Source organism: Microbacterium rhizosphaerae (assembly GCF_034120055.1).
Taxonomy (GTDB): domain Bacteria; phylum Actinomycetota; class Actinomycetes; order Actinomycetales; family Microbacteriaceae; genus Microbacterium; species Microbacterium rhizosphaerae.
Map to the genome: position 1 here is coordinate 400,582 of NZ_CP139368.1, position 57,671 is coordinate 458,252.

General features: G+C 68.9%; 48 protein-coding genes and 1 tRNA gene (2 of these 49 only partly in view). 29 read left to right on the plus strand and 20 right to left on the minus strand.

Going from position 1 to position 57,671, the window contains the following annotated elements; translation table 11 throughout:
* Positions 1–271: the 3' portion of an HU family DNA-binding protein gene (locus SM116_RS01865; RefSeq protein ID WP_320942770.1), read on the plus strand. It extends 17 nt beyond the left edge of the window; the window shows 271 of its 288 coding nt (coding positions 18–288); its start codon lies off the left edge, out of view; the stop codon is at positions 269–271.
* Between the two features lie 125 nt (positions 272–396).
* Positions 397–2,496: a bifunctional copper resistance protein CopD/cytochrome c oxidase assembly protein gene (locus SM116_RS01870; RefSeq protein ID WP_320942771.1), complete on the plus strand. Its 2,100-nt coding sequence runs from the start codon at positions 397–399 to the stop codon at positions 2,494–2,496.
* Between the two features lie 9 nt (positions 2,497–2,505).
* Here the strand turns inward: SM116_RS01870 and SM116_RS01875 are convergent, their stop codons facing one another.
* Both SM116_RS01875 and SM116_RS01880 read right to left on the minus strand, forming a co-directional pair.
* Entirely contained in the window at positions 2,506–4,263 is a 1,758-nt protein-coding gene (locus SM116_RS01875) for a SulP family inorganic anion transporter (RefSeq protein ID WP_320942772.1), read from the minus strand.
* A 5-nt stretch (positions 4,264–4,268) separates the two neighbouring features.
* The gene (locus SM116_RS01880) at positions 4,269–5,417 is read right to left on the minus strand and encodes a hypothetical protein (RefSeq protein WP_320942773.1); all 1,149 of its coding nucleotides are present in this window, start codon (positions 5,415–5,417) and stop codon (positions 4,269–4,271) included.
* A 65-nt stretch (positions 5,418–5,482) separates the two neighbouring features.
* On the opposite strand from SM116_RS01880, the gene SM116_RS01885 reads away from it, so the two are divergent.
* The 5 genes from SM116_RS01885 (at position 5,483) to crcB (ending at position 9,995) form a co-directional block, all read left to right on the plus strand.
* Positions 5,483–6,853 (plus strand): ATP-dependent DNA helicase, encoded by a 1,371-nt coding sequence (locus SM116_RS01885; protein WP_320942774.1) that lies wholly within the window; start codon positions 5,483–5,485, stop codon positions 6,851–6,853.
* Between the two features lie 164 nt (positions 6,854–7,017).
* A complete protein-coding gene (locus tag SM116_RS01890; RefSeq protein WP_320942775.1) occupies positions 7,018–8,277 on the plus strand; it encodes a serine hydrolase domain-containing protein in 1,260 nt (419 codons plus the stop codon).
* Positions 8,274–9,200, plus strand: coding sequence for an EamA family transporter (locus SM116_RS01895; RefSeq protein ID WP_320942776.1), 927 nt, complete (start codon positions 8,274–8,276; stop codon positions 9,198–9,200). Before SM116_RS01890 ends, SM116_RS01895 begins: the two co-directional genes overlap by 4 nt.
* A 25-nt stretch (positions 9,201–9,225) precedes the next feature.
* Positions 9,226–9,627: a fluoride efflux transporter FluC gene (locus tag SM116_RS01900; protein WP_320942777.1), complete on the plus strand. Its 402-nt coding sequence runs from the start codon at positions 9,226–9,228 to the stop codon at positions 9,625–9,627.
* Entirely contained in the window at positions 9,624–9,995 is a 372-nt protein-coding gene (gene crcB, locus SM116_RS01905; RefSeq protein WP_320942778.1) for a fluoride efflux transporter CrcB, read from the plus strand. The genes SM116_RS01900 and crcB overlap by 4 nt, the downstream gene beginning before the upstream one ends.
* Before the next feature lie 26 nt (positions 9,996–10,021).
* On the opposite strand, the gene SM116_RS01910 is transcribed toward crcB, so the two are convergent.
* Entirely contained in the window at positions 10,022–10,966 is a 945-nt protein-coding gene (locus SM116_RS01910; RefSeq protein ID WP_320942779.1) for an aldose 1-epimerase family protein, read from the minus strand.
* The gene (locus tag SM116_RS01915) at positions 10,959–13,877 is read right to left on the minus strand and encodes a DUF5107 domain-containing protein (protein WP_320944224.1); all 2,919 of its coding nucleotides are present in this window, start codon (positions 13,875–13,877) and stop codon (positions 10,959–10,961) included. Before SM116_RS01915 ends, SM116_RS01910 begins: the two co-directional genes overlap by 8 nt.
* A 58-nt stretch (positions 13,878–13,935) precedes the next feature.
* Between SM116_RS01915 and SM116_RS01920 the strand changes: the two genes are divergently transcribed.
* On the plus strand, positions 13,936–14,826 hold the full coding sequence (locus SM116_RS01920) for a helix-turn-helix domain-containing protein (protein ID WP_320942780.1): 891 nt from the start codon (positions 13,936–13,938) through the stop codon (positions 14,824–14,826).
* Positions 14,827–14,833: 7 nt separating this feature from the next.
* Here SM116_RS01920 and SM116_RS01925 read toward each other — a convergent pair whose 3' ends face one another.
* Entirely contained in the window at positions 14,834–15,685 is an 852-nt protein-coding gene (locus tag SM116_RS01925) for a helix-turn-helix domain-containing protein (protein WP_320942781.1), read from the minus strand.
* Between the two features lie 87 nt (positions 15,686–15,772).
* On the opposite strand from SM116_RS01925, the gene SM116_RS01930 reads away from it, so the two are divergent.
* Entirely contained in the window at positions 15,773–16,726 is a 954-nt protein-coding gene (locus SM116_RS01930; RefSeq protein WP_320942782.1) for a phytanoyl-CoA dioxygenase family protein, read from the plus strand.
* Between the two features lie 25 nt (positions 16,727–16,751).
* Here SM116_RS01930 and SM116_RS01935 read toward each other — a convergent pair whose 3' ends face one another.
* Positions 16,752–18,980, minus strand: a complete 2,229-nt coding sequence (locus SM116_RS01935; RefSeq protein WP_320942783.1) for a right-handed parallel beta-helix repeat-containing protein — start codon at positions 18,978–18,980, stop codon at positions 16,752–16,754.
* Between the two features lie 27 nt (positions 18,981–19,007).
* Positions 19,008–19,802: an NAD-dependent epimerase/dehydratase family protein gene (locus SM116_RS01940; protein ID WP_320942784.1), complete on the minus strand. Its 795-nt coding sequence runs from the start codon at positions 19,800–19,802 to the stop codon at positions 19,008–19,010.
* Between the two features lie 131 nt (positions 19,803–19,933).
* On the opposite strand from SM116_RS01940, the gene SM116_RS01945 reads away from it, so the two are divergent.
* The 6 genes from SM116_RS01945 to SM116_RS01970 are packed head-to-tail and all read left to right on the plus strand — an operon-like array spanning position 19,934 to position 25,007.
* Complete coding sequence (locus SM116_RS01945) at positions 19,934–21,172, plus strand: enolase C-terminal domain-like protein (RefSeq protein ID WP_320942785.1); 1,239 nt, start codon at positions 19,934–19,936, stop codon at positions 21,170–21,172.
* Complete coding sequence (locus SM116_RS01950; protein ID WP_320942786.1) at positions 21,153–22,316, plus strand: hypothetical protein; 1,164 nt, start codon at positions 21,153–21,155, stop codon at positions 22,314–22,316. The genes SM116_RS01945 and SM116_RS01950 overlap by 20 nt, the downstream gene beginning before the upstream one ends.
* Positions 22,317–22,326: 10 nt before the next feature.
* Positions 22,327–23,001, plus strand: coding sequence for a bifunctional 4-hydroxy-2-oxoglutarate aldolase/2-dehydro-3-deoxy-phosphogluconate aldolase (locus SM116_RS01955; RefSeq protein ID WP_320942787.1), 675 nt, complete (start codon positions 22,327–22,329; stop codon positions 22,999–23,001).
* Positions 22,998–23,876 (plus strand): 2-hydroxy-3-oxopropionate reductase, encoded by an 879-nt coding sequence (locus tag SM116_RS01960; RefSeq protein ID WP_320942788.1) that lies wholly within the window; start codon positions 22,998–23,000, stop codon positions 23,874–23,876. The genes SM116_RS01955 and SM116_RS01960 overlap by 4 nt, the downstream gene beginning before the upstream one ends.
* Positions 23,873–24,247: an L-rhamnose mutarotase gene (locus tag SM116_RS01965; RefSeq protein ID WP_320942789.1), complete on the plus strand. Its 375-nt coding sequence runs from the start codon at positions 23,873–23,875 to the stop codon at positions 24,245–24,247. The genes SM116_RS01960 and SM116_RS01965 overlap by 4 nt, the downstream gene beginning before the upstream one ends.
* Positions 24,248–24,263: 16 nt before the next feature.
* The gene (locus SM116_RS01970) at positions 24,264–25,007 is read left to right on the plus strand and encodes a GntR family transcriptional regulator (RefSeq protein ID WP_320942790.1); all 744 of its coding nucleotides are present in this window, start codon (positions 24,264–24,266) and stop codon (positions 25,005–25,007) included.
* A 1-nt stretch (position 25,008) separates the two neighbouring features.
* On the opposite strand, the gene SM116_RS01975 is transcribed toward SM116_RS01970, so the two are convergent.
* The 9 genes from SM116_RS01975 to SM116_RS02015 all read right to left on the minus strand — a co-directional run bounded on the left by SM116_RS01975 (position 25,009) and on the right by SM116_RS02015 (position 34,357).
* A complete protein-coding gene (locus tag SM116_RS01975) occupies positions 25,009–25,863 on the minus strand; it encodes an amidohydrolase family protein (protein ID WP_320942791.1) in 855 nt (284 codons plus the stop codon).
* The gene (locus SM116_RS01980) at positions 25,856–26,794 is read right to left on the minus strand and encodes an aldo/keto reductase (RefSeq protein WP_320942792.1); all 939 of its coding nucleotides are present in this window, start codon (positions 26,792–26,794) and stop codon (positions 25,856–25,858) included. Before SM116_RS01980 ends, SM116_RS01975 begins: the two co-directional genes overlap by 8 nt.
* The gene (locus tag SM116_RS01985) at positions 26,764–27,552 is read right to left on the minus strand and encodes an RraA family protein (RefSeq protein ID WP_320942793.1); all 789 of its coding nucleotides are present in this window, start codon (positions 27,550–27,552) and stop codon (positions 26,764–26,766) included. The genes SM116_RS01980 and SM116_RS01985 overlap by 31 nt, the downstream gene beginning before the upstream one ends.
* Positions 27,549–29,489 (minus strand): DUF8034 domain-containing protein, encoded by a 1,941-nt coding sequence (locus tag SM116_RS01990; RefSeq protein ID WP_320942794.1) that lies wholly within the window; start codon positions 29,487–29,489, stop codon positions 27,549–27,551. The genes SM116_RS01985 and SM116_RS01990 overlap by 4 nt, the downstream gene beginning before the upstream one ends.
* A 3-nt stretch (positions 29,490–29,492) precedes the next feature.
* A complete protein-coding gene (locus SM116_RS01995) occupies positions 29,493–30,425 on the minus strand; it encodes a carbohydrate ABC transporter permease (protein WP_320942795.1) in 933 nt (310 codons plus the stop codon).
* Positions 30,425–31,324, minus strand: coding sequence for a carbohydrate ABC transporter permease (locus tag SM116_RS02000; protein ID WP_320942796.1), 900 nt, complete (start codon positions 31,322–31,324; stop codon positions 30,425–30,427). The genes SM116_RS01995 and SM116_RS02000 overlap by 1 nt, the downstream gene beginning before the upstream one ends.
* A 77-nt stretch (positions 31,325–31,401) precedes the next feature.
* Positions 31,402–32,667: an ABC transporter substrate-binding protein gene (locus SM116_RS02005; protein WP_320942797.1), complete on the minus strand. Its 1,266-nt coding sequence runs from the start codon at positions 32,665–32,667 to the stop codon at positions 31,402–31,404.
* A 278-nt stretch (positions 32,668–32,945) separates the two neighbouring features.
* Entirely contained in the window at positions 32,946–33,650 is a 705-nt protein-coding gene (locus tag SM116_RS02010; RefSeq protein ID WP_320942798.1) for an alpha/beta hydrolase, read from the minus strand.
* Entirely contained in the window at positions 33,647–34,357 is a 711-nt protein-coding gene (locus SM116_RS02015; RefSeq protein WP_320942799.1) for a GntR family transcriptional regulator, read from the minus strand. The genes SM116_RS02010 and SM116_RS02015 overlap by 4 nt, the downstream gene beginning before the upstream one ends.
* Positions 34,358–34,492: 135 nt before the next feature.
* On the opposite strand from SM116_RS02015, the gene uxaC reads away from it, so the two are divergent.
* From uxaC to manD, 3 genes are read left to right on the plus strand one after another with little or no spacing between them, the layout of a single operon-like run.
* Positions 34,493–35,899: a glucuronate isomerase gene (gene uxaC, locus SM116_RS02020; RefSeq protein ID WP_320942800.1), complete on the plus strand. Its 1,407-nt coding sequence runs from the start codon at positions 34,493–34,495 to the stop codon at positions 35,897–35,899.
* Positions 35,896–37,134 (plus strand): mannitol dehydrogenase family protein, encoded by a 1,239-nt coding sequence (locus SM116_RS02025; RefSeq protein WP_320942801.1) that lies wholly within the window; start codon positions 35,896–35,898, stop codon positions 37,132–37,134. Before uxaC ends, SM116_RS02025 begins: the two co-directional genes overlap by 4 nt.
* Entirely contained in the window at positions 37,131–38,369 is a 1,239-nt protein-coding gene (gene manD / locus SM116_RS02030; RefSeq protein WP_320942802.1) for a D-mannonate dehydratase ManD, read from the plus strand. Before SM116_RS02025 ends, manD begins: the two co-directional genes overlap by 4 nt.
* A 46-nt stretch (positions 38,370–38,415) precedes the next feature.
* Here the strand turns inward: manD and SM116_RS02035 are convergent.
* Both SM116_RS02035 and SM116_RS02040 read right to left on the minus strand, forming a co-directional pair.
* Positions 38,416–38,489, minus strand: a tRNA-Gly gene (locus SM116_RS02035).
* A gap of 196 nt (positions 38,490–38,685) precedes the next feature.
* Positions 38,686–41,760: a PxKF domain-containing protein gene (locus SM116_RS02040; protein WP_320942803.1), complete on the minus strand. Its 3,075-nt coding sequence runs from the start codon at positions 41,758–41,760 to the stop codon at positions 38,686–38,688.
* A 589-nt stretch (positions 41,761–42,349) separates the two neighbouring features.
* On the opposite strand from SM116_RS02040, the gene SM116_RS02045 reads away from it, so the two are divergent.
* From SM116_RS02045 to SM116_RS02095, 11 genes are all read left to right on the plus strand, one after another.
* Entirely contained in the window at positions 42,350–44,527 is a 2,178-nt protein-coding gene (locus tag SM116_RS02045) for a carbohydrate-binding protein (RefSeq protein ID WP_320942804.1), read from the plus strand.
* A gap of 196 nt (positions 44,528–44,723) precedes the next feature.
* The gene (locus SM116_RS02050; RefSeq protein ID WP_320942805.1) at positions 44,724–45,740 is read left to right on the plus strand and encodes a LacI family DNA-binding transcriptional regulator; all 1,017 of its coding nucleotides are present in this window, start codon (positions 44,724–44,726) and stop codon (positions 45,738–45,740) included.
* A 156-nt stretch (positions 45,741–45,896) separates the two neighbouring features.
* Positions 45,897–46,904 (plus strand): LacI family DNA-binding transcriptional regulator, encoded by a 1,008-nt coding sequence (locus tag SM116_RS02055; protein WP_320942806.1) that lies wholly within the window; start codon positions 45,897–45,899, stop codon positions 46,902–46,904.
* Between the two features lie 70 nt (positions 46,905–46,974).
* Positions 46,975–48,204: a sugar ABC transporter substrate-binding protein gene (locus tag SM116_RS02060; protein WP_320942807.1), complete on the plus strand. Its 1,230-nt coding sequence runs from the start codon at positions 46,975–46,977 to the stop codon at positions 48,202–48,204.
* A gap of 41 nt (positions 48,205–48,245) precedes the next feature.
* Complete coding sequence (locus SM116_RS02065) at positions 48,246–49,235, plus strand: carbohydrate ABC transporter permease (RefSeq protein ID WP_320942808.1); 990 nt, start codon at positions 48,246–48,248, stop codon at positions 49,233–49,235.
* Positions 49,232–50,041, plus strand: coding sequence for a carbohydrate ABC transporter permease (locus tag SM116_RS02070; RefSeq protein WP_320942809.1), 810 nt, complete (start codon positions 49,232–49,234; stop codon positions 50,039–50,041). Before SM116_RS02065 ends, SM116_RS02070 begins: the two co-directional genes overlap by 4 nt.
* Before the next feature lie 3 nt (positions 50,042–50,044).
* A complete protein-coding gene (locus tag SM116_RS02075; protein WP_320942810.1) occupies positions 50,045–51,781 on the plus strand; it encodes an amylo-alpha-1,6-glucosidase in 1,737 nt (578 codons plus the stop codon).
* Positions 51,782–51,815: 34 nt separating this feature from the next.
* Positions 51,816–53,735, plus strand: coding sequence for a glycoside hydrolase family 127 protein (locus SM116_RS02080; protein WP_320942811.1), 1,920 nt, complete (start codon positions 51,816–51,818; stop codon positions 53,733–53,735).
* A 57-nt stretch (positions 53,736–53,792) separates the two neighbouring features.
* A complete protein-coding gene (locus SM116_RS02085; protein ID WP_320942812.1) occupies positions 53,793–54,332 on the plus strand; it encodes an SRPBCC family protein in 540 nt (179 codons plus the stop codon).
* A gap of 61 nt (positions 54,333–54,393) precedes the next feature.
* On the plus strand, positions 54,394–54,999 hold the full coding sequence (gene dcd / locus SM116_RS02090; RefSeq protein WP_320942813.1) for a dCTP deaminase: 606 nt from the start codon (positions 54,394–54,396) through the stop codon (positions 54,997–54,999).
* A gap of 21 nt (positions 55,000–55,020) precedes the next feature.
* Positions 55,021–55,533, plus strand: a complete 513-nt coding sequence (locus tag SM116_RS02095) for a 2'-5' RNA ligase family protein (RefSeq protein ID WP_320942814.1) — start codon at positions 55,021–55,023, stop codon at positions 55,531–55,533.
* Between the two features lie 84 nt (positions 55,534–55,617).
* On the opposite strand, the gene SM116_RS02100 is transcribed toward SM116_RS02095, so the two are convergent.
* Positions 55,618–57,126: an aldehyde dehydrogenase family protein gene (locus SM116_RS02100; protein WP_320942815.1), complete on the minus strand. Its 1,509-nt coding sequence runs from the start codon at positions 57,124–57,126 to the stop codon at positions 55,618–55,620.
* Positions 57,123–57,671, minus strand: the 3' portion of a protein-coding gene (locus tag SM116_RS02105) for an HD domain-containing protein (protein WP_320942816.1). 96 nt of this gene lie beyond the right edge of the window; the window shows 549 of its 645 coding nt (coding positions 97–645); its start codon lies beyond the right edge, outside the window; its stop codon occupies positions 57,123–57,125. The genes SM116_RS02100 and SM116_RS02105 overlap by 4 nt, the downstream gene beginning before the upstream one ends.

Consider the following 57,671-nt stretch of genomic DNA (forward strand, 5'->3'; position numbering starts at 1 on the left):
CACCAAGACCGAGCTCGTCGCGAGCATCGCCAGCGCCACCGGGCAGAGCCAGTCCGCCGTCTCGGGCGTGCTCGACTCGCTGTTCGCCACCGTTTCCGACGCGGTCGCCAAGGGGAACAAGGTCTCGATCCCCGGCTGGATCGCCTTCGAGCAGGTCGAGACGGCCGCCCGCACCGGCCGCAACCCGCAGACCGGCGAGGAGATCAAGATCCCCGCGGGCAAGCGCGTCAAGGTCACCGCCGGCTCGAAGCTCAAGGCGTCGGTCAAGTAACCCACGCTCTGCGAGGAGGGGGAGGCCGTCGGCATCCCCCTCCTCCGCCTTTCCGGGCGATCCTCGCCGGATCCCCGGCGCTCGTAGCGGACGGCGGCCACAGCCTGCCGACGTAGGCTGGAACAATGCCGTCCACCACTGCCCCACGCCGGCCTGCCGTGCCGCGCGGCGCCGCGGTACGGACGGACTCCGACCAGACGCGCTCGGCCCGGGCGCTGCGGTTCGCCGGACCCGCTCTCCTGGTCGCGGCGGCCCTCGTCACGCTCGCCTGGGCGCTCGTGGTCGGCGGCGGCGCGGCGCCTCTCACGATCGGCGACCCCGGCCCGTTCGTGCGATGGATGCTGCCCGTCGCCACGATGTGCGTGAACCTGTCCGCCGCGGGCATGGTGGGTGCGCTCATCCTCGCGCTCTACGCCCTGCGCGCCGGCGAGAGACCGTACGAGCGGGCGATGGATGCGGCATCCGTCTCCGCCGCCGTCTTCACCGTCGCAGCGGGCGCGACCGGCTACCTGACGTACCTCAACGCCTTCAATCCGAAGGTCGATCTCGGCCTGGCGTCGGGTCAGCAGCTGGCGGACTTCCTCGTGCAGACCGAGCTGGGTCGCACGTGGCTCATCACGACGATCGCGGGCGCGCTCCTCACCGTCGGGACCTTCGCGGTCCGGACCTGGACCGGCTCACTGATCATCGCGATCCTCGCCCTCGCCGCGCTCGTCCCGATGGGCACGCAGGGCCACTCCGGCGACCTCTCGACCCACAACATCGCGGCGACGTCGCTCATCCTGCACATGATGGGCGCCGCGGCCTGGATCGGCGGACTCGTGACAGTCGTGCTCGTCCGCCCGATCCTGTCGCGCGGCGAGCTGCCGAACGTGCTGCAGCGCTACTCCACCATCGCGCTCGTCTCGTTCGTGATCGTGGCGGTCTCGGGCGTCGCCCGCGCACTGGTCGGCATCGGCACGCTCTCCGGGATCTTCTCGCCCTATGGCCTGATCCTCGGCGTCAAGGTCGTCGCGCTGCTCGTCATCGGGATGCTGGGCGCCGTCTACCGCACACGCCTCATCGGCCGCATGAAGAACGAAGCCGTCGCCCGCGCGTTCTGGCGTCTGATCGTCGTCGAGCTCATCGTGATGGGCGTCGCGAGCGGCGCGGCCGCAGCGCTCGCGCGCACGGCCCCACCGGCGAACGAGACCCTTCCCTCCGTGCGCACCCCGGCGGAGTTCCTCACGCAGTCGCCGCTGCCGCCGGAGCTGACCATCGGGCGCTGGTTCACCCAGTGGAACATCGACCTGCTGTGGGCCGTCGTCGTCGGCTTCGGGCTCTTCTTCTACCTCGCCGGCGCGTGGCGGCTGCACCGCAACGGCGACCGCTGGCCGATCTACCGCACCATCTGCTGGGTGTTCGGGATGCTGTGGCTCTTCTGGGTCACCTGCGGCCCGGTCAACGCCTACCAGGACTACCTGTTCAGCGTGCACATGGTCGGGCACATGCTCCTGACGATGGCCATCCCGCTGCTTCTGGTCGCGGGTGCTCCCGTGACACTGGCCATGCGCGCCATCCGCAAGCGCGATGACGACACCCGCGGCGGTCGCGAGTGGATCCTGTGGGCCGTTCACTCGCCCGTCGCGCGCGTGATCACCAACCCGTGGGTGGACGCAGCGCTCTTCGTCGGCTCGCTCTGGATCTTCTACTACACCGACCTCTTCCGGTGGTCGCTCTACGACCACCTCGGACACGAGTGGATGACGGCGCACTTCCTGATCGTCGGCTACCTGTTCGTCCAGTCGCTCGTCGGCATCGATCCGGTGCCCTACCGCGCGCCGTATGCCTTCCGGCTCGTGACGCTCATCGGCGTGATGGCCATCCACGCGTTCTTCGGCATCGCGATCATGATGCAGACGGGCCTCATGGTCTCGGAGTGGTTCGGCTCGATGGGCCGGACCTGGGGACCGACACCGCTGCAGGACCAGTACATCGGCGGCGGCGCGGCGTGGTCGATCGGCGAGATCCCGACGCTCTTCCTCGCCGTCATCGTGGCGATCCAGTGGAGCCGCAGCGACACCAAGCTGCAGAAGCGGCAGGACCGGCACGCCGACCGCACCGGCGATGCGGAGCTCGAGGAGTACAACGCGCGCCTCGCGGCGCTCGCGGCACGCGATGCCAGAGCGGCCGCCGAGCCCGATGCCAGAACGGCCGAGCGCGACGCGCGCAGCGCGGGACGCTGAGGGTCGACGTCAGGCGGACGACGGCCCGGTGCCGTCTCCGGCCTCTTCGGGCCCGCCGCCGATGTCGCCGCCGATGTCGCCGCGCAGTCTCCCGGTGACGGCGTCCACGGCGGCCCCGACGGTCGGCGCGAACCGGTCGGGAGTGAACCGGTCGGTCATGCCGAACTCGCGCAGGATGTCCTTCGCGGGATCCTTCATCTCGGCGAAGACGAGCCGGATTCCCTGGGCGCGGAGGTAGTCGTCGAGTTCGATGAGCTCTTCGATCGCGGTCGTGTCGATGTCGGTGATGGGCTCGGCGGCCAGGATGACCGTGTGGATGTCGGGCCCCGCCGCCGCGGTCCGCTCCCGGACGAAGTCGTCGAAGCTCGAGCCGTTCGCGAAGAACAGGGGCGCGTCGAAGCGCACGATGACGACCCCCGGGATGCGGGTGCCCGTCGGGTTGCGCGACAGATCGTGATATCCGCGCAGGCCCCGCACCAGGCCGAGCTCGGCGCGGTAGGGCCGCCAGGACCGGATGACCACCGCCAGGAGCGAGAGCGCGATGGTCAGGACGATGGCCGGCAGCACTCCGATGACCAGCACGCCGAGGAAGGCGGCGAGGGACAGCGCAGCATCCGTCCGGTCCATCCGGAAGAGACGGACCGCGCCGCGGATGTCGATCAGTCCCGCCGCGGCCGAGACGACGACGGCGGCGAGAGTCGCCGACGGGAGGAAGGCGGTGAGACCCGGCACGAGCAGGATGAACACCACGATGAGGCCGGCACCCACGAGTCCGGTCACCTGTGTGCGGGCTCCGGCCTGCTCGGCCACGGGCGTGCGCGACGATGACGCCGAGACGGGAAAGCCGCCGAGCGCGCCGCCGGCGAGGTTGGCGATGCCGATGCCGGCCATCTCCTGACTTCCGCTCACATTCTCACCGCGGCGCGCCGCGAAGGTGCGCGAGAGGACCGCGCTGTCGGTGAAGGCGAGCAGCGCGATGCCCGCGGCCGCGGGAAGGAGAGCGCCGACATCGCTCCACTGCAGTCCGGTCAGAGCCGGTGCCGGCAGTCCCCGGGGCAGGGGCCCGACCACCGGCAGGACGTCCTCGAGGTGCAGGAGCCACGTGAGCACCATGGCCGCGACCACGACGACCAGCACCCCGGGCACGGGGGAGCGCAGCCACCGGAAGCCGAAGATCAGAAGCAGCGAGCCCACCCCGAAGGCGAGAGCGATCGGCACCACCTCGCCCGCCGCGATGCCGTGCACGATGGCCTCGACCTCCGCCGTCGACCCCTGTGCATCGATGGAGAAGCCGAGGAGCTTCGGAACCTGCGAGATGACGACGAGAACGCCGATCGCATTGAGGTAGCCGACGCGGATGGGCTTGGACAGCAGGTCTGTCACGAACCCGAGGCGGGCGATGCCCCCGACCAGCAGGATCGCGCCGACGAGGATGCCGAGGAGCCCGGCCAGGGCGACTGCGCGGCTCTCGCTACCGAGCGCGAGCGGCAGGATGGCCGCTGCGATGAGGGGAGCGAGCGCCGAATCGGGGCCCAGCACCAGCACGCGCGAGGGGCCGAAGATCGCGTAGGCGGTGAGGGGGACGATGGTCGCATAGAGGCCCGTCACCGGGGGAAGTCCCGCCACCTCCGCATACCCCATGCCCGCGGGGATGAGCAGCGCCGTCACGACGATGCCGGCGCGCACATCCGGCCACAGCCACGAGCGGCGATATCGCAGGATCGTGACGAGACCGGGCACCCAGCGCTGGGCGAGGCTCGCTGCCATGGCGTCTAGTCCGTATCGGGAGAGACGACGCTGATGGCTGCCGAGCCGTCCGGCTGGATCGTCACCGTCCCGGTCACGAGGAACGGCACGTCCTCATCCACGTGCTTCACGGAGCCGTCGAAGATCGAGCGGACGGCCACGCGGATGTGCGCCACCGCCGTGGTCGTCTGGATGCGCCATCCCGCTCCATCGGGCTGGAGGTTCACGGGCGGCTGCGCGACGATCGACCAGGTCGGGAGGCCGATGACGCGGTTCTCCTCGACGTAGCCGAACGGACACGCGGTCGGCTGCAGCACCTGCTGCCTCGCGCACGTGGCGAGGAAGTCATCGACCCTCGTCGTGACGGCCTTCCGGAAGCTCGCGGTGGGCTCGGCCTGGATGTCGATCGGCGTCGACGTCATCGAGGAGTTGGCGAGCACGGCGACGCCCGAGGACTCGGCGATCGGCGTGTCGACGGTCACCGAATACAGCCCGGGTGAGAAGACCAGCAGCGGAACCGGTGCGAGCGGGTTCGCCGATGCCGCGTCCGACGCCTGCCGCTTGTCGACCTCGAAGCCGTTCACGGAGAACTGCATCGAGCCGCGCACCGTCAGGTCGACGACGGCGAGGGGGCTGCGCGCGAAGCGCCACCCGGGGGCGATGCCGATCCACCCGTCGCGCTCGACCGCGAACACGCTCGTGCCCCGGTGCCCGCCGGCGCGGTAGCCGATGGTCACGAACGTCTCGCCGTCGTGGTCGGTCGCGGAGATCGCGTGCACGTCGGTGAGTGCGCCGAGCGCCGCGGGCCGCAGGAGGGCATCGGATGCGTGGAGCGGCAGACCGGACGCCTCCAGCTCGGACGAGTCGATCGCCACTCCGGGGATGGCCAGGGCGTCGGCGGTCTGCCCGTGCGCGAGATCCTCGACGTAGCGAAGCACGAAGGCGGTCGGGCTGTAGAAGTCCTGGTACACGGTCGCTGCGGCCGCGCCGAGGGCGGCGAACAGCAGCACTCCCACGCCGGCCAGAAGACCCAGATCGAGGGCGAGCGGACGCCGTCGTGCCGGTGCGACGGAGGGCTCAGGCGGGAGCGCGGGCAGCGGTGGCGCCGGCGCGTCGATGACGGATGCCGCGGCATCCGTCTGCGTCTCCCCCGTGTGCACGCCCCCCTGGCTCACAAGGCGATTCTATGAACGTGCGGCTGGAAAAGCCCTGGCTGCACGCGGCGTCTACCATAGTGTCGATGACGGTGCGCACGCTCTCGGCCGAGCAGGAGGCCCTGTTCCGGCTGATCGAGGATACCCGCGAGCACGTCTTCGTCACCGGCCGGGCCGGTACCGGCAAGTCCACGCTGCTGCAGCACCTGGCCTGGAACACGAGCAAGCAGATCGTCGTCTGCGCCCCGACGGGGGTTGCGGCGCTCAACGTCGAGGGTCAGACGATCCATTCGCTCTTCCGGCTGCCGATCGGCCTCATCGCAGGCACCGAGCTCGACCAGTCGGATGCGACGCGCAAGATCCTCAACGCCATCGACACGCTCGTCATCGACGAGATCTCGATGGTGAGCGCTGATCTGATGGATGCCATCGACCGCGCCCTGCGGCAGGCCCGCGGCCGGCGGCGCGAGCCGTTCGGCGGCGTGCAGGTCGTCATGTTCGGCGACCCCTATCAGCTCGCACCCGTGCCGCCCCGCGGCGACGAGCGCCGTTACGTCGACGACCACTACCGCTCGTTCTGGTTCTTCGACGCCCGCGTGTGGACGGGCGCATCCGCCGAAGGAGACGGGATGCTGGACCAGATCCTGACGACCGGCGAGTTCGGCGCCCCCTTGAACGTCAGCGAGCTGCGCGACATCCATCGCCAGTCCGATCCCGCCTTCAAGGCGATGCTGAACGCGGTCCGCCACGGGCGCGTGACCGCCGACATCGCCCAGGTGCTGAACGAGACCGGCGCCCGCCGCCCGCCGGCGAACGTCGAGGGCGAGCCGCCGATCATCACCCTCGCCACCCGCAACGACCGGGTCAACGCGATCAACCGCGGGCACCTCGAGGACCTCGCCGGCCGCGAGCAGACCGCCACCGCCGAGGTGAACGGCGACTTCGGTCGCGGAGACGTGTATCCGGCCGATGTCGAGCTCAAGCTCAAGGTCGGCGCGCAGGTGATGTTCCTGCGGAACGACACCCAGCAGTACGGCGACGGACCCCGCTGGGTCAACGGCACGATCGGAACGGTGACGCGCATCGCCGGAGGCACCGTGCGCGTCGACGTCAACGGCGAGGAGCACGACGTCGAGCCGGCCGTGTGGGAGAGGTTCCGCTACGCCTACGACCCGGGCTCGAAGAAGCTGACGCGCGACATCGTCGCCGAGTTCACGCAGTTCCCGCTGCGGCTGGCGTGGGCGGTCACCATCCACAAGTCGCAGGGCAAGACGTACGACAGGGCGGTGATCGACCTGGGCTCTGGCGCTTTCGCGCCGGGCCAGACCTACGTCGCGCTGTCGCGCCTGACCTCGCTCGAGGGGCTCTACCTGACGCGGCCGCTGCGGCCGAGCGACATCCGCGTCGACCCCGACGTGCAGCGGTTCATGCAGCGGGTGCGCCAGACCGCATCCTGAATCGTGTCCGGATGGCGGCGTCGATCCTATATGGCATGACGCCGGACGAGGCAAGCCCCGACCGGCAACATCGAGACAGTGTGCTTGAATCGAAACGCACGACCAGGCGTGCAGGACGCGATCACCGGGGGGTGAGGATGCGAATCCCTACGGCGAAGGGCCGGATGGCGGCAATGGCCGCGGCCGCTCTCGTCGTCGCGCTCGCCGTCGCCGGATGCGCTCCCACGCCCACGGTGCACGATGCCGCCGTCGCAGGAAACGGGGGCGATTTCGCGAAGGACACGCAGAAGCAGCTGCAGGATGCCGTGACCGCCGCGATGACCGCTGCCGGCGCATCCGGAGCCATCGTCGGCGTGTGGGCGCCGTGGGCCGGCGACTGGGTGGACGGCCTGGGGACGCAGTCGACCACGACCAAGACGCCGGTGACGACCGAAATGGACTTCCGAGTCGCGGACATCACGCGCGCCATGACGTGCGACGCCCTGTACCACCTCGCCGGTGATGGCAGGATCGACGTCGACAAGCCGGTCTCGTCGTACGACTCCGCATATCCCGACCTTCGGGACGCGACCCTGCGCCAGCTGTGCGACGGCACGGCGCCGATCGGCTCGTACCGCACGATGCTGGGCGCGACGATGGCCGACAACCCGACACGCGTGTGGGACCCGAACGAGCTCGTCACCTACGGGCTCGGACAGACCATCCCACCGTCGACCGTGACGCCGTACCACGACGCCGACGCGGGATACGTGCTCGTCGGGCTCGTCCTGGAGCGGGTGACCGGCAAGCCGATCGCGCAGATCCTGCACGACGAGGTGTTCGCGCCGCTCGGGCTCTCCTCCACCGCGCTGCCGGGTGCCAAGCCGGCGCCCCCGCACACGACGGGCACCGCCCTGCAGGGCTTCAACTCCCTCAAGGACGCGAAGGGCGCGTGGGTCTGCGACAAGCCCGCGGATGTGACGGATGCCTCGGCCTCCCTGGGCGCGTCGGCCGCCGGTGTGGTCTCCGACATCGACGACCTCGGCGCGTACGTCCAGGCGCTCGCGAAGGGCACGCTGACACCGAAGGACGCCAAGCGCTACGCGTCGCCGAAGCCCGTGGGCGCCGACACGCCCACGTGGTACACCGCGGCCGGTGGCGTCTACCGGGCCGGCAGCCTCATCGGCCAGTACGGCTCGGTCCCCGGCTACGCGACCGCCGCATACTCCGACCCCCGCTCGGGGCTGACGGTCGCCGTCGTGCTCAACAACTCCGGAGCCGGCGCATCCATCGCCCAGGACCTCGCCTTCGAGCTCGCCGCCATCGCGTCGAAGGCCCCGGCCGAGAAGGGCAAGGACGCGCCGGCCGCGGGCCTGCCCTGGACGGCGCAGCAGTACGCCGACGCGATCGCGCACTCGGCCATCTGCGCTCCGCCGAGCAAGTGACCACGCGCGCCGCCGGCGCGCCCGCCATCCTCCTGGTGATCGCGGGCCTGCTGTGCCAGGACATCGGTGCGTCGCTCGCCGTTCTGCTGTTCCCGAAGACCGGGCCGCTCGGCATGGTGATGCTGCGGCTCGTGTTCTCCGCGCTCATCCTGCTGGTCATCGCGCGGCCGCGGCTGCGCGGGCACTCGGCGTCCGGGTGGCGTGCCGTGATCGCGTTCGGCATCGTGCTCGCGCTCATGAACAGCCTGTTCTATCTGGCGCTGAACCACCTGCCGCTCGGCGTGACGGTCACGATCGAGGTGCTCGGACCCCTGGTGCTGTCGATCATCGCCGCCCAGCGCGCGTCGGCCTGGCTGTGGGCCGGGCTCGCCTTCGCCGGTGTCGTCGCGCTCGCCGGCGGCGGATGGGATCGGCTCAACGTCGTCGGCGTGCTGTTCGCGCTCGGCGCGGCGGCCAGCTGGGCGCTGTACATCCTGTCGTCGGCGCGGGTCGGCGGCGAGTTCCCGAAGCTCGACGGACTCGCGCTGGCGATGAGCATCGGGGCCATCGTGTCGCTGCCGTTCGGCATCGCGGACGCGGGGGCCGCCCTGCTGCAGCCGCTCGTCATCGGGCTCGGTGCCGCGGTCGCGATGCTCTCCTCGACCATCCCGTACGCGTTCGAGCTCATCGCGCTGCGGCGGATCCCGGCAGCCGTGTTCGCCGTCCTGATGAGCGTGTCGCCCGCCGTCGCGACCCTCGCGGGGCTCGTGCTGCTCGGGCAGCGCCTGACCTGGGTCGAGCTCGTGGGCATCGCACTCGTGATCGCGGCCAGCATGGGTGCCGTATGGAGCGGGATGAGCCGTCGACCGCCGCAGATCGCTGCGTCGGCGCGAACTCGCGAGGCTCCCGAGGCCGAAGAGCCGTTCGCCGAGCCCATCGCCTGACGAGGCGGATGGCAGAATGGGCGCGATGTCCGACCGGCCCCTGCATCAGCGACCGCGCTACCTCGCGCTCGTCTTCGCCGGCGGCGCGCTCGGCACTCTTGTGCGCTGGGCGCTCGCGATCGCGTTGCCGTCCGGCTGGCCCGTCGCGACGCTGTTCGTCAATGTGACCGGAGCCTTCGCCCTCGGGTGGCTGCTCGAGGCTCTGGCCCTGCGCAACGAAGACGACGATCCCACGCACGGCGTCCGTCTGTTCTTCGGCACCGGCGTGCTCGGGGGGTACACGACCTACAGCGCTTTCGCCGTGGACACCGACCTGCTCGGCATCACGTGGCCCTCCCTCCTGTACGTCGTCGCGACGATCGTGCTCGGCGCCGCCGCATCCCTCGCGGGCATCGCGATCGCCGCGCGGATCGGGCGCCGCGCATGACGCTCTGGGCCGTGGTCCTCATGGCGATCGCGGGAGGGCTCGGCGCGGTTGCGCGGTTCGTCCTCGACAGCATCGTGCGGATGCGGGTCGAGGCATATCCGCTCGGGACGTTGATCATCAACCTCAGCGGCTCGTTCCTGCTGGGGCTCGTCGTCGGGCTCGCGGGCCACGTCCTCTCGCCGGAGTGGCGGCTCGTGCTCGGCACCGGATTCCTCGGCGGGTATACGACGTTCAGCACCGCGAGCTACGAGGCGGTGCGCCTCGCGCAGCAGGGCCGGTGGCGGGAGGTCTCGCTGCACACGATCGGGATGGCGATCGGCGCCTTCGCCTTCGCGGTCGCCGGCTTGTGGCTCGGAACACTCCTCTGACGGTCAGCGCAGGATGCCCGCAGGCCTCAGAACGACCGGATCCTCCACCCGGCGCTCGCCGAGCCGCCGGATTCGATGACGAGCAGATCGCGCTGCGAGTTCAATGCGTCGGGCGGACACGTCATCGGCTCGACCGCGAGTCCGCACCGATGCCCGTCCGAGCCGGGAGCATCCGCCGTGTACAGCTGCACCCACGGGCAACGCTCATCCCATGAGATCTCGGTCCCGCGCCCGTCGGCAGTCGTCAGACGGACGCGCGCCTGACCGCCGGCGTCGCGTCGCAGTGACGTGAACGCGTGGTTCACGATCGTCGCGCCGAGCCGCCGTGGCTCTCGGAAGTCGAAGCAGCCCCCGTCGTGGGCGTCGACCCGTGCGGTGCCGGTCGGCAGCAGCCGATCGGCCGAGACCAGAAGGACCTCGGCGGCCGGAAGGTCGAGCACCCAGTCGTCGATCGCGCTCGTCGAGGGCGCGCCCGCGACGAGATAGGGGTGCCCGCCGACGCCGAACGGTGCGGCATCCGGGGATTCGTTCGTCGCGACGACCTGCTGCGCCAGACCGTCGGCGTCGAGGCTGAAGATCACCTCGAGACGGACGCGCCACGGGTAGCCCGGCTGAGGTTCGATCCCGGCGGCGAGCACGACCCGCTCTGCCGATCTGCCGACACAGGCGAAGTCGAGCCATGCGACGAGGCCGTGAGCCGCGTTCGCCGTCTCGACCTCGTTGCGCACCAGCTGATGCGCGACGCCCGCGAACGCGTACCGGCCATCGGCCGTCCGGTTCGGCCACGGTGCCAGGAGCGCCCCGCGCATCGCGGGGCGCACCTCGTCGGCGTCGAACGGCAGGATGAGATCCCGACCCTCGTACCGCAAGGAACGCAGCGTGGCTCCGACGCTCGCGATCTCGGCGACATAGCCGTGCGCGCTCAGCTCGTACTGATCGCCGGAGCGTGGCCTGCGGTGCTCGTCATTCATCGGCGGTCTCGCGTGAGAAGAGCAGCAGATCGGGGAGGCTCGTGGCGAAGTAGTCGGTCACCCCGTCTTCGCGCACCGCGGCGGGCGCCTCGTACGGAGAGCGCGCCTCGCCCAGGGTCGCAGGCGGCTCCATCGACGGCCGCCCGCTCGCGACCGCGGCCGCGTCCCAGGCAGCGATGGCCCGTCCTTCACCGCCTTCCCACGGGTGGAAGGGACGGGTCGCGAGGATCGCGAGCGCCTCGTCCAGTTCGCGCTCGGCGATCAGCAGGTTCACGTACTCGATCGTCAGGTCGTCCCGCGTGCGCACCAGGTGCTCGACAGGTCGGAGCGCCGCGAGGCGGGTGGCGGCGGAGTGGCCGAGTCGGGCAGCGAGCTGGTCCTGCTCGTAGCGAAGTCGCGCGTCGCCCGGTGCCAGCCGCACGGCCTGGACGTATCGCGCCCACGCCGTGTCATCGTCATGGGCCACGTTGTAGGCGGCGAGTGCCGCGTTCCGGTACAGGACGGGATCCTGCATCCCCAAGTGGATCGCGCGCTCCCACGCCTGCAGGGCGTCACCGCGACGGCCGTGGGCGTAGAGCAGCATCCCGCGGAGCGAGTGCGCGGTGGCGTCGTCCGGCTCGGCGACGATGGCGCGGTCGAGGGCGTCGAGCGCGTCGAGGCCGTACGGGAAGGCCCACGTGCGGTCGGCTGTGCGCGCTTCGGCCCGGTGGGCCGCCGCCGCTTCAGGGCGGCCGAGGTCGTCCAGCAGGGATGCCGCGACGTAGTGCGCGATCGGTCGCATGTTGCCGGACCCGGTGATCGGCGCGGCGATGGTCGCCGTGAGGATCCCGAGCGCGAGGTCGGCCTCGCCGGCGCGCAGGACGTCGAGCGCCGCATCGAGCAGGAGCCCGGCATCCGGAGCGATCCGCATCCCCGCGAGCACCCGCAGGGTCGCGTCGAGCGGGTCGCGCGTGAGTGCGTCGCGCAGGAGCGCGTCGGCGTCGGCGGCTCGCCCCAGCCGGCGAAGGATGACGACACGCAGCGCGATGCGGCGCGCGTCGTATCCGACGACATCGAGGGTGTCGAGCACCCGCATCGCCGCGCGGTTCTTCTCCCGTCGCGTCAGGGACCGGGCAAGCTCGAACCCCGCGGCCGGCGCCCACGCCGCATCCCAGCCGGCCTTCCCGAACGCGTGCTCGGCTTCGATGGTGCGGCCGAGTCGGGTCAGCACGAGCCCGGCGAGGTAGAAGGCCTCCGCATCGATCGGGTTGGCGTTTCGCCGCGTGAGCCGCGCGAGGGCGATGCGCACGCGGGCCAGCGCCGGTTCATATCGGCCGGCGCGGTGGTCGCGGTCGGCGAGCGCGAGATTCGTTCGCACGTCATGGGGGTCGCGCTCGATCGCCTCGCGCCAGTAGGCCATCGGAGACCGTGTGGGATGCCGGTACTGGCTGAGGTGCAGACCGGTGAGGTACAGCTCCTCCACCGAAGCGATCGCGTCGGGCGCGGGGGGCTCCTCGGCGACCCAGGGCTCCTCATCGGAGACCTCGACGGGCACCCACTGCACGAGCAGTCGGCCCGATCGGTCGCGCAGCTCGACCGAGATCGCGGTGTCGGCGCCGATGTCGGCTCGGATCGCGACCGGCGTCCCGGGAGTGAGGTCCTGGCGCCGGCGTGCCACGACCGCGCCGCGCAGAAGGATCCGCAGCTCGGCGTCCGGCTGCGGCGAGGTCGCCGCGAAGGTGGCCACGACACCGTTGTCGCGGTCGACGTGGACCGCGGCATCCGGCGTCGCCTGATGGGCGATGCCCATCGCGGGGATCGGGTACCAGTACTGCGAGAAGACCTTGGTCTCGCCCGGAAGGATCCACGAGAAGTCGGGCTGGTTGTCGGTGTACACACCCGCCATGAGCTCGACGTACGGACCGTCGCCGTCGGTCAGCTGCGCATCCCAGGCGTGACCGAACGGCGCGTCGCCCCACGTCCACTGCTTCTTCCCGGGCGACAGGCGACGCTCCGCCCAGTGCACGAAGCCCGCGCCGGCGGCGTGGTCGTAGCCGCCGAAGAAGTCCTCCTGCGAATCCACGATCATGTACGAGGTCGGCACCGGGATGTTCCGGTAGAAGTCGATGCGGTCGGCACCGGGTGCCTTCGCCGCGCGAGCCGGGTAGTCGACGCCGTAGTACGGCCGGTCCGCCGCCGGGAACGCCGTCAGCGCGCGCCGCGCGTGGTCGGCCACATAGCGCACGTCCTCGGGGAAGAACGACTGATAGTCGTCGTGCACGCGTGCGGCGACGTTCGCCCACCACAGGAAGGTCTGGCGTTCGCTCGTGCGATTGTGCAGACGCACGACCAGCTCGATCACGGAGCTGTCCGGGCGCAGCCGGACGCCGTGCTGCGCGGACATGCGGGCGAAGGGGTCGTGATCGGCGCACCAGACGGTGACCGATCCGTCAGCACTCTGCTCGATCGTCGTCTCGACCGGCAGGTAGGTCGCCGGCCGGTGGTGCTGCGGCCAGTTGAACTCGACACCGCCGCTGATCCACGGGCCCGCGAGGCCCACCAGGGCCGGCTTGATGACGTTGTTGCGATAGAAGAAGTCGTAACCGGTGGTCTTGTCGTAGCCGATGTGGATGCGGCCGCCGAGCTCGGGCAGGATCACCACTCGCAGATATCGGTTCTCGAGGTGGACGGCCTGCCACTCCCGCTGCGTGCTCTCGTCGGCGACGCTCTCGGTGAACGGGAGGGGATACACCTTTCCGCTCGAGCCCTGGTAGACCCGGTTGTCGAGGTACATGGGGTACGGGCTGGGGTCAGCGGCTTCGTATGTGCGAATGCTGAGCGGCTCGTTCCACGCGACGGCGCCGCCGTCGCGCAGGACCGCCTGCAACGGCGGGGGCGCGTCCGGCAGCGTGATCTTGTCGGTGCTGGTCATCACCCTTCGACGCTACGAGTCCCGACGAACGTTGGGTATGGTGAGATCGAGGGTGGATATGGACGAAACAGCGATGGATGCCGCATCCAGCTCACGTATGCACGGCTTCGAGGACCAGCGCCTGTGCGTCGTCCCGCGGCCGCACGTCGAGGCCGCCCTGCAGCGTCCCGGCACCCGCCGCCTGGTGGTCACGGATGCGGGGTGCTTCCCGTCGGCGCGGGGGCACAGGCGCTCTCGCCCACAGGGATCCCCGGAGACGATCGTGATGCTGTGCGTCGCCGGGAGCGGCACGGTGGACGTCGCGGATGAGACCCATGTGCTGACCCGGTGGACCTGGACGACGATTCCGGCCACGACGCCGCACGAGTATTACGCCTCCGAGGACGATCCATGGACGATCTGGTGGCTCCATGTGCGCGGCACCGCCGCCTCCGAGGTCACTCGGCCGATGGTGGGCGTCCCGCAGCGGGTGTCGAGACTGCGGTCCGTTGATCGCGTGCTGGCGCTGTTCGACGAACTGGTCGCCCTGCTCGAGGGCCGGCTTTCGCCGGCGCATCTGCTGGCGGCATCCGGAGTCGCGTGGAATCTGCTCGCGCGCATGTCGGCCGACACCATGCTGCCTGCGGATGGCTCCGCGCTGGAGCGCGCGATCCGATACCTCGAAGCACGCACGGACGGCCGCATCCGGGTGGCGGAGCTGGCGGCGATCGTGGGCGTGTCACCCTCTCACCTGACCGCTCTGTTCCGAGAATCCACCGGCGGCGGCCCGGCGGCGTTCCACGCCTCGCTGAAGATGGCGAGGGCGCGCACACTGCTGGACACGAGTTCGTCCTCCATCTCCGAAGTCGCGCGCACCGTCGGCTATGACGACCCGCTGTATTTCTCGCGGCAGTTCCGCCGCCTTCACGGCGTGAGTCCATCGGAGTACCGCGCGCAGGGGAAGGGATGACGCCGGTCTACCGGACGACGGGCTCCCGTGCCACGTGGAGTCTTCGCCACTGGGTCGGGGTCGTCCCGCAGATCTTGGCGAAGGTCTCGTGAAAGGAGCTCAGCGACTGGAATCCGGCCGTGGTCGCGACGGCGGCGGAGTTCAGGTCGGTCGTGAGCAGGAGGCGCTGTGCCTCTGCGACGCGGATCTGGCCGAGGTACGCGGTCACGCTGGCGCCGAAGACCGCTCGGAAGATGCTCGCCGCACGGTTCGGGTGGAGGTGCACGACGCGGGCGACGTCGGCGACGTGGATGTCGTGAGTCGAGTTCTCCGCAATGAACGTCGCCATCCGCGCGGCGCGATCCAGATCGACCGACGACCGGGCGCGCGCCGGAGCCGTCTCCAGCCAGCTTCCCCGGGACATGCGGTGCATCAGCGCCTCCACCTCCAGCTCGGCCGCCCGCCGCGTGACGAGGTGGGAGAGCGCCAGGTCACCGGTCCATCGATCGAATTGCCGTGCCCACTCGCCTGAGCGAGCATCGGCCGGGCCCACCAGGACCGCACCGCGGAGCAGGCCGTCCTTCACGGTCTCGGGAAGTCGCCACGACATGAACAGGGCGAGCGGGACGGTGGCGAACGACATCAGGTGGCCGTCGTCGATCTGGAGGAGCTGGTGCGGCTTGGCTCCCCAGAAGGCGCACGGGGTGTCAGCCGGCAGCGTCGTCACCCTGCCCGCCGAGGCGTAGACGAGCGCGCTCGAGCAGTAGTTGATCTCGATGTCGTTGTGGGCGTGCGGCGCCGACATGACTGTCGACGCGCCGCGCCACGCGACGAATCCGAACGTGTTCCCGTGCTGACGGGGCTCGGCTCTGTCGGACATGGTGAGTTTCTGGAAGGGAATGCCTGAATTGCGGAACTCTGACGAAAAGGTGGCGGCTACCGTCGTCAAGGATAAGGGAGGCCCACCATGTCCGGCACGACTCTGCAGAACACTTCGGCGACGACTCGCGACAACCACCTCACGCCGGACGAGATCGCGCATTTCGACGAGCACGGCTACGTCATCCTGCGCAATTGCATCCGGGCGCCCCTGCTCGAGAAGCTCCAGCGCGCCTCGCTGCGATGGATCGCCGATGGACTGGCACTGGAGAACGAGTCGGACGGCGACGGCGACTACAACTTCGCGACCCGGCCGTCGGGCCGTGTGCTGTTCCGGATCAACTACGTGCACAACAAGGGTGAGGCCGCCTCGCTCGAACTGCTGGGCAGTCCTGAGATGCTCGGCATCGCCGAGAGCCTGGCGGGCCCGAATTTCGTCCCGACCTACGAATCCCTCGTGTTCAAGAACACCGGGGACGGCGCGCCGATCGATTGGCATCAGGATGCCGTCCACCCTCGCAACTTCCGGATCTTCAACGTCGACGTGTACCTCGACGAGAGCCGGAAGGGCAGCGGCTCGCTGCGGGTCGCTCCCGGATCCCACCGGCAGGTCGTCGACGTGTGCCGGCTGCAGGAGGAGTACGGCTGGGACGCACCCGGTGTGGTGCAGACGGAACTGAATCCCGGCGATGTGCTTGTGCACGACGTGATGCTCGTCCACGGCTCGGAGGCGACGCTCGCGAACAAGCTGCGTCGCACGATCTATTACGAATTCCGCCCTGCCGAGCAGATCGTGGCCGAAGGGCCGTGGGACGAGGCGTTCATCGACCGGCGCCTCCGTCTCGTCGCGCTGGGACAGCGGGAATGGCGCACGCAGAATCCCTCAGCTGAGCCGTTCGCCTGGAACGTCGCCGATCGCTTCGCTCCCCGCGTCTCGGACGACTCCGAAGCAGAGCTCAGGGTCGCCCACGCAGTGCACAGCCCCGGCTCGTACTGCAGCGCCGGCAATGTGGCGACCAGGCCGAACGGTCGACCCGTGTGAGAACCCCGCTTCTGGGTGCCGCGGGCTATCGGGTCTCCGCCGGTGCCTTGGGCCACACCCTGACCGGCCCAGGCACAGGGCGTTCGAACGGCCCGGGGTAGGGGTTTTCCGAATCGCGCACGGCGGCGAAGTAGTCGGTGTCCACGGCGATCGGTGTGCCGTCCGCGTTCTCGTAGGGCAGTGCGGGGACTGCCGCTGAGCCGAGGAGCCCGCTCGTGACGACGCGGCGCGAGGTCGCGGACCACGCCGGATCGGCGTCGAGACTCAGGAACCAGCCATCCGACCGCTCCGTCAGCTGCGGCCGGATCGGTGCGGCGTGCACCACGGCGTCGTGGTCGAACCGGCTCGGGACCGCGTCGCCGGCGAACACGTTGCCGGCGGCGAAGGCCGGCAGCACCGCCCCGTCGAGGGTGCCGTCCCATCTCGCATATTGGGGGTCGGATGCGGCGCCATCGGGGCTCAGGATGATGTTGTTGTAGAACCGGTGGTCGCCGGGTGTCGCGTCGGACAACCCCGCGATGGCCGTGTCGTGGGCGGGATGGTACGGCGTGACGCGCGCATCGGCGAGGAAGTGCGCGATGTGGCCGCTGAGGAGGTTGTGGGCGAACGCCGTGCCCTTCGAGTTGATGAAGGCGGCGTTGCGCGACAGGAGGATGTTGTTCGCGATCAGCAGGGGGCCGTGCTGCATTTCCAGGAAGAGATCCGGCGAATCGCCGTTGTCGTGCAGCAGGTTGCCGGTGACCTGTGCACCCTGGCACATCCAGTCGAGCCAGATGCCGTGCAAGGCGCAGCGATAGACATGGTTGTCGGCGATGACCGTGTCCACCGCGCCGTGGAATTTGAGCCCCGCCTGCTCGGCGCCGGAGAACAGCCGGCGGCTGTCGATGTCGTGGATCTCGTTGCCGGTCACCCGGCTGAAGGCGCATCCGAGGCTCCCCACGATGCCGGTCTGCTCGCAGTGGTGGATGTGGTTGTCGCGCACGATGTGCGAACCGACCTGCGTCCGGTTCCACCCGTTCTCGAGGGCGTCCCGCACGCAGCGCGTATAGGGGTCGGCTTCTCCGGCGTCATTGGTGTTGTCGGTGCCGTCGCCGTACTTGCCCAGCGACAGCCCGCTGCACTTCGAGTGGCTGATGGTGTTGTTCTCGATGACCCACCCGCGGCTCCAGTTCGTGCCGATGACGGCCTTCTGCTCCGACGACGGGGGTGCCCAATTGGTCGCGGCGTTCCGCAGAGTGAATCCGCTCACGTGGATGTAGTCGATGTGGTTGCGGCTGGGGTAGAACACGGTCTGGCGGACGTTGATCTCCACCGTGCCGTCGTTGGGATCCCCCTCGGGGAACTGCGCGTAGATCGTCGTGGTCCCGGCCTCGTATTCGGAGGTCGTGAACCGGACGACGAGAGTGATGGCACCGGAGCAGGGTTCGATCGGGACGGTCAGCGTGCGCCACACGTTCGGTTCATCGGATGCTGCAACCTCACCCGCACCGAGCAACGGCCCGTCGGGGGTGTCGAGCCGAAGCTCGATCCGGCCGCCCCCGCCCAGATCCGGTGCGACGTCGATGTCGATGAAGCGGCAGTCGCTGCCGGCATCCACCCCATCGAATCGCAGCCAGTCGCCGACCTTGAGGCCGGTGGAATGAGACATTCCATCGGGCCTGGTCCCCAGCGTGCCGCCGTAGCGGAACGCCAAGGTGTCGGCCGACACGACCGGACCGCCGTCCGGCCGGATCTCGCCGAGGCTGATGATGCCGTCCGCGTCGCCCTCCACGGTGGCGAACCACAGGCCATCCGGGTCGGACGCGGTGTGCAGTTCCTCGAGCGATTCCGCCTCGATCAGCCAATCCCCGTTGCGGTAGACGCAGCCGGTGTGATGCACCCGGCCGCGCGGATCGAACCAATCCCCCCGGATGACGTCGATGTAGGGGTTGAAAGCGCCGAACCGCGAGCTCTCGACCTGGTAGCGCCAGACCTGCCCTGACACGTGCTCCCAGCCCGATGCCACATCCGACCCGGTGATGACGACCCGCTCGCGCTCCGCCGCGGCGTAGGTGATCGGGGCGTCGTCGGTGCCGCCGCGTGGCGGATCCACGCGCTCGCGGTAGACACCCCCGGCGACGAGGACCGTGTCCCCTGGGCGTGCGACCGCCGCAGCGGCCGAGATGCTGCCGAACGGGCGGGTTGCTGTTCCGTCGGCTCCGTCGGCTCCGTCGGCTCCGGATGCCGCGGAGACATAGAGGGTGCGAGATTCCACAGTGTCATCTTCCATTTCTCTCGAGTCCTACGACCATCCAGGTGTTCCGAGCGGATGGTGCACCCATCCGGACCCGAGCGGCTCGTCGACGCCGAACGGCGGATCCGACACGACGCGAGACGCGTAGACCTCTGCATCGTCGAGTGGCACGAAGCCGATCTCGGCACCGGCCGAGAGGTCGGCGAAGCCGCGCTGGTTCGCCGAGAGTCCCCACACCGTGTGGAACCCGGGTTGCTCGAGCCGATTCACGGCTTCCACCAGACGGGCGAGGTCTGCGATCGACAGCCAGGTCGACAACGAGCGGATGCTGCTGGGCTCGGGCTCCACCGTCCCGAGTCGCGCGGCGACGACGGACATGCCGAAGCGATCTGCATAGAGCTGTCCGAGCGCCTCGAGCACCACCTTGCCCACCCCGTAGTACGTGTCGGGTCGGGCCGACGGCAGCCGCATCCCCTCCATGGATCGCGGCGTGTGGAACCCCACCGCGTGAATCGAGCTCGCGAGGAGAACGCGCGGGACGCCGGCTCGCCGGGCCGCCTCCAGGACGACGCGGCCGCCGTCGATGTTCACGCACATGATGTCTTCCCATGGCATCTCCGAGGCGTATCCGGCCAGGTGCACGATGGTGTCGGCTCCCGCGACGGCAGCGGTCAGCCCGTCGAGGTCGGTGACCGACGTCGTGACGGTCCGCTCGGATGGTCCCGCACCGAGGGCGGGGACGATGTCCACGAGCGTGAGCCGGCGGCCTTCGGTGCGCAGAAGCGGACGGAGACGCGTGCCGACGCTGCCTGCAGCACCGGTGAGGACGATCGACGAGGACATGCCGCTCCTTGGAACAGCCCGATCAGCGTAACCGGGTTGCGATAATCGATAATAGACGAGTAGGTTCGCCCACGGAGACTCTTTCGTGGAGATGCGGTCTGCGACTCCGACGATGCGACGAAAGGAATCTCGTGATCATCCAGGATCTGATCGTCACTCCGATCGCGTTCCCCGATCCGCCCTTGCTCAATGCGGCGGGGGTGCACGAGCCGCTGGCGCTGCGCAGCGTCGTGCAGCTCGTCGTGGCCGGCGGGGTGGTGGGCTTGGGCGAGGGCTGGGGCGAGCGGGATGTCGTCGAGGCGATGACGTGCGCGCGGGATGAGCTGGTCGGACAGAATGTGTTCGATCTCGCCGCGGTCGAGGCGGCGGTCGGTCGCTCCATCTCCGCCCGCGATCAGGGAGCGGACACGCGCCTGCAGACCATCGTGTTCGCGCCCATCGAGGTCGCGTGCCACGATGCGCAGGGAAAGATCCTGGGCGTTCCCGTCAGCACGCTCCTCGGCGGCGCGGTCCGCGACAGCGTCGACTTCAGCGGGTACCTGTTCTACAAGTGGGACCGCCACCTCGGGACAGCTGCCGCGCCGGATCGCTGGGGAGCAGCTCTCGACCCCGCCGGAATCGTCGACCAGGCTCGCACCATGATCGACGAGTTCGGCTTCCGTTCGCTCAAGCTCAAGGCCGGCGTGTTCCACCCCGACGAAGAGGCCGCGGCGATCGAGGCGCTCGCCGAAGCATTTCCCGGCACACCCCTTCGGATGGACCCGAACGGCGTGTGGTCCGTCGAGACCTCGGTCGCGATCGCCGAGCGGCTGCGCGGCACACTCCAGTACCTCGAAGACCCCACGATGGGCATGGCCGGCATGTCGGCTGTCGCCCAGGATGCCGGCATCCCCCTCGCGACGAACATGTGCGTGGTCGGCTTCGACCAGATCGCCGAGGCGGTGCGCACCGACGCCGTGCAGATCATCCTGTCCGATCACCACTTCTGGGGCGGCCTGCGCCGAACCCGTGAGCTGGGGGTCATCTGCGAGACATTCGGTCTGGGCCTCTCGATGCACTCCAACTCGCACCTGGGGATCTCGCTCGCCGCGATGACGCACGTCGCAGCGGCGATGCCCCGCATCGACTACGCGTGCGACACGCACTACCCCTGGAACGGCGAGCACGACATCCTCGAGCCGGGCGCGATCGAGATCCGTGACGGAGCGGTGCGCGTGCCTACCGGTCCCGGTCTCGGGGTGGAGCTGGACGAGGGCAGACTGGGCGAGCTCCACGCGCTCTACACAGCCTCGGGCCGGACGCACCGCGACGACGAGGCCTACATGCAGGCCGCGCAACCCGACTTCGTCGATGTCAGACCACGGTTCTAGCGGCGCGGGCGCGCTGAGCGTCTACGCCTACCCCTGGGACGTCACGGGCGATCCGGCGGCGCTCGATGTGCTCACCTCGATGGATGCCGATCGCGTCGTGCTGGCCGCCGCCTATCACTCCGTGCGAGCCGCGACGCCGCGGCATCCACGGCACAAGGTCGTCGATGCGCGCTGGTCTGCGATCTACGCGCCGTTCCGGCGCGAGGCGTTCGCGGCACTGCCGATCGCGCCGCGTGCCCCGGGCGGCTGGGTGACCGAGGGCGCGTTCGCACGGGCGCGTCGTTCGATCGCCGAGGCCGGGATGGACGTCGCCGGCTGGCTCGCTCTCACGCACGTCGACAGTGAGAGCGCATCCGACGAGTTCCGCGTCGTCAACGCGTTCGGAGACGTGTACGCGTACGCGCTGTGCCCGTCCCACGACGCGGTCATCGAGTACGCGTCGACGGTGGTCCGCGAGACCGTCGACGCGGGTGAGCTCTCGTCGATCGTGGTCGAGGCCTGGAGTCAGCTCGGCGTGGCGCACGTGTCCCAACACGACAAGACATCCACCGCCGGCTGGACGGCCGCCGATCTCCAGCTTCTCTCGATCTGCTTCTGCATCGCGTGCCGGCGGCTCCATCTCGCACAAGGAGCCGATGTCGACGCGCTGCGCGCGGCCGTGCGAGCCTCGGTCGGAAGCGCTCGTGCGCAGTCCGTCCGCGACGAATGGGGAGCAGTCGTGCTGGCCGCCCGCACCCGCTCGAGGCGCCGGATGCTGTCCGCCATCCTTCCGGCCGCGCATGACGCGGGTGCGGCACGCGTCGAACTGCATGTCGACGATGACCCGTGGGCGACGGGCCCGTGCGGGCCGATCGGCACCGACGATGATGTCGCGGCCGGTGTCGCAGCCGTCGTCGCACCCGCGTGGAGTCCCGGCGCGGTCGCGGTCGAACGGGTCCGCCGACTGTCGCAGAGCCACCGCGAGGTCGCCGCGTACGTGAGCGCCCTCGGCACGGAGTCAGCGGAGGCGCTCGCGATGTTCTGGGAGGAGCTCATCGCCGCCGGGGCCGGATCCCTGCACCTTTATCACTTCGGTCTCGCGTCGGCGGACCGGATCGCGACGGCCATCGCCGCACGCGCGGCCATCCGCGAACGAACGCACTGAGGAGAACCACATGACGGATATCGGCGAACGACTCGGCGATGTGCCGCTGGTCGCGATTCTCCGGGCGCCCGACCCGGCTCGCTTCCTCCCGGTCGTCGAGGTGCTCTACCACTGCGGAATGCGGGCGGTGGAGATCACCCTCACCACTGCGGGCGCGGTCGAGTGCATCCAGGAGCTTCGGTCGTCGATGCCGTCCGATCTGCTTGTCGGGGCGGGCTCGCTCAGATCGTCGAGCGACCTGCTGGCGGCCCACGACGCCGGGGCCCAATTCGTCGTGAGCCAGTTCGCCTCGGTCGAACTGCGGGATGCCGCCGACGCACTGGGCGTGGATTACATTCCCGGCGCACTGACGCCGACGGAAGTCGCCCTGTGCCGGGCGGCCGGCGCTGCGGTCGTCAAGCTCTCACCGGTGGGCCCGGTGGGCGGCATCGCCTACCTCGTCGAGCTTCTGGCGCCCATGCCGGACGCGCGGATCTTCGTCACGGGCGGAGTGAAAGTGGATGACATCGTCGGGTATGTCGATGCGGGGGCCGCCGTGGTGGGCCTCAGCCGGGATCTGCTCCGCGATGCGCTCAGCCCCGACGGTGATCTCGCCGCACTCGCCGGGCGAGCGCGGACGGCGGTCGACGCCGTGATGACGCGCTCGCTCTCATCGCGTCACGCCGAGGCGGAGGTGGGACTGTGAAGATCGTGTTCATCGGACTGGGCACCATGGGGCTGCCCATGGCGGTCAACCTGGTCAAGGCCGGATATGACGTCCACGGCTTCAATCGCAGCGACGCGAAGGTCGCCGCATTGGTCGCAGCAGGTGGAATCGCCGGAGGCGTCCTGGATTCCGAGGTCGAGGACGCCGACGTGATCATCACGGTGCTCCCCGACTCCCCGGACGTCAGAGCTGTGCTGCTCGGGCCCGATGGGATCGTAGGTCGCCTCCCCGAGGGCTCGACCGTCATCGACATGAGCACGGTGACGCCGACGCTCGCCGTCGAGGTGGCCCAGGCCGCCGCCGCGCAACGCGTCAGCGCACTGGACGCTCCCGTGAGCGGAGGGGAGGCGGGCGCGATCGAGGGATCGCTGTCGATCATGGTCGGCGGCGAAGCCGACGTCGTCGAACAGCGCCGGGGACTGCTCGAGGCGATGGGCCAGACCGTCGTGCATGTCGGCGGCCACGGCGCCGGTCAGACGGTCAAGGCGGCGAATCAGCTGCTGGTCGCCGCCACGATCCAGGCTGTCGCCGAGGCGCTCACCTTTCTCGACGCATCCGCGGTCGATCTCGAGCCCGCGGTGCAGGTGCTCGCGGGAGGCCTCGCAGGAAACCGCATCCTCGACCGGAAGTCGGCGTCGATGCTCGCTCACGACTTCCGACCCGGCTTCCGGGTGGAGCTGCACCACAAGGACCTCGGCATCCTGCTCGACGCGGCGCGACGAGTCCGTGTCCCGCTTCCGGTCGGGGCCCTCGTGAGTCAGCTGATGGAGTCTTCACTGGCGCGGGGTGACGGTGCGCTGGACCACACCGCCCTCCTGAGGGGCGTCGAGCAGATGGCGGGGCGCGGACGATGACCGGATCTGTGATCTACACGGAGAGCTGCACTCAGCTGGTTCCTGGAGCGGCGGTCGAGTACGAGGCCTTCCATCGGGCGGTTCCGCGCCGGATCGACGAGCAGCTCCGGCGCGGCGGCGTCGTGGCGTGGCAGATCTATCTTCGTGACGACGTGCTCACCCACTGCGTCACGAAGGATGACCGTGCACCTGCGCCGCCGAGCCCCGAGGACGTGGCGACAACGGCCTGGTGGCGGGAGCAGGTGAGGCCGTTCCTGGTGGAAGGGGCTTCGCCCGCGGTCGAAAGGCCGCTGGGCCGCCTGATCTGGGACCTCGACTGGCCGACGCGCGAAGAGGTGGACACCGCCGAGCACGAGAGCGATTCTCGATAGCCGATAGAATCGCCGCGTGGCTGGTGCCGATGAAATGCCTCTCGACCTCGATCGCGGCCTGCTGTCGGACCGCATCTACGAGCTCGTCAAGGCGATGATCAAGGACTCGACGCTGAAGCCGGGCGAGCAGATCGTCGAATCCCAGCTGGCCCGGCGACTGAGCGTGAGCCAGGCACCCGTCCGCGAGGCGCTGAAACGACTGACCCATGACGGCCTCGTCACGCACGTCCGGCACCACGGCAGCTTCGTCACCGAGTTCTCCAAGCGCGAGGCCGAGCACGCTCGCATCGCGCGCGTGGCGCTCGAAGGGCTGGCCGCGCGGCTCGCGCAGGGTCGCATCGACGCGACCACAAGAGACCTGCTCCTGTCGATCATCGGCCAGATGCACGCCGCTGCTGACGCGAGCGACATCGCCGCGTTCCGGGAACTCGACTTCGAGTTCCACAAGACGGTCGTCGTCGCGTGCGGAAACCCCTATCTCCCGAGGATGTGGGACATCGTCGAGCCGAGCCTGCGATCGATGCACGTGCTGTCCGACCCCGCGTTCGACGGCGACTGGCACGTCGTGGCCGACATGCACCGCGCGCTCCTCGATGCTTTGGAGGGCGACGACCCCACCGCCGCCGAGGACCTCTTCACCGCACACGCTCTCGGCATGGGCAGCGCGCCGGACAGGCCCATGGGGCCCACCATCAACCGCTACATCGAGCAGCTGCGGTCCGACGAGGCGGGTTCGGATTCGGGGGAATCCGACCGTTGAGTCAGCGGGGAGCCGTCGAGCCGTAGAGTCGATCGGCGGTGCGACCCCAGACGGACCGTGACTCGTCCGCGGTCAGGTCGGGCAACGCGCGTGCGGTGCGCTCGACGATCGCCGCATAATCGCCGGCGAGGGTCGACATCGGCCAGTCACTGCCGAACATGAGGCGATGAGGTCCGAGTGTCTCGATCGCCGCTGCGACGGCGCTGCGGACAGCCGCATCGGCATCCGACAGCGTCCCGGAACGGGCGAACAGGCCGGAGATCTTCGCCGAGACGGTGGGGCTTCCCCCCAGCTCGGCCAGGGCTGCCCGCCATGACGCGGTCGGTTCGTGCGAGCCGAGTCCGAGGTGGCACAGCACGATCTGCAGCCGCGGATGCTCCGCCGCGAGATCGCGGACGACCGCGAGCTGATCGGGCCGGAGCAGCAGCTCCAGAACGATGCCGTGCTCTTCGAGTCGGCTCAGCAGAGCGCCGAGGCCCTCGAGGTCAGTCCAGTCCGCGGGGCGGCGCTGAAGGGGAAGACGCACGCCGGCGGGCAGCGTGCCGGCGCGGTTGATGACCGGCTGCACCGCCCCCAGCCATGCGCCGGCGGCCGGCGCGTACTGCAGCACCACGCGAGACGGGATGACGTCGGACCGCGCGGCGACGTCGAGCAGCCACTCCGCCTCCGCTGCGGTGTCGCCCGCCTGAACCGCGACGGCGCCCGTCACCGGCAGCCCGGCGATCGCCGCCGTGAGGTCGCCCACGCGATAGCGCTGCGCGAGAGGCGGGACCTTCGCGAGCCACTCCAGCTCGAAGCGGCTGGTATCCCACAGGTGGACGTGCGCGTCGAGGATCGCGTCGGCCGGTTCAGGCATCCAATTCCGTCCAGAGCGCGAGCGGTATCGTCGCCTCGGCATCCGCAGCGAACTGACGCACCTCGTCGGCGGTCCGGGCTCCGACGACCACGCCGGCGACGGTGGGATGCCGCAGCGGGAAGCGGATGGCGGCTGCCGAAAGTCGGACCCCGTGCTCGATGCAGCGTCGTTGGAGGGCGCGTGCCCGAGCCAGCTCTGCGGCTGTCGCCGGCCGATAGTCGTACATCGCGTCATCACGGGGGTCGGCGAGGATCCCCGTGTTGAACACGCCTGCGGCGATCACTGCGACGTCGTTCCCGGCCGCCGTGGGGAGCAGGTCTCGCTCGGCAGACCGGTCGAGCAGCGTGTAGCGTCCGGCGACCATGACGAGGTCGACATCGGCTTCGGCGGCGAACCGCGCGAGCGGCTCCGAGAAGTTCATGCCGACGCCGATCGCCCTGACGACACCCTCGTCGCGCAGCCGCACCATCGCGGGGATCGCCTCCCGGAGCGCGAGGTCGACATCCTCCGGGTCGTGCAGATACAGCACATCGATGCGATCGACCTCGAGCCGGGCAAGGCTCGATTCGAGACTGCGCAGCACTCCGTCCGCACTGAGGTCCTTCGCGGTGCGAACTCCGACGCCGCCGCTCGGGACGACCTCGCCGCGCGCATCGAGGATCTGCCGTCCGACCTTCGTCGCGATCGAGACCGTGTCCCGCTCGACATCGCGCAGGGCAGCGCCGAGTCGGCGCTCGCTCAGGCCGGCGCCGTAGTGCGGTGCGGTGTCGAAGAACCGGATGCCCGAAGCCAGTGCCTGTGCGACTGTCGCGCCGGCGTCCGCCTCGGTGACACTCGTGAACAGATCGCCGATCGGCGCACAGCCCAGGCCGACGCCGGCCAGCGTGCGATCGATTCGGCTCAGCGGGGCAAGGACGTGGTCGAGCGCCATGCCTCGTACTCCTCGCGGCTCGCCGGCGTCAGCGGATAGTAGTCGCTGAGCCGGGCGCCGGCATCGAGGCGCTCGCGGCTGAAGACCTCCCAATCCTGGTGGTCCTTGGCGGCGTCGCGCACCTGCGGCGCCAGCGCCTGCGGTACGACGACCGGGCCGTCGTCGTCGGCCACGACGAAGTCACCCGGCATGCACAGCACGCCGCCGACGGCGACCGGCACGTCGTAGGCCCACGGGAACAGCTCGGACTGCGAGGCGTAGTGGGGGGTGGCGCCGGTGCACCAGACCGGGATGCCCAGTTCGCGGATGCGGCCGGCGTCGCGGATACGGCCATCGACGACGATGCCTGCGCCGCCCTTGCGCTGGAAGTATCGGGCGAGGATGTCGCCGATGCATCCGGAGAAGGCGCTGCCGTACGCCTGGATGACGAGTACGTCACCGGGCTGCACGGTCTCCATCACGGCCCAGAGGGCCGTGTGACGCTCGACGTACTCCTGCGACAGCCCCGACGCGAGGTCCTCGCGCTGCGGCATGAACTGCAGCGTGAGCGCGGATCCCACCACCTTCTGGCCCGGAACCAGCGGCCGCGGGCCTTCCACGAACGTTCGCCGGACGCCGAGGGCGTGGAGCTTCGAGCACGCCGTCGCCGACCCGATCTCCTGCATCGCCTCGAGTTCGTCGGCATCCGGACGGCTCCACTCGCCGCCGCGGATCGGAAGATCGACGGCGCGGTGAGGCGCGATCAGCTGATCGGTCATGTTGGTGTCCCCTCGGTTGCTGGTTGGTGAGCGGCAGACTGGTGCCGGGGCTGTCGGATGGCTTCTGTGGTGATCAGGACGAGCTTCGCGCGATGGGCCGGGGGAAGGTCGACGACGATCGACGGGGCGTCGACGTCGGTCGCGTGCGAGACGACCTCGCCCGGATCGGATGTGTAGGCGACGGGGCTGCCGGGGAAATCGGATCCGGCTTCGCCGGTCGATCGCACGGACCGGATGTCGCGCTCGCCGAACCTGCCCGGACGGATCCGCACCCGCCGCCGCTCGCGATTCGAGAGGTTGACGAGCTCGACGGCGATCTCGTCGCCGTCGATCGAGGTGACCAGCGCGGCCACGTCTCTGGGCAGTCCCGGTCGGGCCCGTTCGACGTCCTCGTAGCTCACGGCGACGAGCGGAAGTCCGCCGTTGTAGAGCACCTGCGGCGCTCCCGAGATCAGCTGCCCGAGCACCTCGGTGACGACGGGCTGCACGCGCTGCCAGAAGTGGATGTGCACCGTGGCCGGGTCGGGATGCTCGGTCTCCATGAGGGCGATGCGGCGAGCGACCTGGCCGAGCGCCATGGAGAGCGCACGTTCGGGGTAGTCGGGGTTCTCGCCGGCGAGGTAGCTCAGCCACGGCATGTCGTGACCGCCCTCGGCCTTGTCGCGGAACGGGCGCACAGCGGTGGGCGACTCGGACTGGACCGGCAGAAGGCGGCGCAGCCGGTCGAGGTCGGCGGCATCGCGCGAGAACCACCACAGCCACGTCGGCAGCTCCATCGGCATCGGCCCGAAGTCGAACCAGCCGTCCTCGCCGAAGCGGTGGGGGACGAGCTGCGCCTCGTTCCAGGCATCCGCGCCCAGCCTGCTCAGCGAGTTCGCCTGCAGGCTCATCGGGGTCTCGGCGACCGTCGCCGTGATCGCGTGGTCGATGACCGTGTCGAGGGGTGCACGGGCGAGTTCGAGGTGCGTCCGATCGCCGGTGACGATCGCGGCGTTGATCCCGCCGATGAGCGCCGCCATGCCGACGCAGGGGAGGCCGTGGGGCCAGGTCCAGCCGTAGTGGCCGCCGTACCAGCGTCCGCCCTGCAGCGACCCGACCAGTCCGTCGGGCCCGGCGTTGTCGGGAAGCAGACCGCCGTTCGCGGCGGCGCGACCGCGCCATCCGCCCACGTACCGCTCGATCCAATCCGCCGCACGCTGATCTCCGTCGTAGAGCCAGTGATTGGCGACGAGACTCGTCGCGGCGAGGTTCACCGCCACGTCGCCGTGCGCGCGACGTCGCATCTCGGCGCCCATGAGATCGGCCTTGGCCGGGTCTGCCAGATCGTCCCACCGGTCGATGCCGTCGAGGCCGTGGATCGGCAGGCCGTACGGCCGCATGCTCTCCTGGTCGGCGGAGTAGGAGGTCCATTCGTCGCCGACGCCCTCGAGCGCACCGAGCGCGCCGTTGTGCGGCGCGAGGATCACATTCGCGTCTGGGTCGTAGTTGCCGTTCGCCGGATCCAGATAGAGCTCGGCGAACCGGCGTGCGCGGTCCCGGAACTCGGCGTCGTCGGGATCGGCCGCGCAGAGGGCGTAGAAGAAGATGAGCGACTCGCCCTGGTGGAACCAGTCGTACCCGTTCTCGTACTCGTCCGTGAGCATGCCGGCTTCGGTGAGCTGCGCCGTGACGCCGCGCCAATGGTGCTTGGCCGCATCGAGGATGTCGCCTGCGCCGCCCAGGGCGTAGAAGGCGGGCCAGTTGAAGAACGGCTCGTAGAAGTCGTCGACGCCGTCGCGGCTCTGCAAGGCTCCGCTGTACCGGAGTCGACCATCGGACTCGCAGTAGAGCTCGACGAACCGCGGCCAGGCTCGCTCGATCTCGTCGAACAGGCGGCGCTGGAGCACCGCCCACGCGGGAATCTCGCGCATCGGGGCGACGAGCACGGGACCGGGCATCGATCAGCCCTTCGTCGCCCCGGCGACCAGGCCGCCGATGATGTGCCGCTGCATGATGACGAAGAAGATCATCACCGGCGCAACGGCCAGGAGCAGGGTGGGGAAGACGGTCGTGTAGTCCGTCTGGTACTGGCCGACAGCGGCGAAGACGCCGGTCGTCACCGTGTGGATCCCGGAGCTCGGTCCCAGGATGATCTGCGGATTGATCCAGTCGTTCCAGATGCTGACGGAGTTCAGCACCAGGATCGTGCCGACCACGGGCTTCATCATCGGGAAGATGCACGACCAGAACGCCCGGATCTTGCCCGCCCCGTCGAGCTCGGCGGCTTCGTCGATCTCCCGGGGGAGCGAACGGATGTACGCCGTGAACAGGAAGATCGTGATCGGGAGCGTCAGAGCGGTCTCGAACAGCACGAATCCGGGGATCGTGCCGATGAGGCCGAGCACCCGGAGGACGTAGACGACCGGGATGAGCGTGACCTGACCGGGGATGAACAGCCCGGAGACGAAGAACAGCAGCAATGCGAGGTGCCACTTGCGCTTGCCGCGGGCGATCACGTAGGCCGCCGGCGACGCGATCACGATGCAGAAGAAGTTGACGAGGAGCACGAACAGCACGGTGATGCCGTACGCGCCGAGGACGTTGAAGTCCTTGCTCGTCGCCGCCTTCACGAGGTAGGTCAACGAGAACGAGCCGGGGGAGAATCCGAGCGGGTTGGCGAAGATGTCCGCCTGGGACTTGAAGGCGCTGATGACCATGATGTACATCGGCACGAGCATGATCACCGCGAGCACCGCGATGAAGAGCCATTTCAGGATGCGGGGCGCGAGCGGGACGCGGATCCTGGTCGTCTTCGCGCCGCCCACGCGGCGTTCACGAGAGACCTCGAGGACGTCGTCCACGGGCTTGGAGGGGGTTGCTTCGAGGATCGACATCACTCGCTCACCTTCTTCTCGGCGCCGCGACGAGCGAGCGTGACGGCGATGCCCAGTGCTGCAGTGACGACGAGCAGGATGACGGACTGTGCCGCGCCGAACCCGAGCCGGGCATTCTGGAAGGAGTCGCTCAGGATCTGATAGACGATGGTCTGGGTCGACCCCGCCGGCCCGCCATCCGTCAAGGACACGACGATGTCGTAGACCTTGAGCAGGCCGACGACACTGAGAACGACGTTCACGGTGACGATCGGAGCGAGCAAGGGCAGCGTGATGTTGCGGAACTGCGCCCACTTGCCTGCGCCGTCGACCGTCGCGGCCTCGTAGAGTTCGGCGGGGATCGACTTCAGCCCGGCGATGTAGAGGATCATGCTGAATCCGAAGCCCGCCCACACGATCGTGGCGATGATCGTGCCCTTGGCGAAAGTGGCCTCGGTGAGGAACGGCACCTCGGGGAGGCCGGCCCGGGTCAGGAAGGTGTTCATGACGCCATGCGGTGCGAGGAGGGCAGACCACAGGAAGCCGATGATGAGGGCGCTGATGATGTGGGGGAAGAAGAAGACCATGCGCGCCGTCGAGTTGAGCGCGCCCGAGCCGGCGATGAGCGCGGCGGTGAGGAGTCCGAGGGCATTGCAGGCCAGCGTGCCGATGACGGCGATGGCCAGGGTGAAGGTGGCACCGTCGATGCTGCGCGGGTTCTTGAAGGCGCGGGCGTAGTTCTCGAAGCCGATGAAGTCGAAGTTGAGGCTGTAGCCGGTCCAGTTCGTGAAGCTCAGCACGAACGCGAGTCCCATCGGGATCACGAAGATGGCCGTGAACAGGGCGACTGCCGGAGCGGTCATGAGGAAGCCGGGCAGTCGTCGCTTCCAGGTGATCAGGATCTTGGATGCATCGGTCATCGTCGACCTCTCGTTTCGTCGGTTGTCATGAATGCCGGGGCGCGAGGCGGACCTCACGCCCCGGCACTGCAGGTCGTCTACTGCGCGGCGAACCAGTCGTCCATGGCCTTCAGCATCGCGTCGGCCGACTCTCCGGTCATCAGGGCCTGCGCCTCGGTGTTCAGCTCCGCGTTGTATCCCGGAGCGACCGTGCGCTCGCCGTACCCGTCGCCCGACGGCGTGAACGCCTTGGCGGGGGTGTCGGCGATGATCTTCTGGAGCTCGTCGCCCAGGGGTGTCGTCTTGTACTCGTAGCCCGTGCGGAAGTTGCCGTCGGCCTGGAGCTGCGAGATCACCGCGGCCTTGTCGGTGACGAGGTACTCGACCAGCTTCGCAGCGGCATCCTGGTGCTTCGACGCCTTCATGATGATGTACGGGTTCGCCATGTTGGCGATCTGCGCGGGAGTCTTGACACCACTCTCGGCCGGGGCCGCGAACACGCCGATCTCCGGCTTGCTGGTCGCCTTCGCCTCGGCGGCGGAGAACCACGCGCCCATCGGGTACATCGCGGCCTTGCCGGCGAGGAACGACGCCTCAGCGTCGGCGTACTTCACGCCGACGGCATCTGCGGGGATGTAGCCGTCCTTGACCCACGACGCGTATCGCTTGACCGCGGTGCTGTACGTGTCGCTCCACTTCTTGTCGCCGGAGGAGATGTGCTTGTACCAGTCGGGGTCCTTGCCGAGGACGGTCGGGATGCCCGTGTACTGCAGGGCGAGCTGGCTCATCCACTCGCCGCCGCTCTGGATGGGGGTCCACCCGGCGTCCTTCAGCTTCTTCAGGTCCGCCTCGAACTCCTCCATGGTCTTGGGGGGCGCGGTGATCCCGGCATCCTGGAACGCCTTCTTGTTGTAGAAGATCGTGCCCTGCAGCTGGAAGCCGACGCCGGCGACGAGGTTCTTGCCGTCCATCTTGTACTGGTCGGCGAGCGGGCCCTTCTTCGCCCACGTGTACTTCGAGAGATCGACGAGTTCAGGTGCCAGGGTCGCGTTCGGTGTGAGCGTCTCGACGACGTCGGGGACATCGCCCGAGGCGAGCAGCGTGGGGAGGGTCTTTCCGACCCCGTTGACCGGCATCACGATCTTGACGGAGATGTTGGGGTTCGCCGCCTCGAACGGTCCGACGAGCGCGTTCCAGTACGCCTGAGTGAGGTTGGGGGTGATGTTGACGAGCATGCTGAGCTCGACCTTCTCCTGCGGCGCCTTGCTGGCGGGGGCGCTGCCGGCAGAGCTGCACCCTGTGAGGACGAGGCCGACAGCGGCGAGGCCGGCGGCCGCCGTCACAGTGAAACGGCGTGTGATCATCTTTGAACCTTCCGTGGTTTCGGATCCCCTTGGTGAGGAGCATCGCTAGATTACGATAATCGATAATCGTTGGCAAGCCTCTTATCGATAATCGGTGGGACGAATCTGGCGACGTCTGGATCGGCGATGAAGGCCGCGACGATGCCCCTCGCATGGAGGTGGCGTCGCAATGGGGCCGCAACATGCTACGTGGCTGAACCTGGGGTGGTCCTGTCAGGCCGGACGCCCTCTCGGGCTTCCCCGCCTCGATACTCGGCATCCTGGGGCGTGATCTCCGGTCAGCACCACCGGCGCCGCAGCCAGCGAACGCTCAAGCCGAACCACTCCGCGAAGGCCGGCGGTGCGACGGTTGCGCCCTCCCGTGGCCGCGCCAGCCCGAGGCCATGCGGTCCGTCCCGGAAGACGTGGAGTTCGAACTCCACACCCGCCTCGTCGAGGGCGGCGGCGAAGGCCAGCGTGTGCCTGACGGGAACGACGGCGTCCTCGCCGGTCGCGAAGAGGAACGTCGGCGGATTGCCGTTGCCGACGTGCGGGACGACAGGAGGGTACTCGCGCCCCGCACCCAGGGTGATGTCCGTCGTGATGGCGTACCCGAGAAGAAGCGCATCGGGTCGGTTCGTTCCGACCGTCCCGAGCGAGGCTGCGAGGTGGCCTCCCGCGGAGAATCCGATCATCGCGAGCCGGCGCGGCGCGACTCCCCACTCGTCGGCATGGAGACGGATCTCGGCGACCGCCGCTTCGGCGTCTTCGAGCGCCTGCGCGAAGGTCGCCTCGGCACCCACGCTGTAGTGCAGGACGAACGCGTGGAACCCTTCGGCGAGGTAGGCGAGTGCCACGGGCTCGGCTTCGCCCGGGCTCAGCGTCATGTACCCGCCGCCGGGAACGACGAGCACGGAACCTGTCGATGCGCCGCGACCCGCGTCGGAGAGGAAGCCCGTGAGGCGTGCGCCGTTGACTCCGATCGTCTGCGTGAAGTGATTCACCGCTCGGCGCCGCCGCGCCGGCCGCGGCCCGTCGCTGCGGAGTCCGGGCGGCGATCGCGCACGTGGCCTCCGGTCGCGTGGAGCCGGAACAGGTCGGCCGCCTGCTCGGGCACGCCTCCTTCGAGAACCTCCAGCAGATCGCGGTGCGACTCCGCGACGGTGTTCCAGTCGCCGGAATAGTCGGGGTCCGACAGCACGTGGAGCGACCGCAGGCTCGGCTCGATGATGTCCCACATCCGCGGGAGGTGGCTGTTGCCGCTCGCGACGATGACCGCGCGATGGAATTCGAAGTCGAACTCGCGGAAGGCTGTCACATCATTGCGCGCGGCAGACTCCGCCATCCGGTCGATGAGCGTTTCGAGCGCCATACGGGTCGCAGAATCCAGTCGACCGCAAGCGCACCGCCCCGCGAGCTCCTCGAGGGTCACCCTCGCGACCTTGGCCTGCTCTGCTTCGTCCCGCGAGTAGTCGGCGACGAAGCTGCCGTGATGGCGCACCTGTTGGACGAGCCCTTCGTGGGTGAGGCGCTTCAGCGCCTCGCGCACCGGGGACTGGCTGACCTTCAGCTGTCGCGCCAGCTGGGATTCGACGAGCTGCTCGCCCGGACGAAGCGTGGAATCCCGGATCATGCCCTTGACCAACGAGTAGATCTGATCGGACAGCAGGCCCTTGTCGAGGTCGGGCAGTCGAGCGGCAAGGTCGGGCATTTCGCTACCCTACCCGATAATCGACTATCGCTAGCGAAACGTCCGGCGTGGCTCGTCGACGAGATGGATGGCGAGGCGGGCCGCGAATCGATTATCGATTGACAGTGCTTCTCCGGATCACCACAATGGGATCCCATGACTTTCGCACCCGACCGGGATCGCCTCTTCCCGGTCGATCCCGCCACCCGAAGCCGGGCGCGCGACCTCCATGCGAGCGTCGCGGACCTGCCGATCATCTCCCCCCACGGTCATGTCGATCCCCGCATCCTGGTGGAGGACCGCGCCTTCGACAACGCCGCCGATCTCCTCATCCGCGATGACCACTATGTGACGAGGCTGATGCACTCGGCCGGGATCGGACTCGAGCGTCTCGGCGTCTCGCCGCATGACGGCATGGCCGCCCGCCCGCGCGAGGTGTGGCGAACATTCTCCGAGAACTGGGACCTCTACACGGGGACGGCCTCCGGATATTGGCTGCGCTCCATCCTCGCCGAGCAGTTCGGTCTCAGCGAGCATCCGTCGTCGGCCAACGCGGATGCGGTGTTCGATGAGATCGGCGCGCGTCTGGCCGAGCCATCGTTCCGGCCCCGCGCGCTCTTCCGCACATATGGCATCGAGCTTCTCGCGACGACGGACGACCCGATGGACGATCTCGCCCCGCACGCCATGCTCGCCGCGGATCCCGCCTTCGGCGGCCGCGTGGTTCCCACGTTTCGACCGGACGCCTACCTTGCGCCCACGTCCCCGGGCTGGGCGCAGCGCGTCTCGCGACTGTCGGAATGGAACGGCACCCGCGACACCGACTACGCCGGGTACCTGTCCGCGCTCGAGGGTCGGCGTGCCTATTTCATCCAGCACGGTGCCGTCTCCGCCGACCACGGTGTTGCGCAGCCCCGGGCGATCGAACTGGATGCCTCCGATGCCGCGCGCCTCTTCGAGAAGGCACATGCCGGCACCATCACGACGGACGAGGCGAGCGTCTTCTCCGCACACATGCTGTTCGAGATGGCGCGGATGAGCACCCGCGACGGTCTCGTCATGACCGTGCATCCGGGTGTGTTCCGAAACCACGATCACGAGACGTTCACGAGGTTCGGCCCCGATTCCGGGCACGACATCCCGGTCGCCACGGAGTATGTGAACGCGCTGCGGCCGCTGCTCAACCGCTTCGGCAACACCCCGGATTTCCACCTCGTGCTCTTCAGCGTCGACGAGACGACCTACTCCCGCGAGATCGCTCCACTCGCCGGCTACTACCCCGCGGTCTTCATCGGTGCGCCGTGGTGGTTCCTCGACGCCCCCGACGCCGGTCTCCGGTTCCGGGCCGCGGTCACGGAGACCGCGGGCTTCTCCCGCGGGTCGGGGTTCATCGACGACACGCGCGCATTCATGTCGATTCCCGTCCGGCACGACATGTCGCGGCGACTGGATGCGGCCTTCCTCGCCCGACTGGTCGGGGAAGGCCGCATCGACCAGCCCCAGGCCGAACGGACGATCGTGGATCTCGTGGATGCGCAGCCGCGGAGGGTGTTCAAGCTGTGAGTGTGGAGACCGTCCGGCCCCGCATCTCCAGCCGCGCCGTCGAGAAGGCGCCCGTCCGGATCGCGCACCTCGGGCTCGGAGCTTTCCACCGTGCGCACCAGGCGTGGTACACGGCGCATGCCGCCGGCGACCCGTGGGGGATCGCGGCATTCACCGGCCGGTCGCCGGCGGTGGCACAGGTTCTGGCGGCGCAGGACTGCGTCTACACCGTCATCGAGCGCGGCGCCGAGGGTGATCGTGCGGAGATCGTCGAATCGATCGTCGAGGCTCACGACGGAGCCGACGTGTCGGCCTGGAGGAGCACGATCGCATCTCCCGATGTCGCGGTCGTCACCCTCACGGTCACCGAGGCCGGCTATGCCCGGGGCTCGACCCCGCCGCGCCGACTGGTCGAGGGGCTCGCGGCGCGTCGAGCGGCGGACGGCGGCCCCGTGTCGATCGTCAGCTGCGACAACCTGCCGGGCAACGGGCAGGCGATGCGCGCTGCCATCGACGCCCTCGCCGACCTCGACCTCGCCGGCTGGATCGACGCCAACGTGGCGTTCGTGGACACCATGGTGGATCGGATCACGCCATCCGTCACAGCTGCGGACAGCACTGCGGCGCTGGCGCTCACGGGAGCGCTCGACGAGGCGCCGGTGGTCACCGAGCCCTTCTCCGAATGGATTCTCGCGGGCGACTTTCCCGCGGGTCGTCCGGCATGGGAGACGGCCGGCGCGCGCTTCGTGGCAGATGCCACGCCGTACGAAGAGAGAAAGCTGTGGCTGCTCAACGCGGCGCACTCGCTCCTGGCATATGCCGGGTCCGGTCGGGGATTCGACTCGATCGACGAGGCGTTCGCGGACGACGAGCTGAACGCGATGACCGAGCAGCTCTGGGCTGAGCAGCGTGCCGTCCTCTCGCTCGGCGACGAGGAGATCGACTCCGCACTCGCCGCGCTGCGCGAGCGATTCGCCAACCCCCGGATTCGCCACTCACTGCAGCAGATCGCGCAGATGGGCGCACTCAAGCTCCCCGTCCGGATCCTCGATCCGATGCGGCGTCGTGAAGAGCGGGGGCTCGGGCACGGGGCTGCTCAGCGGGCGACGATCGCCGCGTGGGCCGACCACCTCGTGCGTTTCGACCCCGCCGACGCTGCCTCGGCCGCCATCGCCCGACTCCTCGCGCGCAATCCGCGCGCGGAGCCGGTCGACCTCATCATCGACACCCTCACAACGGAGCAGCACGCATCATGATCATCGACAAAGCCGACGTCATCGTCACGAGCCCGGGACGCAACTTCGTGACACTCAAGCTCACCACGGACGACGGCCTGACCGGCCTGGGCGACGCGACGCTGAACGGGCGCGAGCTCGCCGTGGTCGCCTACCTCAGGGACCATGTCGTGCCGCTGCTGATCGGCGCCGATGCGTCGAGGATCGAGGACACGTGGCAGTTCCTCTACCGCTCCGCCTACTGGCGCCGCGGACCCGTGACGATGGCCGCCATCGCGGCGGTCGACATGGCGCTGTGGGACATCAAGGGCAAGGCCGCGGGGATGCCGGTCTACCAGCTGCTGGGAGGAGCCAGCCGCCGTGGCCTGATGGCTTACGGTCACGCGTCGGGGAAGGATCTGCCCGAGCTGTTCGACTCGATCCACGCCCACCTGGAGCTGGGGTACCGGTCGATCCGGGTGCAGACCGGTGTGCCGGGTCTGAAGGCGATCTACGGCATCGCGTCGCAGCACAGTGAGGCCGAGGACTCCCGCGGACGCTACGACTACGAGCCGGCGCATCGCGGCGCCCGCCCCGTCGAGGAGGACTGGGACACGCGCGCGTACCTGACGCACCTGCCGGGTGTGTTCGAGGCCGTCCGCAACGAGTTCGGCCCCGACCTCCCGCTGCTGCACGACGGGCACCACCGGATGACGCCGATCCAGGCCGCGCGGCTCGGCAAGGCGCTCGAGCCGTACGACCTGTTCTGGCTCGAGGACTGCACGCCCGCCGAGAACCAGGAGGCGCTGCGCCTGGTGCGTCAGCACACCACCACCCCGCTGGCGATCGGCGAGGTGTTCAACACGGTGTGGGACTTCAAGGACCTCATCCGGGAGCAGCTGATCGACTACGTCCGCGGCGCGGTGACCCACATGGGCGGCATCACCGCGCTGAAGAAGACGCTCGAGTACGCCGCGATGTACCAGATCAAATCCGGCATGCACGGCCCCACCGACATCTCCCCGGTGGGCATGGCCGCCGCGATGCATCTCGGGCTCGCGATCCACAACTTCGGCATCCAGGAGTACATGCAGCACGGGCCGAAGACCGACCAGGTCTTCGAGCAGTCCTTCACCTGGCGTGACGGGATGCTGCACCCCGGCGACCAGCCCGGCCTGGGCGTCGAGCTGAACCTCGACGAGGCCGGGAAGTACCCGTACGAGCGGGCCTACCTGCCCTACAACCGGCTCAAGGACGGCACCGTCCACGACTGGTGAGCCCGAAGCCGAACCCGAACCGGCCGCGCAAGATTCCGCGGGAATGTGGAGGGGCTGACGGGAATCGAACCCGCGCTGTCTGCTTGGGAAGCAGAAGTTCTGCCATTGAACTACAGCCCCGTTGCCTTGAGATCACCGGGATCGAAGGTTCCCATCAAGGCGATGGTTCACCGTGGCGTACCAGCGGCGATGGCATCCGACTGCTCGGCGCCACGTCCCATACTACCGATCGGATGACGTGCACCAAGTTCGGCGGCGATGGGCGGATGCCGCGTGCCGCCCCCCGAGGGAAGCGGCACGCGGCATCCGTCATCCGCTAGTTCAGGAAGGAGAACATCGCCGTGTGCGTCGTCCCGTCGACGAGCGTCAACGAGAGCGTCGCGCACGTGCCCGCCCAGGACTTGTTCGTCTTCCAGACGTACGTGTACTGGTCGGTGGTGGGGTCGTACTGCAGGCTGCTGGCCCCAGCCGTGAGGGTCTGCTCGATCGCGTCGACCTGCGCCGACGGCGAGCATGCGCCGAAGGAGACAGACGGCGAGCCGGCAGCCAGCACCGCTGTGCCCTGATCACCGCCCAGACTGAACTTCACCGGAACCGCACTGCCGGCCTTGACGCTGTTCACGACGTCGCCCGTGTTCACCGGGGCGGCGAAGCCCGACCAGGCGTACACGACCGAGTACGTGCAGTTCACTGCCGCCGACGCATTCCCCGCATTGTCGAGGGCCGTGCCGGCCGGAGCGACGGCCGTCTTCGATCCCACGCTGGAGGTATCCAGCGCGATCGAGCCGCCGGCGGGTGTCGCCAGGCCCGAACCGTCCGCTTCATCCGCCGCCGTCCAGGTGGCGTCGGCCGATGTCCCGAGCACGACGGCATCGCTCGGGCACGTCAGCGCCACGACCGGGGCGGTGACGTCGACCCGCGTGAGCGTCCAGAAGTGGTCGGCTGTGGCAGCATCCGTCGCCGTCGTGGTGCCCGACGATCCGGTCGCCGCGACCACAGTGCCGTTGCGTCCGGCGCCCGACGAGTCGACCAGCGTCGTCCCGCCGGTCTCGTCGAACGCGTAGTGCACGACATCCCCGGCGCCGGCCTGTCCGCCTGCAAGCGCACCCACCTCTGCAGCGGACAGCGCTCGGTCGTAGATGTTGAAATCATCGACGGCTCCGTTGAGCGCGGGGTCGCCGCCGTACTGCGACTTGCCGAGGTAGTTCCTCGTGCTCTGGCCGAACGCGGACGGGTGCACGGTCATGGCCGTGTTGGTCGCAACGACCTGGCCGTTCACATACATGGTGCCCGTCGTGCCCGCGACGGTGACGGTGACGAGCGACCACTGGTTGAGCGGCAGCGTCTTCGGGTTGGTGCTGTTGAGGCGCTGCTCGCCTCCGGCGCCGCCGGTCGTGATGGCGAAGCGCAGCTCCGATCCGTCGTTCGTGGTCAGGAACATGCTGGCGTTGCTGCTCGAGCCGATGTCGAACACGCGCTGCCACGAGGCGTTGCCGGCGGGGTTGACCCAGGCGGACACCGTGTAGTCGCCGGTCAGGCTGCTCACCGCGCCGGTCGGCAGCGTCGCGTAGGCGTTGCTGTTGCAGAACGACAGCGCCGTGCCGATCCTGCCGGGCTGACGCGCTCCCGTCGCCGTGCATCCCGACGTGATCGATCCGTCGGTCCACTGGATGACCTGAGCTCCGTCCGTCTTGCTCATCCCGGTGACCGAGAGCACCCGGCCGGTGCCGTCGTTCGCGAGGCGGTAGTGCCCCTTGCCGTCGGGCACGAGCTGCCACAGCTGGCTGTCGGCGCCCGTGTCGGCGCTCAGCACCGCAGATGCTCCATTGGACGTCGAGGCGCCCTGCACGTCGAGGACCCGGCCGTCGATCATGCTCACGACCTTGTACAGGCCGGACCCCGCCGCGACGAGCTTCCAGGTCTGGTCGGTGACGCCGCCACCCGCCTGTGCGGCCTGCTGCTGAACGGAGTCGCCTGCGGTCAGCTGGAGTCCGCTGTTCAGGTTGGCGATGGTGTACGTCCCGGCCAGCGACGCGGGGTTGCCCGCGGGGGTGACCACGAGGTGGTAGCCGTACGCCGGGTTCATCACGATCGGCACGCTGATCGAGCCGTCGTCGCCGACCTGGTAGGTGGTGTCGGAGACGGTGATCGGCGCGGCCACCGCGACGGTGCGACCGTAGGTGGGTGTGTAGTCGACCTTCACGTTCACCGTGGAGCCGAGCGCCAGCTTGTCGAGACCCGCGACCTTCACCGCTGCGGGGCCGGATGCGCCACCCGTGATGACGTCGAGTTCCTTCTTGTCGGACGTCACGGATGCGGCCGCGTCGAAGTTGTTGTTGCCGGGCGGTGTCGTGGCGACCATGTCGCCCGACATGTCGGCGTACCACTTGTACAGCCAGTAGGCGCCGTTCGGGTTGCCGCCCTGACCCGTCAGGAGATCGCCCAGCGCTCCCGACTGGTTCCAGAAGGCGAGCTCAGCGGTGTGGATGCCGAGCCGTTCGAACTTCGCGATGTAGCCGACCAGCGAGCCGGGGATGCCGACCTCGGCAGGGGCCGCATACTCTTCGATGTCGATCGGACGGCGGGCGATGCCCAGTGCGTCTTCCATCGCCTGCACCTTGGCCACGTCGCCGGCGATCTTCGACGACGTCTCGAGCTCATGCCAGGCGAGGATGTCGGGCACGGTATTGGTGGCGACCGCGTTGTTCAGGAAGTTCTGCATGTCGCCGATGTTGTCCGAGAAGCTCGGACCCTGGATCGGGGTCGTCGGATCGAGGCTCCGGATCAGGTTGTACGTGTGGGTCCAGAAGTCCTCGAAAGTGCCGTTGCTCGTCTTCCAGGTGTTGTCGGACTCGTTCCAGATCGCATAGGCCGCGAGATTGCTCATCCCGGATGCCTGCACCTGCTGCACTTGCTGCGTGACGACCTGGTCCCAGTTCGACCAGCTGAACTGGTAGGGCCACCCGGCGTAGTAGTCGGAGAGACGGTCGACGACCTTTGCGCCCACGTTGGCCGCCTTCTGCCACGTCTGCCCGATGTCGCCGGAACCCTGTTGTCTGCCGCCGATCGGCATCATGACGAACTCACTGGGCTTGATCGCCTGTACGAGGCTGTCTGAGGGCGTGGTGGCGTTCGCCAGGCCGTAGAGCGAGCCCGTTGCGACGTGCGAGACAGAGCGGAACGGCTGATCTGCATGGACGACGATCGTGTTGGCCGCAGCGGGGGCCGCCGCGGCGGGCGCGGCGGTCGCGGCCAGGCCCGCAAGCGCCAGCCCCGAGACGGCCGCAAGCGCGGCCGTCGTACGTGCAGCGCGTGACGCCGCGTGGGCGTTCGGCGGGGCCGGCCGACGCCATGCGCTCCGCTGCCCCCCAGATCCAGTCTTCGATGACATGAGAGATTCGACTCCGATTCCACAGGGTTGGTGAGTGAGATCAGCCGTCGAACCGGTTCGCCAGTGAATCGCGCCGAATCGCACGTGCTTCGAGGGAGATGCGGGGACGAGGACTGATCGCGGGAGCACGCTAACAGGGCGCGAAGACGCCGGTCAAGGAAAATGTCGAACCGGTTCGAAGAGAGTCGAACCGTGTGGGACGCGTCTGCGCTCAGAGCCGGCCGGCGCGGTGCGCTCTTGGAGCGACCCTGCGGCCGGCGCGGGCCGGGCTGCGGGCATCGCCAAGAAAAGCTGTGTGACCAGGGAAAAACTGCACGGCTCATGTGTCCGCGTCTGTCGGTGGCTCGCGCCGACGTCACCGCTGCGCGCGACGAGGCTCTCGCGGCCGTGGTCGGCAGTATCCACCGCGCCTATCGCCGGCGTCCTCTTGTGATGGCCGACGAATTAGTTGTACCGTGTGATCGAACCGGTTCGACACAAAATCGGCGGCGTCGGCATGAGCGCGGACGCCGTGAGGAAGAGATGCGAGGGAGCGTCAGATGCGTGAACATCACACCGGCCATGACAACACCGAGGCGGTGGTCCCGTCATGAACCTCGAGCGAAGGTCGATCCAGCGGGTTGCGGCGATCGGCGCCGCCGCCGTCCTCGGCCTGATCGGATCCACGGTCGCCACGGCGGGCGCGGTCGCCGACACGGCGGCGGCATCCACGTCTCTGACAGTGGACCTGTCGACCGTGACGGGCCCGTCGACCGGGGTCGGTCAAGGCATCCTCTACGGGATCACGCAAGACGGGTCACAGCCGGGCGACGAGTACGTCAAGCCGCTGAACCTCAACGCATTCCGTGGGGGTGGCTGGTTCTCCGGCGGCTGGGCGACGGACGGATACACGTACGGGCCCGCGACCCATGCCGAGGTGACGGCGATCATCGACCAGGCGAAGCGCCTGAAGGCATCGTCGCAGAACCCGGCCGGCTTTCAGTACCAAGTCCTGCTCAGCGACCTGTGGGGGTCGACCGGCGGGCGCGGGACGCAAGCGGCTCAGCATGTCTGCAACGCCGGCGACTGCTCCAACTGGCTGCAGTTCATCGATGACACGGTGGCAGATCTTCAGGCGTCGGGGATCGATTTCACCTACGACATCTGGAACGAGTCGGACTTGTCGATCTTCTGGGGCGCCGGTGCGGTGACGCCGCAGTACTTCCAGATGTGGGACAGCGCATACAACGAGCTGCGCAAGATCGCCCCGGGCGCTGCCATCGCGGGTCCGTCGTTCGCGTTCACGCCGGCACGCAATCCGCAGGAGTGGACGTCGTTCTTCGCGCACGTGAAGGCCGCGAACACCGTTCCTGATTGGATCACGAACCACGACGAGGGCGATGTGGACGATCCGGTGACGGTGGCCCAGGACATCCGGGCAGACCTGACCGAAGCGGGGCTCCCGCAGTTGCCTCTGTCCGCCAACGAATACCAGCCGGCCGACCGCGGCAACGCCGGAGTCACCGCCTGGTATCTGGACCGGTTCGCCCAGTCGACCTACTCGACGGCGATGCGCGGCAATTGGAGCTGCTGCATGGTCCCGAACCTGACGGGACTGCTCACCCACACGCAGACCGGTTGGGCACCCACCGGCAACTGGTGGGCGATGCGCACCTATGCGCAGATGACCGGATCCCTGGTGCAGACATCCCAGCAGGTGGATTCGATGGCCATCACGGCCGCGAAGGATCCGTCCAAGGGACAGGCCATCGCCTTGCTGGGTGACGTCAACGGGTACACGGGCAGTGCGTCGGTGACGTTCACAGGGCTCGACTCCGCCGCCTATCTGGTGCGGGAAGGCCAGGTGCACGCCACGGTCTACCGGATGCCGGACGGCGGTGCTCTCTACGCGCCGATGGTGGAGTCCAGTGGCGATCTGCCGGTCGCTCCCGACGGTTCGGTGACCGTTCCGACGCAGTTCGTCGGCGCGCACGATGCGGTCGCGGTGTTCCTCTCCTGGACCGACCCGCAGACGACGGTCATCCATGCGCCTGACCAACTGATCGCCGGCACCTCCTACGACGTTCCGGTGACCTTCACGAACGGCAGCGAGTCGCAGGATACACAGGTGCAGACATCCCTCGCGGTCACCGCGGACGACCCGGCGGATGCCGCGGGAATCACGGTGGACTGCGTGCCGGGCGGAGGGGCCGCCTGTGCCGTCGTCAGCCACCTGGCCCCGGGCGAGTCGGCGACGGCGATGTTCCATGTGGTCGTGCCGCCCGGCACTCCGTCCGTGGCATATCGACTCGTCGCGACCACCGACCTCGTCAACCGAGGGCACATGACGGTGAGCAACTCGGCTGACGTCGTCTCGCCCTGCGCACTCGGCGCCGACTGCGAGGCGGAGAACGGTCAGCTGGCAGGCGGGGCCTGCCTCGCGACGGATCATCCCGGCTATACCGGGGCGGGCTTCGTGGCGTGCCTCACGAGCGTCGGGGCGAGCGTGACCCCGCAGTTCGGGGTGCCGACCGCCGGCACCTACACTCTGGATCTGCGCTATGCCGCAGGGCCGGATGGTCCCTCGGCCCAGCTCGATCGCACGGCGACGGTGACGGCGGGCGGCGTCTCGCAGCAGGTCGTGCTGCCGAAGACCGGGAGCTGGAACACCTGGGCCGACGCCACGGTCACGGTGACCCTGCCGGCCGGTGTCGACGACATCACGGTGGCGTACAACAAGACCGATCGCGGGTGGTTCAACCTGGACCACATGGTGCTGACCCAGTAGGTCCGCACGGTCGACGAGTGGATGACTCGCTGCAGGCGTACAGCGAGTCATCCGCCCGATCCGCAGCAACGCCCAGCGGGGCGACATCGTCGAAACGCTGGGCGTCGGCGCGTCTTCGACACGTGACCACCATGCGCCCGGGCTGCCCCGCCGATGTCGGCCGTGGAACAATGTGGCGAACGGGGAGGAGGCCGCGATGGCTGCGACGATCGGCGATGTCGCCCGGCTTGCGGGTGTCTCGCGCAGCACGGTCTCGTACGCACTGACCGGCAAGCGGTCGATCTCCGAGGACACCCGTGCCCGCATCCAGGAGGCGATCGAGGAGCTGGGCTTCACGCCGAACGCAGGAGCGCGTGCGTTGGCGACCTCGCAGACGAACGTGCTCGGGCTCTACCTGCAGTTCGAAGAGGACGAGTTCGCGCCGGCGATGCTGCAGTACGTGCTGCCGGTGTCCTCCGAGGCTCGCGAGCACGGCTACGACCTGCTGATGGTCACGGACCCCGACCTGGAGGGCGCCGTCCGCAGGACGACGTCGTCTGCCATGGTCGACGGCGTCGTCCTGCTGGACGTGACCTTCGACGATCCGCGATTGGGCCCTCTCCGGGAGGCGACGCAGCCTGCCGTGCTCATCGGCTACGCACGCAACGGTGAGGGATTCGACTCGTTCGACCTGGACTTCGGCGAGGCCGCCCGCATGGCGGTCGACCATCTGGGGACGCTGGGCCACCGCGATCTGGCGCTCATCACTCCGCCTCGCCACGTCTACGAGCGGGGCGGATCGTACGCGTGGCGCTTCCGCGACGCCGCGATCGAGCGCGCGGCGCGCTACGGGATGCGGATCACGACGCACTACGGCGACTCCCGGCAGCCGGGTATCGAGGCCGTCTTGGACCGGGCTCTCTCCGACGATTCGAGTCCGACCGCGCTGATCCTCCACAACGATGCGACGCTCGCCGCCCTGCCGAGCTACTTGAACGCGCGGGGGATCAGCTCTCCGGGCGATCTGTCGGTCGTGGGATTGTTCTCGCATGAGTTCGGCCAGGCCTTCTCACTGCCGTTCACATCCATCGAGACCTCCCCCGACCAGCTGGGCCGACAGGCGGTGCTGCAGCTCCTGAAGCGTCTGGCCGGCGGCGGTTCGCTGGAGGCGCCGCGCGCACGGTTCGTCGAGCCGATCCTCGTGGACCGCGGCAGCACCCGGTCCGCGCTCTGAGCACGGGCCGGACACGCGCCGTGCCAGCCCGGCGCCGGTAATCGAACCGCTTCGATGAGTGATCTCGCCCCGCTTCGATAATCGAACCGGTTCGACTTGCGCGGCTCCGAAATGCTCGCTACATTGATCGAACCGGTTCGACGGAGAGGAGGTACGGTGGCTGTCACGATCACCGATGTGGCCCGCCATGCGGGCGTATCGCGGAGCACGGTCTCGTACGCCCTCTCCGGCAAGCGCTCGATCTCGGCATCGACGCGCGACCGCATCGCCGAGGCCATCACGTCGCTCGGCTTCACCGCGAACGCGGGCGCACGTGCGCTCGCGACATCCCAGACGATGGTGCTCGGGCTCCTCACGCAGTTCCACCAGGACGAGTTCGCCCCCGCGATGCTGCAGTACGTGCTGCCGATCTCCGACACGGCGCGCGAGCTCGGCTACGACATCCTCCTCGTGACGGAACTGGACGCGACGGACGCGCTGCGGCGCGTGACCAGCGCCGGCATGGTCGACGGCGTCCTTCTCCTCGATGTGATCCACGAGGATCCTCGGCTGGACACCCTGCGCGCCGCCGCCCAGCCCGGTGCGCTCGTCGGGCTGCCGAAGGACACCGAGGGCCTCGACGTGTTCGATCTCGACTTCGGTGAATCCGCCCGCATCCTCGTCGACCATCTGTTCGGTCTCGGCCACCGCGAGATCATCGTCATCTCGCCGCCGCTGCACGTCTTCGAGCGCGGAGGGGCATACGGCTGGCGATTCCGGGATGCGGCGCTGGAGCGTGGAGCCCGCTATGGACTGCAGATGCACTCGTACTACGGCGAGTCCCAGCAGCCCACGATCGGCCAGAGCGTCAACGCGATCCTCGACGCTCGACCCACGGCGACGGCGCTGATCGTCCACAACGACGCGACGATCGCCGCACTCCCCTCGATTCTGGCGGCACGCGGCGTCCGCGTCCCGGACGACCTGTCGGTCGTCAGCCTCTTCTCGAAAGACTTCGGGAGATCCTTCTCACTGCCGTACACGGCGGTGGAGAGCTCGCCCGATCAGCTGGGCCAGCACGCGGTCCGGCAACTGGTGCGGCGGATCACCACGCCGGAGCTCGCCGGAGCCCCGGTCACACGCTTCATCGCACCAGAGCTCGCGATCCGCGGAAGCACGATGTGACCCGGAAGCGGTCCACGGGGACGCTCCCGAACGTTCCCACCACCACTGCACGATTCAAGGAGGAATTACTGTGATCACCACCAAGAGCGCGCGCGTCATCGGCGTCGCCGTGCTGGCAGCGGCCGTCGTCGGCGGCACCGCCGCCTGCTCGGGGTCTCCGTCGGGCGGCGGCAGCACCGCGGGCGGCACCTACACGCTGTGGGATCCCTACCCCGACCGCGATGCCTCGTCGGACTGGGCGAAGGCGATCGACAAGTGCGCCGGCGACCTGGGCATCACCATCAAGCGCACCGCCAGCAACACCGGCGACACCGTCAAAGACCTGACGACGGCATCCCCGAACCTGCCGGACATCGCCCTCGTCGACAATCCCAAGGTCGCCACGCTGGCTGCCGCAGGCCTGCTGACGACGACCGCGGACAACGGCCTCGATGTGTCGAGCATCCAGGAGAACATCCTGACCGCCGGTCAGATCGACAAGAAGACCTACGGCGTGCCCGTCGGGGCGAACACGCTCGGGCTCTATTACAACCCGGCGGTGCTTCAGGCGGCCGGGGTGGACCCCTCGAGCGTGAAGGACTGGGCATCCCTCACCGACGCGCTCAAGAAGGTCGTCGCCGCGGGGAAGAAGGGGATCACGTTCTCGGCCGTCGGCACCGAGGAAGGATCGTTCCAGTTCCTCCCCTGGTTCTGGGGAGCGGGTGGCGACCTCACCAAGCTGAACTCCTCCGAGGCGACCACGGCGCTCTCGACGTGGACCGACTGGGTGAAGCAGGGCCTGGCACCGAACTCGGTGCTGCAGAACACCCAGGGGACGAGCTGGGATGAGTTCAAGACGGGCGACTTCGGCTTCGCCGAGAACGGATCCTGGTTCAAGGCCGACGCCGACAAGGCCGGCTACAAGGTGATCCAGCTCCAGAAGACCGACGGGGGAGCGGCCCCCGCCCCCACCGGAGGCGAGTTCATCACGATCCCGGTGCAGAAGGACACGTCGCGCTACGCGACGTCGGTGAAGATCACCAAGTGCCTCACCGACGGGGATGCCGGCGCGAATGCGCTCGGGTACATCGCCCCGACGAAGGCCGGCCAGGATGCGCAGCTGAAGGCCGACCCGACGCTCAGGTTCTGGGTCGACGCCGTCGCCGACGCGAAGCCGCGCACGGCGGACAACCTCGGTGTGAAGTACGGCACGATCTCGGAGCAGCTCTACACGGCTGTCCAGGCCGCACTGTCGGGGTCCGCCAGCCCGGCCGATGCACTCGCCACGGCGCAGAAGAACGTCGACGCGAAGTCGAAGTGACCGCCCGCCCCGCCCCCGCCGCTACGGAAAGGATCCATCGCATGTCGGCGATCCGAATCGACTCGAGAGCGCGCGGGGGCGGGGCATCCCTCCCCGAGTCCACCGTCGTGCGCGCATCGCAGCCGCCGCGCCGGGCGCTGCGCAGTCGCCAGCTGCGCGCGCAGCTGGCGGCCTGGGCGTTCATCGCGCCCGTCGTGCTGTACATGGTGATCTTCTACGCCTATCCGCTGCTGAAGAACCTCGACCTGAGCTTCCGGAACTACTCCCTCGCCTCGTTCATCACCGGCAACGCGCCGTGGGTGTGGTTCGACAACTACGTCGAGGTGATGCAGAGCTCCACGTTCTGGCCGGCCATCGTGAACACGGCGATCTTCACGTTGATGTCGATCCTGTTCCAGTACTCGATCGGGCTCGCCCTCGCGGTGTTCTTCTTCCGGAAGTTCCCCCTCGCCGGAACGCTGCGCGCTCTGTTCCTCGTGCCGTGGCTGCTGCCGCTGCTCGTCTCCGCCTCGATCTGGGCGTGGATGCTCAACAGCGAGTCCGGTGTGGTCAACGCCGCCATCGAAGCCCTCGGCGGTCAGCAGATCAACTGGCTCACCTCGCCGCAGTGGTCGCTCATCTCGGTGCTGATCGCGAACATCTGGATCGGCATCCCGTTCAACCTGGTCATCCTGTACAGCGGACTGCAGAACATCCCGGGCGACCTCTACGAGGCCGCATCCCTCGACGGGGCCAACGGCTGGCAGACGTTCTGGCGGATCACCTTCCCGCTGCTGCGGCCGGTCTCGGCGATCACGATCCTCCTGGGCCTCGTGTACACGCTGAAGGTGTTCGACATCATCTGGATCATGACCCGCGGCGGGCCCGGCGACTCGTCCACCACCCTCGCGATCTGGTCCTATCGCCTCGGATTCGGCGGTGAGACGCCCGAGCTCAGCCCCGCCGCGGCCGTCGGCAACATCCTGATCCTGGTCGCGTTCGTCTTCGGCCTGATCTACATCCGCGCCGAGCGGCGCATGGAGCAGTCATGAAGCGCACCCTCACCACCGTCATCGGCGTGGTCCTCACGGCGATCATGCTCTTCCCGCTCTACTGGATGATCAACGTCTCGCTCACGCAGCCCACCAAGCTGCGCAAGGACCCGCCCGACCTGTTCCCCGTGGACCCGACCTTCGCCGGATACCAGCGCGTCCTGGCCGACCAGCTGCCGAACCTCGCGACCAGCCTCGTCATCGGGCTCGGCACGGTCGTCATCACCCTGGTGCTGTCGGCTCCGGCGGCGTACGCGCTGGCGAAGCTGCGCCCGCGAGGACGCAACGTGATGAACTTCGGGCTGCTGATCGCGCAGATGGTCCCCAGCATCATCATGGCGATGGGCTTCTATCTGATCTTCTACAACTGGGGCGTGCTCAACACGATCCCCGGGCTCATCCTCGCCGACTCGACTCTCGCGGTGCCGTTCGGGGTCTTGATCTTCACCGCGTTCATGGCCGGCATCCCCAATGAGCTCATCTCGGCCGCGAAGATCGACGGCGCCGGCGCGTGGCGCACGTTCCGATCGATCGTGCTGCCGGTCAGCCGCAACTCGATCGTGACGGTGTCGCTGTTCGCGTTCCTCTGGGCGTGGTCGGACTTCATCTTCGCCTCGACGGTGAACCGCGGCGGCGACTTCCAGCCCATCACGATCGGCATCTACCGCTACATCGGCAACAACACGCAGGACTGGAACGCGATCATGGCCACGGCCGTGGTGGCATCCATCCCGGCCGCCGTGCTCCTGGTGGTCGCACAGCGGTACGTCGCCGCCGGTGTGACGGCCGGCGCGGTGAAGGACTGAGCCGTGACCGACGCAGAGACGCTCGCCTTCGACATCGCCGAGATCCCGTTCTCGTACCGGGGGTCCTGGCTGAACCTGTCACCCGTCGTCGGCTTGCACGAGACAGCCGAGGACGTGCATCTGGTGACCCATACCGGCGGGATGCACGCCATCTTCCGCCTCGTCGTGGATGCCGGCGGCCCGGCGCCGCGCACGGACGTGTGGGCGACGCCCACCACCCTCACGTGGGTGACGCAGGAGGGCATGGTCGAGGCCGTCTTCGAGAGCGTGCGCGCGATCCGGTTCCGCGGGCGAGGACTGGGACTGCGTTTCGTCGCCCCCGACGAGCTCACCCCGTTCACCGGCGGATATCTCTTCCGCGACCCGTCGGACGGTGCCGTGACGCTCACGAGCTACGAGTCGGGTCGGCGCTACCGCTTCACCGTCCTCACCGGCTCCCCCGTCGTTCAGGGCGAGAAGCGCACGGGCGCGGCTGCGCGGGCGCTGATCTTCGGCCCGCAGGCGGAATGGGAGGTGGTGCTCGAGGAGATCAGCACGGCGGCGGATCCCCTGCGGACGCACGCGGACTTCGACACGACCGCGGCGGAGCGCGCGCGCGAGTTCGACGGATACGCGCGCGCCCTGCTGGCGGGCATCCCGGAGTCCGCAACGGCGACCAAGGCGGCCTACGTGATGTGGTCGGCGACGGTCTCGCCCGCAGGATTCGTCGGACGCGAGGCCATCCTCATGTCCAAGCACTGGATGGACAAGGTCTGGAGCTGGGATCACTGCTTCAACGCCATCGCGCTCGCCGCGGCGGACACGGATGCGGCCCTCGACCAGTTCCTGCTGCCGTTCGATCATCAGACCTCGAGCGGGGCCATCCCGGATTCCGTGGCGCACTCGGAAGTGCTCTACAACTTCGTCAAACCGCCCATCCACGGCTGGGCGTTCGCGCTGCTGCGCAAGAGGGCTTCGCGGCCGCTCACCGCGGGCGAGCTCACCGACGTGTACGAGCGACTGAGCTCCTGGACGAGGTTCTGGCTGGACCACCGCAGGAAGCCGGGGCATGCGCTGCCCTACTACCAGCACGGCAACGACAGCGGATGGGACAACGCCACGACGTTCGACCGTGATCGGGTCATCGAGTCCCCCGATCTCACAGCCTTCCTGCTGCTGCAGCTCGACGAACTCGTGGGCCTGGCCCGGGAGCTCGAGCGGCCGTCATCGGAATGGGACATCGCGGCGCGCGAGCTGGAGACCGCTCTTCTGGCACAGCTCTGGACCGGTGCCGGCTTCGTCGCCCGCTCCGTCGACGACCGCGGCGCGTGCGGGCAGACCAGCCTGCTGACGGCGATGCCGATCGTGCTCGGCGAGCGACTGCCGGCGGACATCGCCGAGAAGCTCTGTGCCCGGATCATGCAGCACCTCACGCCGTGGGGTCCGGCAACGGAACTGCCGGAGTCCACGCTGTACGAATCCGACGGCTACTGGCGCGGACCGATCTGGGCTCCGTCGACCCTCCTCGTCGAAGACGGCCTGCGCCGCGCCGGGCACGTCGAGCCGGCCGATCGGATCAGCGACTCCTTCCGGGCGGTGTGCGAGCGGTCCGGGTTCGCGGAGAACTTCGATGCCCGCACCGGCAGCGGCCTGCGCGACCGGGCGTACACCTGGACCGCCGCGGCCTACCTGATCCTCGCCGCCGACGAAGCCGCGCGCACGACCTCCCGCCCCGCGACCGACCGCACAGGAGCACGATGACCGACACGCTTGCCAGCGCCCGCACAGGAGCACGATGACCGACACGCTTGCCAGCGCCCGCACCGGCGGCCCGGTGAGCCCCACGCGATCACGGCTGCGCCCCCTCGCGCAGGACGAGATCCGCCTCACGGGGGGCTTCTGGGGGTCGAAACAGGACCTCAACGCCGACGCGATCATCGACCATTGCCTGACGTGGATGGAACGCACGGGATGGCTCGCCAATTTCGATCGGGCCGCGAACGGGACGGTCGCAGAGCATCGCGACGGCATCGAGTTCGTCGACTCGGAGGTCTACAAGCTGCTCGAAGCGATGGCGTGGGAACTCGGACGCACGCCCACGCCTGTCCTCGAGGAGACGTACGCCGCACTGGTGGCGCGCGTCTTCGCAGCCCAAGAAGCCGACGGATACCTTCACACCGCCTTCGGGCGCGCGGGGCAGCGTCCGCGCTACTCGGATCTCGAATGGGGGCACGAGCTGTACTGCTTCGGGCATCTCTTCCAGGCCGCGGTCGCGCGGATCCGCACCGGGCACGACGATGAGATCGTCGATGTCGCACGTCGACTCGCAGATCACGTGTACCTCGAATTCGGGCCCGATGGGCGCGATGCGATCTGCGGACATCCCGAGATCGAAACCGCGCTCGCCGAGCTCGGCCGTGCGCTCGACGTCCCTCGCTACCTCGAACTGGCCGGGCTCCTCCTCGATCGGCGCGGTCGGCGACGCCTGAAGACGACGCTGTTCCAGAGCAGCGAGTACTTCCTGGACGACGTTCCCGTACGGGAGGCCGACATCCTCCGCGGCCACGCCGTCCGTGCGATGTACCTGGCGGCGGGCGCCGTCGACATCGCCACGGAATTCGATGACGCGGAACTCCTCGCGGCGGTCGAACGCCAGTGGGCCCGCACCGTCGCGACACGCACCTACGTCACGGGAGGTGTGGGCGCGCACCATCAGAACGAGGAATTCGGCAACGACTTCGAGCTTCCTGCCGACCGGGCGTACGCCGAGACCTGCGCGGCGATCGGATCGATCATGCTCAGCTGGCGACTTCTGCTGCAGACAGGGGAGGGCAAGTACGCCGATCTGATCGAGCGGACCCTCCTGAACGCCGTCCTCGTCTCTCCGCGTGCGGACGGAAGGGCGTTCTACTACGCGAACACGCTGCACCAGCGCACCCTCGGCGCCATGCCTGCGGAGGACGAGCTCAGCGAGCGCGCGGAGGCCACCGTTCGTGCGCCGTGGTTCGAAGTGTCCTGCTGCCCCACCAACGTGGCGCGAACCCTCGCGAGCGTCTCGTCCTATTTCGCCACCAGCACCTCCGACGGAATCCAGATCCATCAGTTCGGCGAGGCGAGCATTCGAACGACGACGGGGACCGGCACCCGCGTCGATGTGCTCATGCGCGCGGCCGAGTACCCGTTCGAGGGCACGATCGTGCTCGACGTCTCGTCCGACGACGAGGTCGAGATCAGCGTACGGATACCCTCATGGGCGGCGACCGACGCAACCGTGAGATTCGGCGACCGGGACGTCCTGGTCGGTGACGGATATGCGCGCATCCGCGCGCGCTTCGACGGAACCCAGCCGATCGAGGTCGAACTGCCGATGGCGCCGCGATTCGTCTACCCCGACCCGGCCATCGACGCGCTGCGCGGGACGGTCGCGATCGAGCGCGGGCCGCTGGTCCTGTGCGCGGAATCCACGGACCTCCCCGCGGACGTCGCCCTCGACGCCATCCGCGTGATGGATGCGCAGCCGGCCACCGCGACGGACCGCGGCGCCGAGGCGTGGTTCTCGGTCTCGAGGAGATCTCCTGCGGACTGGCCGTACACGGGCTCACCGGTCACCGTGAGCGACGAACGGCGGATACATCTCGCTCTCCATCCGTACTTCGCCTGGGCGAACCGGGGGCCGAGCATGATGCGGGTCTTCATCCCGATCGGTCGACACTGACCGTCCGGATGGGGGCGATCTACCGGGCCGCCCCTCGCGGGCATATCCTGCCCGCACATGGATGCTCGGTATCACTTCGTCACCACCTACCGCCTCACGGGGAAGGCGACCAGGGTGTGGGACGTGCTGCGCGACGTCGAGGGGTGGGCGCGCTGGTGGCCCGGGCTCGAGAGCGTCAGGCTGATCCGCGCGCCGAACGGTCGTGAGGGAGTCGGGGCGGTGCACCGCTACGTCGTCCGCGCGCCTGTCGGCTACCGCTTCGCGTACGAGACCGAGGTCACGGCCATCGAGCCGATGCGATATGTGGATGCCGTGGCCCGCGGCGAGCTGGCCGGACGCGGCCGCGTCGCCATGGAGCCGCCCGCCGGCGAGGACGTGACGGTCTGGATCGCGTGGCTCGTCGAAACACCCAAGCGATGGATGCGGGTGCTCTCGCCCATCGCGCGACCGGCGTTCGCGTGGAATCATCACCGCCTGATGAACGGGTTCGGCACGGGTCTGGCATCCGCATCCGGAATGCTCCTCGTGTCCACCGAGCACGCTGAGCTGTCGCCGCGGCAGCCGGGCTTCTGGGTGATGCCCGAGCCGGCCCGCTGACGCCGAAGCCGGGCGCCGTCACACCCGAGCTCTGCGCCGACCTCCCGGCTAGGCTGAACGCGTGCTGCTGTCTGACGGGGATATCCGCCGCGAGATCGAGTCCGAACGCATCGGCCTGTCCCCGTGGGATGCCGACATGGTGCAGCCCTCGAGCGTCGACGTGCGGCTCGACCGGTACTTCCGCCTGTTCGACAACCACAAGTACCCGTTCATCGATCCGGCGCTCGACCAGCCCGACCTCACGCACCTCGTCGAGGTCGAGCCCGACGAGCCGTTCATCCTGCACCCGGGCGAGTTCGCTCTCGGGTCGACCTTCGAGCAGGTGACGCTGCCCGACGACATCGCGGCGCGCCTCGAGGGCAAGTCGTCGCTGGGACGCCTCGGGCTGCTCACGCACTCGACCGCCGGATTCATCGACCCGGGCTTCTCGGGGCACGTGACACTGGAGCTCTCGAACGTCGCGACGCTGCCCATCAAGCTCTGGCCGGGGATGAAGATCGGGCAGATGTGTTTCTTCCGCCTCTCGTCGCCGGCCGAGAACCCCTACGGCACGGGGTCATACGGCAACCGGTACCAGGGCCAGCGGGGGCCGACGGCATCCCGTTCGTTCCAGCGGTTCCACGTCACGGACGTCGGGGTGTCGGATGCCGGTTCCCAGGGGCACTGACCGGCGACGCCCGATGCACCCGTGAAGCGTCCGGACACCGTGGGCATGGGGAGCGCGTCGGCTCGGAGCCTGTGGGTCGTGGTCGCGCTGTTCGAGGCGGTGACGCCCGGGATGTCGTTCAGCCGCCGCGAGTGGCCGCCCCACGTCACGCTGGCCTCGCCCTTCGTCGTCGAGGCACCGGCCGAAGATCTCGCCAGAGCGGTGGAATCAGCCGGCGGTGACGAATGGCCGCTGCGCGTCCGGTTCGGTGGTCGGGCGATGTTCGGCGCCCGCCACGACGTCCCCGTGCAGCTGGTGGAATCCGCCGACGTCGTCGCCCTGCATGAGCGCCTGGCCGTCGTTCTCGAGACGATGCCCGGCTTCGTCGCCCGTGATCCGCGGCACTGGCGACAGGGCTACCGGCCGCACATGACGCACGTGCCGACGGTCGCCGTCCACACGGGGGACTCCCGCGAGCTTCGGTCCATGGCGCTCGCCGAGCTCGCGGGTCCCACTGCGACCGTCATCGCCGCGTTCGACGGTTCTCGGATGTGAACCTGTGCGGGCCTCCTGCACACGAGCGCGAGCGCCTCTCGACAGCTCTCGCGCGTGGGCGAAGGCTGCCGGGACGGCGGCCGATCATCTCCTCCGCCTGTGGACGGACTGCGGCGTGAGATAGGCGGAGAGACCCTCGATGCCGTACTCGAGGCCGAGGCCCGAGTCGTGGCGACCGCCGAACGGCGCGACGTGGTTCGAGGCGAAGAAGTTGATTCCGATCGAGCCGGTGTCGATGCGGCGGGCCACCTGGAGGGCGGCATCCTCATCCGCCCCGAACACGATCCCGCCCAGACCGAAGCGGGTCGAGTTCGCGATCGCGATCGCATCATCGACGTCTCGGGCGCGCAGGATCGTCAGGACCGGTCCGAACACCTCCTCCTGGGCGATCCGCATGTCAGGCCGCACATCGGCGAACACCGTGGGCGCGACGAAGCTGCCGATCTCGAACGGGGGGTCGACGTCTCCCCCGAGGGTGGGACGCGCGCCCTCCGCGACACCGGCGCGGATCAGCCCGCGGACGGTGTCGCGTTGCGCGGCGGTGGCGACGGGCCCGAACACGGTCGTCGCATCCAGTGGGTCGCCGACGCGTGCCGCTCCCACAGTCGCCGTCACCATCGACACCAGCGCGTCGTACCGCTCGGGTGTGGCGATCAGGCGGGTGGATATGTAGCAGGTCTGCCCGGTGTTGCGGATGCAGCTGCGCAGCAGCACGGCCGACATCGCATCGAGGTCGGCATCGGGCAGCACGATCGCCGCGGACTTGCCGCCGAGCTCGAGCGTGACCGGACGCAGCAGTTCCCCGCAGGCTGCCGCGATGCGCCGGCCCACCGGCGTCGACCCGGTGAACGCGACCTTGTCGACATCGGGGTGCCGCACGAGCGCGTCGCCGGTCGCGGCCCCGCCGGTGACCAGGTTGATCACGCCCGGCGGGATGCCTGCCTCATCCGCCGCATCGAGCAGGAAGCGCACGGAGAGGGGCGTCGGGCTCGCGGGCTTGATCACGACGGTGCAGCCGGCGAGCAGCGCGGGGGCGAGCTTGATGACGACGAGGTTGATCGGAAAGTTCCACGGAGCGATCAGCGCGCACACCCCGACGGGGTCGCGGGCGACGAGAGTCTCGTTCGCGCCGCCCGGAAAGGGCCGGATATCGGGCTCCTCCAGGAACGTCGAGAGTCCCGCGAAGACGCGGAGGATGGATGCCGCGTTCCCGGCCGCCCCGGACGTCTCGGCGATCGGTGACCCGTTCTCGAGCGTGTTCGTGCGGGCCAGCGCCTCCGAGCGACGCTCGATGGCGTCGGCCATCCGGCGCAGCGCACCGGCCCGCTCTGCAGGCGTGCGCGAGGACCAGTCACCGAACGCCGCGCGGGCCGCTCGGACGGCCGCATCCACCTCGGCCGGTGAGGCCTCGGGAACCGAACCCCACTGTTCGCCGGTCGCCGGATCGGTCACGGGCAGGGCGTCCCCCGTGGAGCGGACCTCCTCGCCGCCGATGCGCAGCGTCGTGACGTCCGCATAGGGGAGGCGGGTCGCTGCGGAGCGATGCCGCTCCCGCATCCGGGCGGCCGCATCCGTTTCCCGCAGCGTGTTCACGACAGCTGGCCCGTCTTCAGGAGCGATTCGGAGCGGGAGAGCTCGGCATCCGCCATCTGCACGGCCGCCTCGGTGAGCAGCTCCGGGATGATCTCCGAGCGCAGGCGCCGGCAGTACTCGGCCGGAGTGAGCCGGAACCAGCCCGATGCCAGGGCGATGCCGGCCGGCGTGAAACGCCACAGCCGGTCGGCGTCTCGGACGAGGCTGTCTTCGAGCGAGCGCGAGTCCGGGCGGGTGTCGTGGCCGTCGATGATGTCGGTGACACGGGCGATGAACGCGGGGTCGTATCCGAGCGGAGGCAGCACCTCGCGGGCGATCATGCAACCGTGACGTTCGTGCTCGTAGCGCACATCGGCCTGGCGCCAGTCGCCGCTGAAGCCTTCACTGAGGATGCGCGACTCGTCCACGCGCGCCCACCCCGTGTCGTGCAGCAGGATCGCGACCCGCACGACGAGGGAGTCGGCCTCGGGATACGCGTCGCACAGGCGCTCGGCGAACGCGAACGAGATGGGCAGGTGGATGTCGTTGGCCCGGGCGCGCGACTC

What these genes read in the sequence shown, in the direction of transcription:
- SM116_RS01980 (WP_320942792.1), bottom strand. Translation starts at nt 26,794, where the DNA reads ATGGCGCTCGACCACGTCCTTGCCCCGCTGAGCCGAATCGATCGCACG.
- SM116_RS02065 (WP_320942808.1), top strand. Translation starts at nt 48,246, where the DNA reads ATGTCGGCGATCCGAATCGACTCGAGAGCGCGCGGGGGCGGGGCATCC.
- SM116_RS02045 (WP_320942804.1), top strand. Translation starts at nt 42,350, where the DNA reads ATGAACCTCGAGCGAAGGTCGATCCAGCGGGTTGCGGCGATCGGCGCC.
- SM116_RS01975 (WP_320942791.1), bottom strand. Translation starts at nt 25,863, where the DNA reads ATGCCTGAACCGGCCGACGCGATCCTCGACGCGCACGTCCACCTGTGG.
- SM116_RS01950 (WP_320942786.1), top strand. Translation starts at nt 21,153, where the DNA reads ATGTCAGACCACGGTTCTAGCGGCGCGGGCGCGCTGAGCGTCTACGCC.
- SM116_RS01955 (WP_320942787.1), top strand. Translation starts at nt 22,327, where the DNA reads ATGACGGATATCGGCGAACGACTCGGCGATGTGCCGCTGGTCGCGATT.
- SM116_RS01965 (WP_320942789.1), top strand. Translation starts at nt 23,873, where the DNA reads ATGACCGGATCTGTGATCTACACGGAGAGCTGCACTCAGCTGGTTCCT.
- manD (WP_320942802.1), top strand. Translation starts at nt 37,131, where the DNA reads ATGATCATCGACAAAGCCGACGTCATCGTCACGAGCCCGGGACGCAAC.
- SM116_RS01990 (WP_320942794.1), bottom strand. Translation starts at nt 29,489, where the DNA reads ATGCCCGGTCCCGTGCTCGTCGCCCCGATGCGCGAGATTCCCGCGTGG.
- SM116_RS01930 (WP_320942782.1), top strand. Translation starts at nt 15,773, where the DNA reads ATGTCCGGCACGACTCTGCAGAACACTTCGGCGACGACTCGCGACAAC.
- SM116_RS02050 (WP_320942805.1), top strand. Translation starts at nt 44,724, where the DNA reads ATGGCTGCGACGATCGGCGATGTCGCCCGGCTTGCGGGTGTCTCGCGC.
- SM116_RS02040 (WP_320942803.1), bottom strand. Translation starts at nt 41,760, where the DNA reads ATGTCATCGAAGACTGGATCTGGGGGGCAGCGGAGCGCATGGCGTCGG.
- SM116_RS01910 (WP_320942779.1), bottom strand. Translation starts at nt 10,966, where the DNA reads ATGAATGACGAGCACCGCAGGCCACGCTCCGGCGATCAGTACGAGCTG.
- SM116_RS01925 (WP_320942781.1), bottom strand. Translation starts at nt 15,685, where the DNA reads ATGTCCGACAGAGCCGAGCCCCGTCAGCACGGGAACACGTTCGGATTC.
- SM116_RS02005 (WP_320942797.1), bottom strand. Translation starts at nt 32,667, where the DNA reads ATGATCACACGCCGTTTCACTGTGACGGCGGCCGCCGGCCTCGCCGCT.
- SM116_RS01890 (WP_320942775.1), top strand. Translation starts at nt 7,018, where the DNA reads ATGGCGGCAATGGCCGCGGCCGCTCTCGTCGTCGCGCTCGCCGTCGCC.
- SM116_RS02070 (WP_320942809.1), top strand. Translation starts at nt 49,232, where the DNA reads ATGAAGCGCACCCTCACCACCGTCATCGGCGTGGTCCTCACGGCGATC.
- SM116_RS01915 (WP_320944224.1), bottom strand. Translation starts at nt 13,877, where the DNA reads ATGACCAGCACCGACAAGATCACGCTGCCGGACGCGCCCCCGCCGTTG.
- SM116_RS01985 (WP_320942793.1), bottom strand. Translation starts at nt 27,552, where the DNA reads ATGACCGATCAGCTGATCGCGCCTCACCGCGCCGTCGATCTTCCGATC.
- SM116_RS02085 (WP_320942812.1), top strand. Translation starts at nt 53,793, where the DNA reads ATGGATGCTCGGTATCACTTCGTCACCACCTACCGCCTCACGGGGAAG.
- SM116_RS01920 (WP_320942780.1), top strand. Translation starts at nt 13,936, where the DNA reads ATGGACGAAACAGCGATGGATGCCGCATCCAGCTCACGTATGCACGGC.
- SM116_RS01900 (WP_320942777.1), top strand. Translation starts at nt 9,226, where the DNA reads ATGTCCGACCGGCCCCTGCATCAGCGACCGCGCTACCTCGCGCTCGTC.
- SM116_RS02015 (WP_320942799.1), bottom strand. Translation starts at nt 34,357, where the DNA reads ATGCCCGACCTTGCCGCTCGACTGCCCGACCTCGACAAGGGCCTGCTG.
- SM116_RS01995 (WP_320942795.1), bottom strand. Translation starts at nt 30,425, where the DNA reads ATGTCGATCCTCGAAGCAACCCCCTCCAAGCCCGTGGACGACGTCCTC.
- SM116_RS02000 (WP_320942796.1), bottom strand. Translation starts at nt 31,324, where the DNA reads ATGACCGATGCATCCAAGATCCTGATCACCTGGAAGCGACGACTGCCC.
- SM116_RS01870 (WP_320942771.1), top strand. Translation starts at nt 397, where the DNA reads ATGCCGTCCACCACTGCCCCACGCCGGCCTGCCGTGCCGCGCGGCGCC.
- uxaC (WP_320942800.1), top strand. Translation starts at nt 34,493, where the DNA reads ATGACTTTCGCACCCGACCGGGATCGCCTCTTCCCGGTCGATCCCGCC.
- SM116_RS02080 (WP_320942811.1), top strand. Translation starts at nt 51,816, where the DNA reads ATGACCGACACGCTTGCCAGCGCCCGCACCGGCGGCCCGGTGAGCCCC.
- SM116_RS01885 (WP_320942774.1), top strand. Translation starts at nt 5,483, where the DNA reads ATGACGGTGCGCACGCTCTCGGCCGAGCAGGAGGCCCTGTTCCGGCTG.
- SM116_RS01940 (WP_320942784.1), bottom strand. Translation starts at nt 19,802, where the DNA reads ATGTCCTCGTCGATCGTCCTCACCGGTGCTGCAGGCAGCGTCGGCACG.
- SM116_RS01875 (WP_320942772.1), bottom strand. Translation starts at nt 4,263, where the DNA reads ATGGCAGCGAGCCTCGCCCAGCGCTGGGTGCCCGGTCTCGTCACGATC.
- crcB (WP_320942778.1), top strand. Translation starts at nt 9,624, where the DNA reads ATGACGCTCTGGGCCGTGGTCCTCATGGCGATCGCGGGAGGGCTCGGC.